Annotated in this window: 53 protein-coding genes and 3 tRNA genes (1 of these 56 running past the window's edge); 39 read left to right on the top strand and 17 right to left on the bottom strand. The window is 50.8% G+C overall.

Translation table 11 applies throughout. The features are described from left to right. Positions 1 to 2509, bottom strand: partial view of a glutamate synthase large subunit gene (gltB, locus tag HUK38_RS09665; RefSeq protein WP_182584129.1) — the 5' portion only. Its footprint begins 2108 nt before the window's first position; the window shows 2509 of its 4617 coding nt (coding positions 1-2509); it begins with the start codon at positions 2507 to 2509; its stop codon lies beyond the left edge, outside the window. Positions 2510 to 2987: 478 nt separating this feature from the next. Between gltB and tpiA the strand changes: the two genes are divergently transcribed. From tpiA to nuoN, 19 genes are all read left to right on the top strand, one after another. Further along, on the top strand, positions 2988 to 3764 hold the full coding sequence (tpiA, locus tag HUK38_RS09660) for a triose-phosphate isomerase (RefSeq protein WP_182584128.1): 777 nt from the start codon (positions 2988 to 2990) through the stop codon (positions 3762 to 3764). A gap of 35 nt (positions 3765 to 3799) precedes the next feature. Beyond that, positions 3800 to 4369: a preprotein translocase subunit SecG gene (gene secG, locus HUK38_RS15620; protein ID WP_182584127.1), complete on the top strand. Its 570-nt coding sequence runs from the start codon at positions 3800 to 3802 to the stop codon at positions 4367 to 4369. 24 nt (positions 4370 to 4393) lie between these two features. Then, positions 4394 to 4478, top strand: a tRNA-Leu gene (locus tag HUK38_RS09650). 99 nt (positions 4479 to 4577) lie between these two features. Further along, on the top strand, positions 4578 to 4934 hold the full coding sequence (locus HUK38_RS09645; RefSeq protein ID WP_182584126.1) for an NADH-quinone oxidoreductase subunit A: 357 nt from the start codon (positions 4578 to 4580) through the stop codon (positions 4932 to 4934). Between the two features lie 4 nt (positions 4935 to 4938). Continuing rightward, positions 4939 to 5415 carry a NuoB/complex I 20 kDa subunit family protein gene (locus tag HUK38_RS09640; RefSeq protein ID WP_182584125.1) on the top strand — a complete coding sequence of 159 codons (477 nt, stop codon included), beginning with the start codon at positions 4939 to 4941 and terminating at the stop codon, positions 5413 to 5415. 30 nt (positions 5416 to 5445) lie between these two features. Further along, positions 5446 to 6171: an NADH-quinone oxidoreductase subunit C gene (locus tag HUK38_RS09635; RefSeq protein ID WP_182584124.1), complete on the top strand. Its 726-nt coding sequence runs from the start codon at positions 5446 to 5448 to the stop codon at positions 6169 to 6171. Further along, positions 6164 to 7423: an NADH-quinone oxidoreductase subunit D gene (locus HUK38_RS09630; RefSeq protein ID WP_182584123.1), complete on the top strand. Its 1260-nt coding sequence runs from the start codon at positions 6164 to 6166 to the stop codon at positions 7421 to 7423. Before HUK38_RS09635 ends, HUK38_RS09630 begins: the two co-directional genes overlap by 8 nt. Beyond that, positions 7423 to 7950, top strand: coding sequence for an NADH-quinone oxidoreductase subunit NuoE family protein (locus tag HUK38_RS09625; protein WP_182584122.1), 528 nt, complete (start codon positions 7423 to 7425; stop codon positions 7948 to 7950). Before HUK38_RS09630 ends, HUK38_RS09625 begins: the two co-directional genes overlap by 1 nt. 18 nt (positions 7951 to 7968) lie before the next feature. Beyond that, positions 7969 to 9258, top strand: a complete 1290-nt coding sequence (gene nuoF, locus HUK38_RS09620) for an NADH-quinone oxidoreductase subunit NuoF (RefSeq protein ID WP_182584121.1) — start codon at positions 7969 to 7971, stop codon at positions 9256 to 9258. 29 nt (positions 9259 to 9287) lie between these two features. Next, the gene (gene nuoG / locus HUK38_RS09615; protein WP_182584120.1) at positions 9288 to 11660 is read left to right on the top strand and encodes an NADH-quinone oxidoreductase subunit NuoG; all 2373 of its coding nucleotides are present in this window, start codon (positions 9288 to 9290) and stop codon (positions 11658 to 11660) included. Positions 11661 to 11675: 15 nt separating this feature from the next. After that, positions 11676 to 12719 carry an NADH-quinone oxidoreductase subunit NuoH gene (gene nuoH / locus HUK38_RS09610; protein ID WP_182584119.1) on the top strand — a complete coding sequence of 348 codons (1044 nt, stop codon included), beginning with the start codon at positions 11676 to 11678 and terminating at the stop codon, positions 12717 to 12719. A gap of 27 nt (positions 12720 to 12746) precedes the next feature. Next, the gene (gene nuoI / locus HUK38_RS09605) at positions 12747 to 13238 is read left to right on the top strand and encodes an NADH-quinone oxidoreductase subunit NuoI (protein WP_182584118.1); all 492 of its coding nucleotides are present in this window, start codon (positions 12747 to 12749) and stop codon (positions 13236 to 13238) included. Positions 13239 to 13304: 66 nt separating this feature from the next. Then, entirely contained in the window at positions 13305 to 13961 is a 657-nt protein-coding gene (locus HUK38_RS09600) for an NADH-quinone oxidoreductase subunit J (protein WP_182584117.1), read from the top strand. Then, a complete protein-coding gene (gene nuoK / locus HUK38_RS09595; protein WP_182584116.1) occupies positions 13958 to 14263 on the top strand; it encodes an NADH-quinone oxidoreductase subunit NuoK in 306 nt (101 codons plus the stop codon). Before HUK38_RS09600 ends, nuoK begins: the two co-directional genes overlap by 4 nt. Before the next feature lie 4 nt (positions 14264 to 14267). Beyond that, positions 14268 to 16262: an NADH-quinone oxidoreductase subunit L gene (gene nuoL / locus HUK38_RS09590; protein ID WP_182584115.1), complete on the top strand. Its 1995-nt coding sequence runs from the start codon at positions 14268 to 14270 to the stop codon at positions 16260 to 16262. A gap of 28 nt (positions 16263 to 16290) precedes the next feature. Next, positions 16291 to 16674 carry a nucleotidyltransferase family protein gene (locus tag HUK38_RS09585; RefSeq protein WP_182584114.1) on the top strand — a complete coding sequence of 128 codons (384 nt, stop codon included), beginning with the start codon at positions 16291 to 16293 and terminating at the stop codon, positions 16672 to 16674. Continuing rightward, positions 16661 to 16828 carry a hypothetical protein gene (locus tag HUK38_RS09580; protein ID WP_182584113.1) on the top strand — a complete coding sequence of 56 codons (168 nt, stop codon included), beginning with the start codon at positions 16661 to 16663 and terminating at the stop codon, positions 16826 to 16828. Before HUK38_RS09585 ends, HUK38_RS09580 begins: the two co-directional genes overlap by 14 nt. Positions 16829 to 16833: 5 nt before the next feature. Continuing rightward, positions 16834 to 18396 (top strand): NADH-quinone oxidoreductase subunit M, encoded by a 1563-nt coding sequence (locus HUK38_RS09575; RefSeq protein WP_182584112.1) that lies wholly within the window; start codon positions 16834 to 16836, stop codon positions 18394 to 18396. Positions 18397 to 18410: 14 nt separating this feature from the next. Then, positions 18411 to 19850, top strand: a complete 1440-nt coding sequence (gene nuoN, locus HUK38_RS09570) for an NADH-quinone oxidoreductase subunit NuoN (RefSeq protein WP_182584111.1) — start codon at positions 18411 to 18413, stop codon at positions 19848 to 19850. On the opposite strand, the gene HUK38_RS09565 is transcribed toward nuoN, so the two are convergent. The 13 genes from HUK38_RS09565 to HUK38_RS09505 all read right to left on the bottom strand — a co-directional run bounded on the left by HUK38_RS09565 (position 19847) and on the right by HUK38_RS09505 (position 34634). Beyond that, positions 19847 to 20860 carry an adenosine kinase gene (locus tag HUK38_RS09565; protein WP_182584134.1) on the bottom strand — a complete coding sequence of 338 codons (1014 nt, stop codon included), beginning with the start codon at positions 20858 to 20860 and terminating at the stop codon, positions 19847 to 19849. The two genes, nuoN and HUK38_RS09565, sit on opposite strands and share 4 nt — an antisense overlap. Before the next feature lie 33 nt (positions 20861 to 20893). Then, on the bottom strand, positions 20894 to 21787 hold the full coding sequence (gene bchO / locus HUK38_RS09560) for an alpha/beta fold hydrolase BchO (RefSeq protein ID WP_182584110.1): 894 nt from the start codon (positions 21785 to 21787) through the stop codon (positions 20894 to 20896). 37 nt (positions 21788 to 21824) lie between these two features. After that, positions 21825 to 23666 carry a magnesium chelatase subunit D gene (locus HUK38_RS09555; protein ID WP_182584109.1) on the bottom strand — a complete coding sequence of 614 codons (1842 nt, stop codon included), beginning with the start codon at positions 23664 to 23666 and terminating at the stop codon, positions 21825 to 21827. After that, positions 23663 to 24691: a magnesium chelatase ATPase subunit I gene (bchI, locus tag HUK38_RS09550; RefSeq protein WP_182584108.1), complete on the bottom strand. Its 1029-nt coding sequence runs from the start codon at positions 24689 to 24691 to the stop codon at positions 23663 to 23665. The genes HUK38_RS09555 and bchI overlap by 4 nt, the downstream gene beginning before the upstream one ends. 45 nt (positions 24692 to 24736) lie before the next feature. Beyond that, complete coding sequence (locus tag HUK38_RS09545) at positions 24737 to 25642, bottom strand: Rpn family recombination-promoting nuclease/putative transposase (protein WP_182584107.1); 906 nt, start codon at positions 25640 to 25642, stop codon at positions 24737 to 24739. A gap of 177 nt (positions 25643 to 25819) precedes the next feature. Then, positions 25820 to 26896 carry a DUF2333 family protein gene (locus tag HUK38_RS09540; protein ID WP_182584106.1) on the bottom strand — a complete coding sequence of 359 codons (1077 nt, stop codon included), beginning with the start codon at positions 26894 to 26896 and terminating at the stop codon, positions 25820 to 25822. Positions 26897 to 26968: 72 nt separating this feature from the next. Continuing rightward, positions 26969 to 27856 (bottom strand): GTPase Era, encoded by an 888-nt coding sequence (gene era / locus HUK38_RS09535; protein ID WP_182584133.1) that lies wholly within the window; start codon positions 27854 to 27856, stop codon positions 26969 to 26971. Between the two features lie 32 nt (positions 27857 to 27888). Then, positions 27889 to 28578, bottom strand: coding sequence for a ribonuclease III (gene rnc / locus HUK38_RS09530; RefSeq protein WP_182584105.1), 690 nt, complete (start codon positions 28576 to 28578; stop codon positions 27889 to 27891). Continuing rightward, positions 28575 to 28958 carry a DUF4845 domain-containing protein gene (locus HUK38_RS09525; protein WP_182584104.1) on the bottom strand — a complete coding sequence of 128 codons (384 nt, stop codon included), beginning with the start codon at positions 28956 to 28958 and terminating at the stop codon, positions 28575 to 28577. Before HUK38_RS09525 ends, rnc begins: the two co-directional genes overlap by 4 nt. A gap of 42 nt (positions 28959 to 29000) precedes the next feature. Then, positions 29001 to 29831 (bottom strand): signal peptidase I, encoded by an 831-nt coding sequence (lepB, locus tag HUK38_RS09520; RefSeq protein ID WP_182584103.1) that lies wholly within the window; start codon positions 29829 to 29831, stop codon positions 29001 to 29003. A gap of 99 nt (positions 29832 to 29930) precedes the next feature. Then, complete coding sequence (gene lepA / locus HUK38_RS09515; protein WP_182584102.1) at positions 29931 to 31739, bottom strand: translation elongation factor 4; 1809 nt, start codon at positions 31737 to 31739, stop codon at positions 29931 to 29933. Between the two features lie 109 nt (positions 31740 to 31848). Beyond that, positions 31849 to 33435 (bottom strand): S41 family peptidase, encoded by a 1587-nt coding sequence (locus tag HUK38_RS09510; RefSeq protein WP_238787572.1) that lies wholly within the window; start codon positions 33433 to 33435, stop codon positions 31849 to 31851. Between the two features lie 20 nt (positions 33436 to 33455). After that, positions 33456 to 34634: a murein hydrolase activator EnvC family protein gene (locus HUK38_RS09505; RefSeq protein ID WP_182584101.1), complete on the bottom strand. Its 1179-nt coding sequence runs from the start codon at positions 34632 to 34634 to the stop codon at positions 33456 to 33458. A gap of 88 nt (positions 34635 to 34722) precedes the next feature. Here HUK38_RS09505 and HUK38_RS09500 point away from each other — a divergent pair, with 88 nt between their 5' ends. The 3 genes from HUK38_RS09500 (at position 34723) to HUK38_RS09490 (ending at position 37084) form a co-directional block, all read left to right on the top strand. Further along, positions 34723 to 35088 (top strand): ArsR/SmtB family transcription factor, encoded by a 366-nt coding sequence (locus HUK38_RS09500; RefSeq protein WP_182584100.1) that lies wholly within the window; start codon positions 34723 to 34725, stop codon positions 35086 to 35088. A gap of 43 nt (positions 35089 to 35131) precedes the next feature. After that, complete coding sequence (locus tag HUK38_RS09495) at positions 35132 to 35554, top strand: EamA family transporter (protein ID WP_182584099.1); 423 nt, start codon at positions 35132 to 35134, stop codon at positions 35552 to 35554. 123 nt (positions 35555 to 35677) lie between these two features. Then, positions 35678 to 37084 carry a diguanylate cyclase domain-containing protein gene (locus tag HUK38_RS09490; protein WP_182584098.1) on the top strand — a complete coding sequence of 469 codons (1407 nt, stop codon included), beginning with the start codon at positions 35678 to 35680 and terminating at the stop codon, positions 37082 to 37084. 51 nt (positions 37085 to 37135) lie between these two features. On the opposite strand, the gene lolD is transcribed toward HUK38_RS09490, so the two are convergent. The 3 genes from lolD to HUK38_RS09475 form a co-directional block, all read right to left on the bottom strand. Beyond that, entirely contained in the window at positions 37136 to 37855 is a 720-nt protein-coding gene (lolD, locus tag HUK38_RS09485; protein ID WP_182584097.1) for a lipoprotein-releasing ABC transporter ATP-binding protein LolD, read from the bottom strand. Beyond that, on the bottom strand, positions 37848 to 39098 hold the full coding sequence (locus HUK38_RS09480) for a lipoprotein-releasing ABC transporter permease subunit (protein ID WP_182584096.1): 1251 nt from the start codon (positions 39096 to 39098) through the stop codon (positions 37848 to 37850). Before HUK38_RS09480 ends, lolD begins: the two co-directional genes overlap by 8 nt. 309 nt (positions 39099 to 39407) lie before the next feature. After that, the gene (locus HUK38_RS09475) at positions 39408 to 40079 is read right to left on the bottom strand and encodes a Bax inhibitor-1/YccA family protein (protein WP_182584095.1); all 672 of its coding nucleotides are present in this window, start codon (positions 40077 to 40079) and stop codon (positions 39408 to 39410) included. Positions 40080 to 40277: 198 nt separating this feature from the next. Between HUK38_RS09475 and HUK38_RS09470 the strand changes: the two genes are divergently transcribed. From HUK38_RS09470 to HUK38_RS15615, 17 genes are all read left to right on the top strand, one after another. Continuing rightward, positions 40278 to 40367, top strand: a tRNA-Ser gene (locus HUK38_RS09470). Positions 40368 to 40468: 101 nt separating this feature from the next. Beyond that, the gene (locus HUK38_RS09465) at positions 40469 to 41440 is read left to right on the top strand and encodes an NAD-dependent epimerase/dehydratase family protein (RefSeq protein ID WP_182584094.1); all 972 of its coding nucleotides are present in this window, start codon (positions 40469 to 40471) and stop codon (positions 41438 to 41440) included. A gap of 91 nt (positions 41441 to 41531) precedes the next feature. Continuing rightward, positions 41532 to 42530 (top strand): MBL fold metallo-hydrolase, encoded by a 999-nt coding sequence (locus HUK38_RS09460; RefSeq protein ID WP_182584093.1) that lies wholly within the window; start codon positions 41532 to 41534, stop codon positions 42528 to 42530. Positions 42531 to 42555: 25 nt separating this feature from the next. After that, positions 42556 to 43374: a type IV pilus biogenesis/stability protein PilW gene (gene pilW, locus HUK38_RS09455; RefSeq protein ID WP_182584092.1), complete on the top strand. Its 819-nt coding sequence runs from the start codon at positions 42556 to 42558 to the stop codon at positions 43372 to 43374. 71 nt (positions 43375 to 43445) lie between these two features. Next, entirely contained in the window at positions 43446 to 44450 is a 1005-nt protein-coding gene (locus tag HUK38_RS09450; protein WP_182584091.1) for a RodZ domain-containing protein, read from the top strand. Positions 44451 to 44591: 141 nt separating this feature from the next. Continuing rightward, the gene (hisS, locus tag HUK38_RS09445; RefSeq protein WP_182584090.1) at positions 44592 to 45911 is read left to right on the top strand and encodes a histidine--tRNA ligase; all 1320 of its coding nucleotides are present in this window, start codon (positions 44592 to 44594) and stop codon (positions 45909 to 45911) included. A gap of 18 nt (positions 45912 to 45929) precedes the next feature. Further along, a complete protein-coding gene (locus HUK38_RS09440; RefSeq protein WP_238787571.1) occupies positions 45930 to 47114 on the top strand; it encodes a YfgM family protein in 1185 nt (394 codons plus the stop codon). Next, entirely contained in the window at positions 47111 to 48301 is a 1191-nt protein-coding gene (gene bamB, locus HUK38_RS09435) for an outer membrane protein assembly factor BamB (RefSeq protein WP_182584088.1), read from the top strand. The genes HUK38_RS09440 and bamB overlap by 4 nt, the downstream gene beginning before the upstream one ends. An 8-nt stretch (positions 48302 to 48309) precedes the next feature. After that, complete coding sequence (gene der, locus HUK38_RS09430) at positions 48310 to 49722, top strand: ribosome biogenesis GTPase Der (RefSeq protein ID WP_182584087.1); 1413 nt, start codon at positions 48310 to 48312, stop codon at positions 49720 to 49722. 82 nt (positions 49723 to 49804) lie between these two features. After that, the gene (locus tag HUK38_RS09425) at positions 49805 to 52369 is read left to right on the top strand and encodes an ATP-binding protein (RefSeq protein WP_182584086.1); all 2565 of its coding nucleotides are present in this window, start codon (positions 49805 to 49807) and stop codon (positions 52367 to 52369) included. 30 nt (positions 52370 to 52399) lie between these two features. Further along, positions 52400 to 52795: a response regulator gene (locus HUK38_RS09420; protein WP_182584085.1), complete on the top strand. Its 396-nt coding sequence runs from the start codon at positions 52400 to 52402 to the stop codon at positions 52793 to 52795. Between the two features lie 112 nt (positions 52796 to 52907). Continuing rightward, a complete protein-coding gene (locus HUK38_RS09415) occupies positions 52908 to 53195 on the top strand; it encodes a circadian clock KaiB family protein (protein ID WP_182584084.1) in 288 nt (95 codons plus the stop codon). Between the two features lie 456 nt (positions 53196 to 53651). Then, positions 53652 to 54620, top strand: coding sequence for a polyprenyl synthetase family protein (locus HUK38_RS09410; RefSeq protein WP_182584083.1), 969 nt, complete (start codon positions 53652 to 53654; stop codon positions 54618 to 54620). A 246-nt stretch (positions 54621 to 54866) separates the two neighbouring features. Then, a tRNA-Pro gene (locus HUK38_RS09405) sits at positions 54867 to 54944 on the top strand. Positions 54945 to 55392: 448 nt separating this feature from the next. Next, a complete protein-coding gene (locus HUK38_RS09400) occupies positions 55393 to 56961 on the top strand; it encodes a class I SAM-dependent DNA methyltransferase (RefSeq protein ID WP_182584082.1) in 1569 nt (522 codons plus the stop codon). 15 nt (positions 56962 to 56976) lie between these two features. Then, entirely contained in the window at positions 56977 to 57210 is a 234-nt protein-coding gene (locus HUK38_RS09395) for a type II toxin-antitoxin system Phd/YefM family antitoxin (protein WP_182584081.1), read from the top strand. Next, positions 57210 to 57341: a type II toxin-antitoxin system YoeB family toxin gene (locus tag HUK38_RS15615; protein ID WP_182584080.1), complete on the top strand. Its 132-nt coding sequence runs from the start codon at positions 57210 to 57212 to the stop codon at positions 57339 to 57341. Before HUK38_RS09395 ends, HUK38_RS15615 begins: the two co-directional genes overlap by 1 nt. The last annotated feature ends 330 nt before the right edge of the window (positions 57342 to 57671 follow it).

Raw genomic sequence — 57671 nt, 5'->3', positions numbered from 1 at the left:
GATAGGTTTTTACATCCTGCGTCCGCGTGGCGTGTTGCAATTTAGCAATGGTTTCTGGCGTCCAAACATGATCTTCACCGCGCAACCGATACGCATAATCACCGCCGACATCTAAATGGCGCTGCAAAATCAATTCATTCCCATAGCCGCGACTGTGCCATTGAACGGCTTCTTGCGCGACTTCTTCTAATCCAATTCCTTCAATCATGCTGGCCGTGCCAGTAAAATACTGCTCAATAAAACCACGATTTAATCCAATCGCATCAAAAATCTGCGCACCACAATAGGATTGGAAAGTCGAAATGCCCATTTTAGACATGACTTTTTTCAATCCTTTACCAACAGCGCTAATATACCGCCGCTGCGCTTCATCAAAGTTCATGCGCTCCGGCAGACGAGTTAATTGCGCTTGAATGGTGTCAAATGCCAAATACGGGTTAATGGCTTCGGCACCATAACCGGCTAAGGCGGCGAAATGATGCACCTCTAATGCGGCGCCGGTTTCGACTACTAATCCGGCACTGGTGCGCAGGCCACGGCGAATTAAATGATGATGCACAGCCGAGGTGGCCAACAGCGATGGAATGGGAATGAAATCACGGTTGGTATTGCGGTCGGAGAGAATTAAAATGTTGTACCCAGCTAATACCGCCCGCTCGGCATCAAAACATAAACGTTCTAATGCCGGCGCCATGCCCGCCACGCCTTCAATTGCCGCATAAACGATATTGAGATTTTTCGTGCGGAATGCTCCGCCAGAATTATCTTGAATATGGCGAATGCGTTCTAAATCTTCATTGGTCAGGATTGGTTGATTGACTTCTAAGCGCCAATGTTTGCCGGCTTCACTCAACCCTAATAAATTGGGCCGCGGGCCAATTAACGACACCAATGACATCACCAATTCTTCTCGAATGGGATCAATGGGTGGATTGGTGACTTGCGCAAAGTTTTGTTTGAAATAAGTCGAAAGATGCCGCGAGCGCGCTGATAAGACCGAGGGGGGATTATCGGCGCCCATTGAACCAATGGCTTCTTGACCGGTTAATACCATTGGCAATAGCAGGAATTTAATATCTTCTTGCGTATAACCAAATGCCTGTTGCGCATCGAGTAAGACATCTTCCGCCGGCGCCATGGGCGCGACATCAGTGGGCAGTTCATCCAAATGGATTTGAGTTAATTCTAACCATTCCCGATAGGGTTGGGCATTGGCTAACGTGGCTTTGATTTCGGCATCGTCAATAATACGCCCCTGTTCAAGATCAATTAAAAACATCTTGCCCGGTTGCAGGCGCCATTTTTTAATAATACGCTCGGCGGGAATGTCTAATACGCCCATTTCTGATGCCATGACGACTAAATCATCATCCGTGACCAAATAGCGCGCCGGGCGCAATCCATTACGATCCAGCGTGGCGCCAATTTGGCGGCCGTCGGTAAAAGCAATGGCGGCGGGGCCATCCCAGGGTTCCATTAACGCGGCGTGGTATTCGTAAAAGGCGCGACGCTGTTCGTCCATTAACTGATTGCCGTACCAGGCTTCTGGAATTAACAACATCATGGCGTGGGCTAATGAATAGCCGCCCATGACTAACAATTCCAGTGCATTATCAAAGCAGGCGGAATCGGATTGACCTTCGGGAATGAGTGGCCAAATGGTGTCCAAATCAGCGCCGAGGATTTCCGAGGCCATCGTATGCCGCCGCGCTGCCATCCAATTGACATTACCGCGCAGGGTATTGATTTCGCCATTATGGCAAATCATGCGGAATGGGTGAGCTAAATCCCAGGTGGGGAAGGTATTGGTTGAAAAGCGTTGATGCACCAATGCTAATGCGGAGGTGAACTCTTCATGTTTGAGATCGCGGTAATAATTGCCGACTTGATGCGCCAATAACATACCTTTATACACGATAGTGCGCGATGATAATGACACGACATAATAGGCAGTTTTTTTATAGCCAGCCGCCCGTATTTCATTATCCATACGCTTGCGAATGACAAATAACTGCCGTTCAAACGCATCTTGATCGGCGCAATTATCGCCCCGTCCAATAAAGAGTTGCCGAATAAGTGGTTCGGTCGGTAATACGCTTAAACCCAAATCTTGATTATCCACCGGCACATCGCGCCAGCCCAACAGCGTTTGCCCGCCGTTGCGCAGGTGGCGTTCAATCGTCGCCTCCATGTCAGCGCGGACGGCTGGATCACGCGGCAAAAACACCATGCCGACGCCGTATTGCCCCGGCGGTGGTAGGGTGAAATTGACTTGGGCGCGGAAAAATTCGTCTGGAATTTGTAATAAAATGCCCGCGCCGTCGCCGGCTTTGGGATCCGCTCCGACAGCGCCGCGATGGTTGAGCCGTTCGAGGATTTCCAGACCTTGCGCGACGATGCGATGGCTGCGTATGTTCTTGATATGGCACACGAAACCAACCCCGCAGGCATCGTGTTCGCGGGCGGGATCATACAGTCCCTGCGCGTGGGGAAAGTCACCAAGGTTCATGGAAGACCTCGCTTAAAAGACAAAAAACGGGATGGGAATCTGGGAGACACTGAACGCAGTCACGTTGCTAAACTGCGACGGCATGATAAGGCAGGACGGGCAGTGATGCCACTATCACAGTGTATCGCTTTCACTAATATTATTTACGCCGGCGGTGAAATTGGCGCCTGTAGTCTGCACATTTAATTCTATTTAATCTAATTAAACCGCTGAATATTGCTAATACAACTTGCGGCGGTTGATGCTGTGTAAATTCGCTTAATAGCCAAAAATTAGCAATTAGCTGATTCGGTTGTTAGCGATAATCTTTGAACGATTAGGTCAATTCAACAATTGCCATATTTATTTATCAAGATTCGCTGCTTGATAATGGCGCAGAGAATTGACCTGCCAGTGCCTCCCCCCTGCCCATTCGAGGGAGTTGCGGCCTGCCGCCAATGAGGCTAGTATGCACAACTCTTTTTGGGAGGAATGCGCGATGCGACAACCGTTAGTTGCTGGTAACTGGAAGATGAATGGCAGTAAAGCCTTCGTGGCGGAACTGTTGATGGGAATTAAGGCGTCTAGTGGGGGTATTCAGGCGACTGAACTCGCCGTTTGCGCCCCGTTTCCGTATCTTTATTTGCTTGAAGAATTACTTGCTGGAACGCCAATTCGTTATGGCGCTCAAGATGTTGCGTTTGAAAATGATGGCGCGTTCACTGGGCAAGTATCGGTGAAAATGCTAAAAGACTTTGGCTGTCATTATGTCATTATTGGTCATTCGGAACGGCGGCAATTTAATGCAGAAACTGATGCAATGATTGCGCGCAAATATGCCCAAGCAATCGCCAATGAACTGACGCCTATTTTGTGTGTTGGCGAATCATTAACTGAACGTCAACAAGGGCAAACTGAGGCAATCGTAGCGCGGCATTTAGACGCAGTAATCGAATTAAATGGTGTTGACGCGCTCGCTAAAGGTGTCATTGCCTACGAACCTGTGTGGGCAATTGGTACGGGTTTGACCGCGACGCCTGAGCAAGCGCAAGAAGTTCATGCGTTTTTGCGTACTCGTATTGCAGCGCACAGCCAACCAGTTGCATCTCAAGTGCGCATCCTGTACGGTGGCAGCATGAAATCTAATAATGCGTTGGAACTAATCATGCAACCTGATATTGATGGTGGGTTAATTGGTGGTGCGTCATTAAAAGCCGATGAGTTTCTTGCCATTTGTCAAGCAGGAGACGCGGCTGTGAAAGCAACAGCAGTTTAATTTTACTTGTCGTGTGAGTTTTGGTTTTTTTCTAAATGCAAACATTATTGACTGTCGTTCACTTGTTATTAGCATTAGGCCTAATTGGTTTAGTGTTAATTCAACATGGCAAGGGTGCAGATGCCGGCGCGGCATTCGGCAGCGGTGCATCAGCGACGGTATTTGGTGCGCGTGGGTCTGGCAACTTTTTGTCGCGCACTACGTCTATTTTGGCAACTTTGTTTTTTCTAACAAGTATCATACTTGCTTACTATGCGTCGCAGGTCGGAGAGCCAAAAGGTTTAATGGACGAGGTGGCTATTCCCGCACCGAACAATTCGGATGACTCGCCATTAAAGGTAACTGTCAATCGTGACCAGTTGCCGCCGATCACGAATCAATCTAATTCAGATTTGCCAGCTATTCCTATGGAACAGGCAGTTAGCCAGCCAGCTGTTGATGATGAACCGGTTATTCCGCCGCCGGTGCAATCACCAGCAGCAGAATCGAATACAGCAACGCCGACTAATGCAATTGATGAGACTCGACAAGACGGTGGCGATAAAAATAATAGTGATACAGTGAAGCCATCGGAAACTGCGATTGAACCTAATAAATTGCAATAGCGGTAAGGTAATTACAAAATTAAAGCCGACGTGGTGGAATTGGTAGACACGCTGTCTTGAGGGGGCAGTGGCGCAAGCCGTGCCGGTTCGAGCCCGGCCGTCGGTACCAAATGTTCATTTAAGATTTTTTTGTTACGCTAATCATTTAGATCAACCATGATGAGCGGTATTTAATGACCGCCCATCCTTCAAACGAGGATAAACGCAGGTGCTTGATAATTATTTGCACATCCTGATTTTCATCCTTGTCGCGTCCTTGATTAGTATCGCACCACCCATTTTGGGTTCGTTACTTGGTCCACGGCGGGCTTATGCCGAAAAGGATTCTCCTTACGAATGCGGCTTTGCGGCATTTGAGAATGCACGAATGCAGTTTGATGTGCGTTATTATCTTGTGGCCATTTTATTTATTGTATTTGATTTAGAAATTGCCTTTTTATTCCCGTGGGCGATTGTCGTGAAAGAACTCGGCATGGCAGGATTTATGGCGATGTTCGTATTTCTTGGCATTTTAGTTGTCGGGTTTATTTACGAATGGAAAAAAGGCGCCTTGGAGTGGGAGTAGATACATGGGTATTGAAGGCATTCTTGAACAGGGATTTGTCACCACTAGCGCAGATAAGCTCATCAATTGGGCGCGCACCGGTTCATTATGGCCAATGACATTTGGTTTAGCCTGTTGTGCGGTTGAAATGATGCACGCGGGCGCAGCGCGTTATGATCTTGACCGATTTGGTATTATCTTCCGCCCCAGCCCCAGACAATCGGATGTGATGATTGTCGCCGGAACGCTCGTGAATAAAATGGCGCCGGCCTTGCGTAAAGTGTACGATCAAATGGCTGAACCACGTTGGGTCATTTCAATGGGTTCATGCGCCAATGGTGGTGGTTATTATCATTATTCTTATTCGGTGGTACGCGGGTGTGATCGGATTATTCCCGTTGATATTTATGTACCAGGTTGCCCGCCAACCGCTGAAGCATTGCTGTATGGTATTTTGCAGTTGCAAAATAAAATCCGTCGTACTAATACCATTGCTCGTTAGATTAAGAGACACCGTGGTGATTATTCAGTTATGATTGATTCAGCTTTAACCACAGGTGATGCGCGGCTTGATACACTCGCGTTGTCGCTGAATAAACACTTTGCTCAATACGGATGTGCTTTATTCACTGCGCCGAGTGAAGTGACGCTGGTTGTTCCTGCTCATCACCTCAGTCATATTTGTTTAACGCTGCGCGATCATCAAGACTTTTGTTTTGAACAATTGATTGATTTATGCGGGGTTGATTACGCCGCTTATGGGCAGAGTGAATGGGAAACCACTGCCGCTGCAACAGATGGTTTTGGGCGAGCAGTTGACCGTGATCCTGTGATTGATAATCATAATTCACAACGCTTTGCCGTCGTTTATCATTTACTTTCATTGCAAACCAATCGGCGCTTGCGGGTGCGCGTATATGCCGATGCGCAACAACCGCGTGTGACATCAGTCATTGATATTTGGCCAGTCGCGGATTGGTTTGAACGCGAAGCCTTCGATCTATTCGGTATTTTATTTGACGGTCATCCCGACCTGCGCCGCATTTTGACTGATTACGGGTTTATTGGTCATCCATTCCGTAAAGATTTTCCATTAAGCGGACATGTCGCTATGCGTTATGATCCTGACCAACGGCGCGTGATTTATGAGCCGGTAACGATTGCGCCGCGTGTATTAGTGCCGCGTGTCACCCGCGATGATGGTCGTTATTTGACGCACCCGAATCATCCAGCGGCCTCGGGAGATAACCATGCCTGAGATTCGCAATTACACCCTCAATTTTGGTCCGCAGCATCCAGCAGCACACGGCGTTTTGCGTCTAGTATTAGAAATGGATGGCGAGGTCATTGAACGCGCCGATCCGCATATTGGTTTATTACATCGCGGCACGGAAAAATTAGCCGAGTACAAGCCATTTAATCAAAGCATTGGTTATATGGATCGGCTGGATTATGTGTCTATGATGTGCAATGAACATGGCTATGTCCGTGCGATTGAAAAGTTGCTGGGCATTGATCCGCCAATTCGCGCCCATTATATTCGCACACTATTTGATGAAATAACCCGCGTCCTGAATCATTTAATGTGGTTAGGCGCTCATGCACTGGATATTGGTGCTATGAGCGTATTCCTGTATTGTTTCCGTGAACGCGAAGATTTAATGGATTGCTATGAAGCGGTGTCCGGTGCGCGGCTTCATGCCACCTATTATCGCCCGGGTGGTGTTCATCGAGATTTGCCCGATCAAATGCCACAATTTCCCGAGCGGTCATCGCAATGGCACAGTCGGCGGGATATGAAAAAACTGAATCGCGCTCGCGGCGGTTCATTGCTCGATTTTATTGCCGATTTTAGTCAACGCTTTCCGGCGTTAATTGATGAATACGAAACGCTATTAACCGATAATCGTATTTGGAAACAGCGCACGGTTGGAATTGGTGTGGTTACACCTGAGCGGGCGAAAGCATTAGGTTTTACTGGGCCGATGTTGCGCGGGTCGGGTATTGCGTGGGATTTGCGTAAAAAACAACCGTATGCCGCTTACGATCAAGTTCAATTCGATATTCCTATTGGTCAGAACGGCGATTGTTATGATCGTTATCTCGTGCGTATTGAAGAGATGCGGCAATCAAATCGCATTATTCAACAATGCGTCGAGTGGTTGCGTCATCACCCCGGACCAGTGATGATTGATGACCATAAAATTGCGCCGCCAACACGGGCAAAAGTGAAAGAAGACATGGAGGCGTTAATTCACCATTTCAAATTATTCACTGAAGGTTATTGCCCGCCGGCGGGTGAAGTCTATGCCGCTGTGGAGGCACCAAAAGGTGAGTTTGGTTGCTACATCATTGCCGATGGCGCGAATAAACCCTATCGTTTAAAAGTGCGGGCGCCCGGCTTTCCACATTTGGCAGCGATGAATGAAATGGCGAAAGGACACATGCTGGCTGATGTCGTGGCAATTATTGGCACGATGGATATAGTCTTCGGGGAGATTGATCGCTAATGAGTTTTCGCACTGCGCCGCCCGCACAGCTTTATACCGGTGATAAACAAGCGTTATTCACGGCGGAACTTCGCACGGCAATTGAGAATGAAATTGCTAAATACCCGGCTGAACGCAAACAATCTGCGGTTATGGCTTCATTAACTCTCGTGCAAGATGCCAATGGCGGTTGTTTGACAATAGCGTTAATGGATCAGGTGGCCGCTTATTTAGATATGCCACCGATTGCGGTATATGAAGTCGCCAGTTTTTATGGCATGTATGATTTGGAACCGGTTGGGCGGCATAAAGTCTGTGTGTGCAATAGCATTTCTTGTTTATTAAATGGCAGTGATGAATTATTAACGCATATTGAACATAAATACGGCGTGGCAGCGGGCGGCACCACTTCGGATGGTAAGGTGACGTTTAAAGAGTTTGAATGCTTGGGGGCGTGTAAAGATGCGCCCGTCGTGTTAATTGATAAAACTTATCACGAGCGTTTAACTCCAGCGGCGCTCGATCAATTGATTGATGAATTGGATTAAATAGGCTGAAGCAGTCTCATGGTTGACAATCAAAATACAGTTTGCTTCCGCACGATGCACTTGAATGAAACGGTGCGTCATAGCCTGGCTGCGTATCGTAGTCTTGGTGGTTATCAACAATGGGAACGTATTCTGACTGAGCGGTTAGAACCAGAAGGCATTATTGAAGAATTAAAACTGTCTGTATTGCGCGGGCGCGGCGGCGCGGGTTTTCCCACCGGTTTGAAATGGAGTTTTATGCCACGCAAGGCGCCGGGACAGAAATACATTGTGTGTAATTCTGATGAAGGCGAGCCCGGTACCTGTAAAGATCGTGATATTTTGCGCTATAACCCGCATCAATTGATCGAAGGTATGGCAATTGCCGGTTATTGTATTGGTGCGACGGTTGGTTATAATTATATTCGTGGCGAGTTTTATGAACCCATTGCGCATTTTGAAGCGGCTATTCAAGAAGCCTATGCGGCGGGGTTCATTGGTAAAAATATCCTCGGCTCTGGAATTGATTTTGATTTGTATGTTCATCGCGGCGCCGGGGCGTATGTTTGCGGTGAAGAAACAGCGTTATTAGAATCAATTGAAGGTAAAAAAGGCCAGCCGCGTTATAAACCACCTTTCCCGGCGCAATCGGGTTTATTCGGCCGCCCCACGACCATTAATAATACCGAAACGCTGGCCTCAGTACCGGTGATTCTCGAACGCGGCGGACAATGGTTTTTAGATCAGGGTCGCCCGAATAATGGTGGATTGAAATTATTTTCAGTTACCGGGCATGTGAATCAGCCGGGCAATTTTGAAGTGCCATTAGGCACACCCTTCCGTGAATTATTAGCGTTGGCGGGCGGCGTGAAAGATGGGCGTCAACTCAAAGCGGTGATTCCGGGCGGGTCATCCGTGCCGGTGCTGCCGGGTGAGATCATGTTGCAATTGGACATGGATTACGACAGCCTCGCCAAAGCAGGTACGATGCTCGGCTCAGGTGCGGTGATCGTGATTGCCGAAGGCACTTGCATGGTCAAGGTGCTGGCTAATTTGGCACATTTTTACGCGCACGAGTCTTGCGGACAGTGTACGCCGTGTCGGGAAGGCACGGGCTGGTTGGCGCGAGTGTTACATCGTATTTTGCACGGTCACGGCCAGATGAGCGACTTGGCGTTACTCGATAGCGTTGCCGGACGAATTGGCGGGCGCACGATTTGCGCACTGGGCGATGCGGCGGCGATGCCGGTGCAGAGTTTTTTGAAGCACTACCGCCACGAATTTGAACATCTCATCAAGCACGGTCGGCCGCTCGATGCGGCGGCTTAAGACTTTTCACCGGGAGACGAGACGGCGCGATGTCTGACAAGATCACCATCGAAATTGATGGCCGCAGTTGCGAGGCGGCAGCGGGCGAAATGATTATCGCCGTGGCCGACCGTGAAGGCATCCCAATCCCGCGTTTCTGCTATCACCCGAAATTGTCGGTGGCAGCAAATTGCCGCATGTGTTTGGTCGAAGCCGAGCAGAATGGTCGCCCGTTTCCCAAACCCGTCCCCGCCTGCGCCACACCGGTTGGTACTGGTTTAAAAGTCTGGACGCGCTCCGCCAAAGCGCTCGATGCCCAGCGCAGCACGATGGAGTTTTTGCTCATCAACCACCCGCTCGATTGCCCAATTTGCGATCAGGGCGGCGAGTGTGAGTTACAAGATGTCGCGGTCGGCTACGGTGGCGATGTGTCACGTTACAGTGAAGCCAAGCGCGTGGTGGTGGACGAGGATTTGGGCGCACTGATCGCAACCTGCATGACGCGCTGCATTCACTGCACCCGCTGCGTCCGTTTCATTGCTGAAATCGCCGGCACCCGCGAGTTGGGCGCAACCGGCCGCAGCGATCACATGCGCATCGGCACCTTTGTCGCCACTGGCATCGCGCACGAATTATCTGGCAATATCATTGATTTATGTCCCGTCGGGGCGTTGACCGCCAAGCCGTCGCAGTTCAAAGCGCGGGCGTGGGAATTGACTGCGCACGACAGCATCGCGCCGCATGATGCGGTTGGTGCAAAAATACAACTGCATGTGCGGCGCGGGCAGGTGATCCGCGTTCACCCGCGTTGTGACGAGGCGATCAACGAAAATTGGTTAGCCGACCGCGAGCGGTTCAGTTACGAAGGCTTGACCAGTGTGGCGCGCTTGACACACCCGCGTCTGAAACGCGACGGTGTGTGGCACGACGTGAGTTGGGATGTGGCGTTGCAACAGGTCGCGGCGGTGTTCAACACGGTGCCAGGCGACGACTTGGGTGTGTTACTTTCACCACAGTCCACGCTGGAAGAGTTGTATTTAGCACAACGATTGTTCCGTGCGCACGGCTGTCCAAACATTGATAGTCGTTTGCGGCAACAGGATTTTCGCGGCGATGCGGTGGATGTTGTCCCCTGGCTCGGGTTGCCGATTGCCGACTTGGAACAGCAGACGGCGGTGCTGGTGATCGGCAGCGATCTGCGGCAGGAGCAGCCGTTGTTGGCACATCGTTTGCGCAAGGCGGCGCTGCATGGCGCGACCATTGCGTTAGTTAATCCGTATCAGGTCAATTTGACCCATCCGAATCACCAGTTTGTTGCGGCGCCACAACAGTTGTTGACCGAGTTGGCGGCGATTGCGGCGGCGCTGGGCGGGCGCGGCGCGGGTGAAATTGCCAATTTGATTGCGCAGGCGACGCCGACTGACGCGCATCAAACTGTGGCTAACGCCTTGAAAACAGCGGGCGAATCACAGCACGGGCGAATTTTACTCGGGGCGCTGGCGGCGGCGGATCCGAATTATGTTGCGTTCAAAGCACTGGCATATTTGATTGCCGAGGTCAGCGGTTGCGGTGTGGGATATTTACCACCCGCCGCCAATAGCGTGGGCGTGTACTTTGCAGGCGCATTGCCGCATGTCACGGCGGGCAATCAACCAGCGGCAACGGTGGGATTGAACACGGCGGCGATGTTGAGCAACCCGCGCCGCGCTTATTTCCTGTGGGGTTTTGAACCAGATAATGATTTGATTGACCCGACGGCGGCGCGTAAGGCATTGAATGCAGCGGAATTTGTGGTGATCGGTACGGCGTTCACCAGTCCAGCGCTCGAAGCGGTGGCGGATGTGTTGCTGCCGATTGCGGCTTACGCGGAAACGGCGGGGACGTTGGTCAATGCGGCGGGGACGTGGCAGCGGTTTCAGGGCGCAGTCGCACCACCCGGTGAAGCGCGTCCCGGTTGGAAAGTGTTGCGCGTGTTGGGTAATGCGTTCAATTGCGATGGGTTTAATTATCAAAGCGCGAAAGATGTCCATGATGAGTTATTAACCAACTGCGGTGAATGTGAATTAACAACCGCGCCGCAGGGTGAATATTCACCATTAGTGACCCGACCCGATCCAATTGAATTGACGCGCATTGGCGCCGTGCCGATTTATGCAGTGGATAGTTTGGTGCGTCATGCGGATTCATTGCAACAAACGCCATTGGCCATTCCATTCCAGGCGGGTTTGCATCCTGATGAAGCGCGGCGGCGTGGATTAAATACCGGCGATCAAGTGCGTATTCAACAGGGTGATGCGGTGATGACAACAACGGTTGTGATTGATACGACGGTGGCAATCGGGACAATACGCATTCCCGCAGGCATTATTGACAGTGAACAATTGGGTGCGCAAATCGGCGCAGTATCGTTCAGTCGTGTTTAACAACGGTAATTGATAATGATGGAATTGTGGTCATTACTACCGGTGCCAGTGCAAAGTTTAATTGCAACGGTACTCATTATCTTGCCGCTATTGGGCGTTGTCGCGTGGTACACCTACGCCGAGCGCAAAGTGATTGGGTATATGCAGGTGCGTATTGGTCCCAATCGGGTTGGCTGGCGCGGGTTATTACAACCGATTGCCGATGCGCTCAAGTTAATGATGAAAGAAATCATCATTCCAACGCAGGCAAATAAGCAGTTATTTTTAATTGCACCAATGATTTCGATTATTCCTGCACTCGCCGCTTGGGCAGTCATTCCATTTGACGCGGGATTAGTCTTAGCCGATATTAACGCCGGGTTATTATACGTTTTAGCCATGACATCATTAGGTGTGTATGGCGTTATTATTGCCGGCTGGGCATCGAATTCAAAATACGCTTTTTTAGGCTCACTGCGGGCGGCCGCACAAATTGTCGCCTATGAAATTGCAATGGGTTTTGCATTAGTTGGGGTATTGGTGGCGGCCGGCAGTTTAAATTTCAGTGCAATTGTCATGGCACAACAGGGTGGTGTTTGGCATTGGTTTTGGTTGCCGTTATTGCCGTTATTCGGCGTGTATTATATCTCGGGCGTGGCAGAAACCAATCGCGCACCATTTGATGTTGCCGAAGGCGAATCTGAAATCGTTGCTGGGTTTCATGTTGAATATTCTGGTATGGCATTTGCGATTTTCTTTTTAGCCGAATATGCCAATATGGTGTTAATTGCCATGTTGACGACGCTGATGTTTTTCGGCGGCTGGTTATCACCATTCCAGGGGATTCCCGTATTAGAATCACTGTTTGCTGGTGTACCGGGTATTATTTGGTTATTAATTAAAACGTTCTTTTTCATGTTCACGTTTTTATGGTTACGCGCCACCTTCCCCCGTTATCGTTACGATCAAATCATGCGGTTAGGCTGGAAAGTGTTTATTCCAATTACCATTGTGTGGATTCTCGTTGTCGCATTAGCTGTGGTCTTCGAGGTTTCACCCTGGTGGTCGGCAACCGCTTGAATTAAATAAGGCACAAGGTAAATTGACATGCTGCGAAGTGTCCGCGATTACTTCAACAGCTTGCTGTTGGTTGAGTTGTTTAAAGGATTACAGCTCACCGGGGCCTATTTGTTCAAGCGTAAATTCACGGTTCAATACCCCGAAGAAAAGATACCAGTATCACCGCGTTTTCGTGGATTACATGCGTTGCGGCGTTATCCAAATGGTGAAGAACGTTGCATTGCGTGTAAATTGTGTGAAGCGGTGTGCCCGGCATTAGCAATTACAATTGAAGCTGAACCGCGAGCCGATGGTTCACGGCGCACCACGCGCTATGAAATTGATTTATTCAAGTGCATTTATTGTGGCTTCTGTGAAGAATCCTGTCCGGTTGATTCAATTGTCGAAACCAGTATTTACGAATACCATTTTGAACAATTGGGCGACAATGTGATGACCAAAGAAAAGTTATTAGCAATTGGCGACCAATATGAGGCGGAGATTGCCGAAGCGCGCTTAAAAGATGCACCGTATCGCTAAATGATTGCCAATGATACGTTTTGAGTATTGATCCGTTGATTCACCGAATAACACTGCGGAATTATCATGGGTTTTGAAAAACTACTGTTTTATATTTTCGCGGCAGTGACATTATTTGCCGCCAGTATGGTTATCACGCGACGCAATCCAGTGCTATCGGCATTATATTTGGTGATGGCATTTGTCAGCAGCGCGGCGTTGTGGCTTTTATTAGAAGCAGAGTTTTTGGGAATTGTGTTAATTCTCGTTTATGTCGGCGCGGTGATGGTGTTGTTTTTATTCGTAGTGATGATGTTAAATATTGATGTTGCCACGTTACGAGCGCGATTTATTCATTACCTGCCCCTCGGGTTAATTGTTGCCGGCATTATGGTGTTCGACATGTTTTTAGTGTTGGGACCGGCAGACTTTGGTCTCGATCAATTTGCCAAACCACAATCACAACCGGCCGATTACAATAATACAGCGGCGTTGGGGCAAATCCTTTACACAACCTATTTGTATCAATTTGAAATTGCTGCCGTAATTTTATTAGTTGCAATTGTGGCGGCAATTCGTTTGACATTACGCCATCGCCCAGAAACCAAATATCAAGACCCCTCGAATCAGGTCAGAGTACGCAAGGGTTCTGACCGTGTTCGTTTAATCACGATGCCAGCAGAACCGGTGCCGCCATCATTAACGGCAACGCTCGGCGCCACTCACACAGAGATGACTGAATGATTGCGCTATCTGATTACCTCTTGCTTGGTGCATTATTATTCGCCATTGCAGTTGCTGGCATTTTTTTAAATCGAAAAAATGTCATCATTTTGTTAATGTGCATTGAGATTATGTTATTAGCAGTGAATACCAATTTCATTGCATTTGCGCACTATTTCAATAATCTGTCAGGACAGATTTTCGTATTTTTTATTCTAACCGTTGCGGCCGCTGAAGCTGCAATTGGTCTAGCAATCCTCGTGGTGCTATTCCGTAATCGGCACACGATTAACGTTGATGACCTCGACATGTTAAAGGGTTGAGTGGATGGAAAACATTTATCTCACCATTGTTCTTGCGCCGCTGTTGGGTGCCATTGTTGCCGGCTTTTGGGGCGCTAAAATCGGCCGTGCCGGTGCACATTGGGTGACGTCCTCAGGTGTTGGCATTGCTTGTGCGCTATCACTGTGGGTTTTATCACGATTTATTTGGCACGATTTGCCCGCGTTTAATGACACCATTTATATCTGGATGGTTGCTGATGGCATTCAATTTGAAATTGGGTTTTTAGTTGATCGCTTAACCGTGTTAATGATGGCAACCGTGACCTTCGTGTCATTGATGGTGCATATCTATACAATCGGTTACATGGCGGATGATGAACACAATTGGCCGCATGGTTCATTGGCAGGTAAAAACAGTTATCAGCGGTTTTTTAGTTATATTTCATTGTTCACCTTCTCAATGCTCATGTTGGTGATGTCAAATAACTTCATCCAGTTATTTTTTGGTTGGGAAGCAGTAGGATTAGTGTCTTATTTACTAATTGGATTTTGGGCGACACGCGAGTCTGCTGTCTTTGCCAATTTAAAAGCATTCCTAGTCAATCGCGTCGGTGATTTTGGGTTCATTCTTGGCATTGCCGCAATTGGCATGTATTTTAATTCAATGGATTATGCTGAGGTGTTTGCTAAAGCACCCGAATTTGCGAATACAGAAATTGCAGTGTTCGGCGGTGTATCGCTGATGACACTGATTTGTATTCTGTTATTTATTGGTGCGATGGGGAAATCGGCGCAGGTGCCATTGCATGTTTGGTTGCCTGATTCAATGGAAGGTCCAACACCCATTTCGGCGTTAATTCACGCCGCGACCATGGTCACTGCGGGCATTTTCATGGTGGCGCGCATGTCACCGCTGTATGAACTCTCCACAACCGCCTTGTCATTTGTGCTGTTAATTGGTGCCATCACTGCATTTTTCATGGGATTAATTGGCTTAGTGCAGAATGATATTAAGCGGGTGGTTGCTTATTCAACGCTCTCCCAACTTGGTTATATGGTCGCGGCTTTAGGTGCATCCGCTTATGCCGCTGGCATTTTTCATTTAATGACCCATGCCTTTTTCAAAGCATTGTTATTCCTTGCGGCTGGGTCAGTTATTATTGCTATGCACCACGATCAAGACATTCGCAATATGGGTGGCTTGCGGCGTTACATGCCAATTACTTGGATTACAGCATTGGTTGGGTCATTAGCACTTATTGCATTCCCGGGGTTTTCTGGATTCTTTTCTAAAGATGCCATTATTGAAGCAGTCGGACATGCCGACGTATTCGGTGCTGGCTTTGCATGGTTATTATTAACGATCGGTGCTTTTATTACGGCGCTGTATAGTTTCCGCATGTACTTCTTAGTGTTTCATGGCAAGCCGCGTATGGATGAACATACGCAACATCATTTGCACGAGACGCCATGGGTGGTGACCGTGCCATTATTAGCATTGGCAATACCATCTATTTTTATTGGCTGGTATGCGGTTGAACCGTTATTAGTGAACAATTGGTTTGGTAACGCAATTGTCGTTGCACATGAACATGACACGCTGCATCATTTAGCAAATCATTGGCACGGACAAGTTGCTTTTATTCAACATGGAATGCACGGATTGCCGTTTTGGTTAGCCATGTCTGGCTTAATTTTGGCAACAATTATTTGGTGGGGTTGGCATAAAGTAAATCCCGCAATTGATGGTCAGTTGCAGCAAAAAGCTGGCCCGCTTGCCAGAGTTTTGGACAATAAATACGGCTTTGATGATTTCAATCAGCGTGTATTTGCAGCGGGTGGACGCAGAATTGGTCAAGTATTTTGGAATACAGGCGATCAAAAGATCATTGATGACACGATTGTTAATGGGTCAGCCCGCGCAGTTAGTTGGACAGCAGAATGGATGCGCTGGCTGCAATCGGGATTGCTGTATCATTATGCAATTGCAATGATTGTTGGGTTGGTGGGGTTATTGACAGTTTATGTCGCGTTTTAATTCACATTTACCATGTGAATTCATAAAATTGCTTGAACCAAAACCTGATTTTGACTATCAAGCTGTTTGTCGTTATTTACAACATAAACATGAAATAGCGACAAAGAAACGGCAATTTTTATGGCAACAAGCCACACTAGATACTCAAGTCATTGTCAACCGTATTATTGAATGCTATCAGCCAAAACGCATTATTCAATGGGGATCGTTGTTAAAAGCTCAACATTTTTCAGAAGTATCTGATATTGATCTGGCAATAGAAGGAGTTGGGTCAGTTGAGTTTTTAGGGTTATTGGCGCTTGCCGAAGACTGCACAGATTTCCCGCTGGATATTCTGCGTCGGGAAAACGTTGATCCCGCTTTTCAAGCGACGCTTTTAGCGAAAGGAAAAATCCTATATGAGCAAAGATGACTTACTGTTGCTCATTGGAGAAATTAAAAACAGTTTGATCGTATTGGATTATTTAATGACAGTTTATAATCGTTTAACGCCTGTGTTGACCAATGATTTAGATGTTTTTATCACCTTTTTAATGAATTGTGTCAGCAATGATAATGGAGAATAACAGGCATGATTGAATTTCCCTGGCTGACATTGACAATCTGGCTACCGATTATTGGTGGCCTTGCCGTGATTGTCAGTGGTGATAAAACTGCTGAATTGACCAAATGGTTGGCATTAGCAGTGGCGCTATTGACCTTTGTGGTGAGTTTGCCATTATGGTTTTTATTTGATGTGACGAGTGCAGACATGCAGTTTGTGGAGCGGGTTGCGTGGATACCATCATTTGATGTCTATTATTATCTTGGCGTTGATGGCATTTCTATGCCGCTTATTTTATTGACCACGTTCATTACCATTTTTGTCATTATTGCCGGCTGGGAAGTCATTACTTATAAACCGTCACAGTATATGGCGGCCTTCCTAATCATGGAAGGTGTGATGGTTGGCGTATTCGCCGCATTAGATGCCATTTTGTTTTATGTATTCTGGGAAGCAATGTTGATTCCCATGTTTATTATTATCGGCATTTGGGGCGGACCTAACCGAGTTTACGCAACAATTAAGTTTTTTCTATACACCTTCTTTGGTTCGGTATTCATGTTGATCGCCCTGATCTACATGTACTTCCAATCCGGCAGTTTTAGTATTCTTGATTATCATACTTTGCAACTTGGCATGACAGCGCAAGTTTTAATTTTCATTGCGTTTTTATTAGCGTTTGCTGTCAAGGTGCCGATGTTTCCAGTCCACACCTGGTTGCCTGATGCTCACGTCGAAGCGCCAACGGGTGGCTCGGTCATATTAGCCGCAATCATGTTAAAAATTGGCGGATATGGCTTCTTACGCTTTAGCTTGCCAATTACCCCAGATGCGAGTGCCACATTGGATTGGTTAATCATTGCATTGTCACTGATTGCCATTATTTACATTGGATTTGTGGCATTAGTGCAGCAGGATATGAAAAAGTTGATTGCGTATTCATCCATTGCGCACATGGGTTTCGTAACACTTGGCTTCTTTATCATTTTTGCCATTTTCAATCAACCAGCAGTGCATAGCGGCGCGGTGATGGGTATTGAAGGCGGCATGGTACAAATGATTTCTCATGGCTTTATTTCCGGTGCATTATTCTTATGCGTTGGCGTGTTATATGACCGATTGCATAGCCGTCAAATTGCCGATTACGGCGGTGTCATTAACGTCATGCCCTGGTTTAGTGGATTAGTAGTGTTTTTTGCAATGGCGAATGCCGGTTTGCCAGGCACATCCGGGTTTGTCGGTGAGTTAATGGTGATTCTGGCGGCATTTAAAGCGGACTTTTGGTTTGCATTTCTTGCGGCAACCACACTGGTACTCGCGGCTGCCTTTACATTATGGATGGTTAAGCGGGTTATTTTCGGTGAAATTACGAATGAAAAGGTGGCGCACTTGCAAGATTTGAATAAACGCGAGTTTATTAATCTTGGCGCATTGGCAGCAGCGGTTTTAGTGCTAGGTATTTGGCCAAGTCCATTGGTGACTGTCATGGAACCGAGTATTATTAAATTGGTTAATCAAGTGCAAGTGAGCAAATTACCGAATGCGCCCACGCCGACCATTAGTCAAACCATCAATCATATTCAGCCCTAACGGGAATAAAAATCATGCCGGTTGAAGCAAACTCTATGATTGCCATTTTACCCGAAATCGTTATTTTAACGGTTGCCTGTGCGGTATTAGTGATTGATCTGTATTTACCTGATGAACGCAAAGACATCAATCATATAGTGACAATCATTGGATTAGCCACCGCGCTTGGTGCGATTAGTTTGATTGGCAGTGATAAAGTCACTTATGCGTTTGATAATAGTTTTATTCGTGACCCACTCAGTGACCTGCTCAAGGGTGTGATTTTAATTGTCACGCTATTCACCTTTGTGTATTCGCGTGATTACATGCAGCAACGTCAGTTGTGGATTGGTGAATACCATGTGCTGATTTTATTCGCGGTACTAGGCATGTTGATTATGGTTTCAGCAAATAACTTTTTGACCCTGTATCTTGGGTTGGAGTTATTAGCACTGTGTTTATATGCGTTAGTCGCCTTTGATCGTGATTCAAAAGCCGGTGCAGAAGCGGCAATGAAGTATTTCGTGCTAGGTGCATTGGGTTCTGGCATGTTGCTTTACGGGATTTCAATGCTGTATGGCGCATCAGGTGGCTTTTTTGGATTTGCGCAAATTGCCGATATTGCAGCAGCGCAAGGCACGGATAATCAATTGCTGGTATTTGGATTGGTGTTTGTGTTAATTGGTGTTGCATTCAAGTTTGGTGCAGTGCCATTTCACATGTGGCTGCCGGATGTGTATCAAGGCGCGCCGATGCCAATTGTTTTATTTTTATCCAGTGCGCCAAAAGTGGCAGCATTCGCAATGGCGGTGCGGATTTTAATTGAAGGATTAGGCGGCTTGCAGACCGATTGGGGCGAAATTTTAATCATTCTCTCCGTGTTGTCATTTGTGTTGGGTAATGTCGTGGCAATTGCGCAAACAAATATTAAACGTATGTTGGCGTATTCCACGATTTCGCACGTCGGGTTTATTTTCCTCGGGCTATTGGCAGGCACAGCAGCGGGCTATACAGCGGCTATGTTTTATACCGTCGTGTATGCGTTAATGGCCGCGGGTGCATTCGGTATTTTAGTATTATTATCAACGCAAGGAATAGAAGCCGAGCAGTTGGATGATCTCAAAGGATTGAGTGAGCGCAATGGTTGGCTGGCCGCGATGATGGCGTTAATTATGTTTTCAATGGCTGGGGTGCCGCCTGCCGTTGGCTTTATGGCAAAGTTATTAGTCTTAGAAGCGGCGGTGAGTGTTGGATTAGTTTGGCTGGCTGTGTTAGCGGTGATTTTTTCAATTGTTGGGGCATTCTATTATTTGCGCGTCATCAAGTTAATGTACTTTGACAAGCCGCAATTAGAACAGCCGCTGGTGATTGATGGCACGGCAACCATTGCCATTAGTATTAATGGTTTGGCGATTTTATTTTTAGGCTTATTCCCCGCATCATTGTTGCAAGTGTGCGGGGTAGCATTCGGTTAATTGAATTGAACAGTGACGGTATTATTCACCTGTTGTAATACCGTGCGCATGGTTTCCGCACTAAGACGGGGGCCAAAACGTGTGACCACTTGCGCCGCCGCCGCCGCCGCTAATTGCCCGGCGCGGTGATGATTCCAACCATGCGTCAAGCCATAAAGAAATGCGCCGGCAAACATGTCACCCGCCCCAACCGTATCAATTGCTTTGACTGGTATGGCGTCAATTTCAATTAACGCTTGACCATCAAAAATCAATGCCCCGTGCGCCCCGCGTGTGATGACAAATTCACGCGCTAATTGTTTCAAGGCGGCAATTGCTTCTATTAAATCATCCGTATCCGCCATGCCTTTTGCTTCGGCTTCATTGGCAAATATTAAATCCACTTGCCGCCCAATCATTGCCTGCAACCCGGGTTTGAAATACTTCACCATATTGGGATCGGATAAAGATAGCGCCGTTTTAATTCCAGCTTGTTCGGCAAATTGCCGCGCTTCAATTGCCGCCACGCGGGCGGTATCCGATGTCACCAAATAGCCTTCCGTATAGAAATAGCGAGCGGCGCGAAGGGCATTGGTGTCTAATTCATGCACGGATAAATTGCCGCTAATGCCCAAATAAGTACACATGGTGCGGTCGCCGTCGGGTGTGACTAATACCACGCAGCGGCCGGTGTCGCCGTGTTCAAGGTATTGATTGCCGAGCGTTGCAATGCCATTTTCATTCAAGTCATGCAAATAAAAATGGCCGAGATCATCATTCGCCACTTTGCAGGCATAAAACCCGCGCCCGCCGCATTGACTGATTGCAATTACCGTATTCGCCGCTGACCCACCAGAGCCGCGATGATGGGGATGATCGGCAAGGTATTTCATAATGCGCAATTGATGATCTTCATCAACTAATGTCATCACGCCCTTGTCAATACCAAGATGGTGCAGATCGGCGTCCGTGATCTGGTATTCCAAATCAACTAACGCATTGCCTAACGCATAAACATCGTAGTGCGGCATCGCTGGTTTCATTCCTAATCAAGTGAATTGTAATTAACGCTGCGCGGCGTGGTTAATAACCGCTGCCACGCGCTCGGCGTCTTCTTCATGGGCAAGATGACCCAACCCATTTAATGTGATTAATTCAGCCTGCGGTAATAAACGCTGCACCCGCTCCGCTTCACTCGGTGGAATGGTTTTATCATTCGTGGCCGCGACCAGTAATAATCGGCAGGGCAGGTGCGGTAATTGCGCTTGTAAGCTGTGCAAATCCCAATTGGCCATCATATTTAATGCGGCGGCGACGTGGCCGGGGGTTTGAACTAATAACCGATAACGGGCGATGCCGTCGGCAGTTAATTGGGAACCGGTGCTGTCTATTAACCGTTCAATAGCACCCCGGCGGCGGGCATCATAGCTGACAATGTGCGGAATGAATGCGTTGCGCGCCATGAAGCGGGCGAGTGGTGAAAAGAATTTACCGGGCATTCCGCGCAACGGTAATAGCGCACCGCTGAGGCTGATTAATACTTCGGAGGCAATTGCGCCATTAAAACAGCATTGGGCGAGAATGGCGGCGCCGGCCGAATGACCGACCACGATGCGCGGTGCGGGTAATTGTAAGGCGGTTAATAATTCACCAATGGCCGCGGCCATGCCAGTTAATGATAATTGCGCGGCGGCGGGGGCGGAGGTGAATCCGTGGCCGGGTAGATCGGGAGCAATGACGGTGTAACGCTGGGCTAATAACGGCAATAGATCAGCGAATGAATGGGTTGAGGCCGCGGTGCCGTGCAATAATAATAAGGTCTCACCTTGCCCAGCAATTTGCACATGCCAGCGCAATTCACCCGCGTTAATAAATCGGCTATGGTCGGTATTCGGCCAATTCGCACGGGTCAATTCCCAATCCGGCCGTGCATTCAAAACGCGCTGTAATAAACTCATTGCCGTTATTTCCGTGTTTAATTGCCAATGTGTTTAATTATAATGCCGCCTTGACTGCGTGCGATAATACTTGCGCATCGGCGTGCGGTAATGGCAAATACAGCGCATTCATTTCTTTGGCCAATTGCTCCGCTTCGGGACGCGGGCGCGGTGACACGTCAATAATTAACGTGGTCAATTGGGCGCTGCGCAATACGCGAGCGGCGCCGAGTGCATCTTCACTGGCTTGGGCGCGGCCGCCGGTGCCGTCGCGGGCGACATTAGCGCGGCCGTCGGTCAACAAAATCACGACCGGCGTCCCGCCGCGCCGTTTGATGTTGTCGGCTAATTCAAAGGTGGCATCGAGCGCGGCCGCGAGTGGTGTGCCACCGCCGCCGGGCAGTCCGGCGAGGCTGCGTTTAGCTCTGACCAGCGAGCGCGTCGGCGGTAACAGCAATTCTGCGCCAGCGCCGCGAAAGGCGATCATGGCGACGCGGTCACGGCGGACGTAGCAGTCGGCCAGCAGCAATTCCACCGCGCCTTTGGCTTCGGCTAATCGGTGCAGCGCGGCGGAGCCGGAGGCGTCCACGACAAAAATCGTTGTCGTTTCAGAGCGTTGCTTGTAACGGGTGATGCGAAAATCATCATGGCGCACCTCGACTCGCGGCGGTTTGTGCGCACTGCCACCCGCGGCCGCCTGCATCGCCTCACGTTCAGCGCGGCGAATTTTTTGCCACGGTGCCGCCGCCCGCAGCGTGTCAATCACGTTCAACCGCACCCCAGCGCCCGGATCACCGGCACGAGTTCCCGCCGGCCGCCCGCGCAGTGATCCCTGCTGCTGCGCACCAGATTTGCCGTGCGTCCGCGACCGCCCGCGCAATGCCCCGACCTGCAACTCGGCTAACAAATGCGGCGGAATCGCGGCTTGCGCGGCTTCGAGTACCTGATCCTCCAGCGGTTTATCCAACTGCTGATCGGGCGTATCAGCTTGATTTTGCTCATCATTCTCATCATTTTGCTCGGGCGGTGGCGGTTGCTCCGGGACATCCTGATCTGGCGGCGGTTCAACCATTGGCAGCCGCGTCGCTCGCGGCGCCAGCACCAACCGCGCCGCCGCCGTGACATCCTCGGTACTGACCTGTTCACGTCCCGCCAGTGCCGCGGCCGCTCGGGCGACGGCGAACGCGGCGAGTGACGAGCGCAGCGAATCTACGCCCAGCACCAGTGCCGTGCCGCACAGCGCTTGAATCACTTCGTCGTCAGCGGTGACACGCGGCAACCGCTCGCGGGCGCTGAGAATTTGCTCGGCGCTGTAATCACTCGGCACCGCATCGCGCCAGCCGATGTCGCTTAAATCAATCAGCATCGCCAAGCGGTCAACCAGCGTGTGCGGCAGGCGCTCATCATCATTGGCGCTCTCGTCCAGCGCAATTAAGCCAAAGCGGGTTGGGGTGCGGGCGGTCAAGCCGTCGCGTTCCAAATAGACCTCGCCGGCGTCAAGCGTCACGCTCAGATGCGCGGCGGTGTTACGGGCGACGCGCTCGGCCATCGCCAGTAGCAACACGCCACCGTCCGCTTCCACTAATAAACCGCGCTCGGCGACGGGGCGGCCGCTGCGTAACGTGGCGGCCAAATCTAGTCCACCGAGCAGGCGGCCGTCGGCGATGTGTAACGGAATGCGGCGGAACGGGGCATCTGGTGGTAATAATTCACGGATCAGATCGAGCCACAGGTCGCGCACGGGGCCGGGGAAGGCTTTGACCACGACGCCGGCGGTACCGGCGGGATCAACCGCGAGTAATGCGGCGGCGAGGCAGGCGTCATCCCAGGGGGAGTAGCGCACTGCTGGCGCGGCGGCGGGCGGCGTGACTGGTGCTGCGGTGACGGCGGGAGTGGTCATGCGCCAAACAGTTCCTCAATCGCTCGCATCACGCGAGTGGTTGAACCAGCGTCATCCAACACGTTGCGGCGCAGGCGATGGCGCAGAGCGGGCGGGGCGACGCGCTTGAGGTGACTGTCCGTGACCTGATCGTCACCTTCCAACGCGGCCAGTGCGCGGGCGGCACGGATCAGGGTCAATTCACCGCGCAAGCCGTCGGTGCCGAGTTTCAAACACAACTGCGCTGCCCGTTCGAGTGCCGCGTCGGGAACTTCAACCTGCGGCAGGCGCTCTTTGGCCTTGACCAGTTGAGTGCGGACTTTGGCATCTTTGCGTTTCCATTTGTCAATAAATTCATCAGGATCGCGGTCAAAATCATCGCGCAACCGCACCACGCGCACCCGCGTTGCTAAATCTTTCGGCGTGGTGACTTCGACGGATAACCCGAAACGGTCAAGCAACTGCGGGCGCAATTCGCCTTCCTCGGGATTGCCACTGCCGACCAGTACGAAGCGGGCGGGGTGGCGGACGCTCAAGCCCTCGCGTTCCACCACGTTTTCACCCGAGGCGGCGACGTCGAGCAGTGCGTCCACGAGGTGATCTTCGAGCAAATTCACCTCGTCAATGTAGAGAAAACCGCGATGCGCACGGGCGAGCAGTCCCGGTTCAAACGCTTTTTCACCCCGAGTCAGGGCGCTTTCCAAATCCAATGCACCGATCACGCGGTCTTCCGTCGCGCCGAGTGGCAAATCCACCACCGGCACGGGGGCTTTGTGCGCTTTGAGCTGACCTTTAGCGCGGCGGGTGCGGCAGGATTCGCACAAACCGGCGTCGGGGGCGTCGGGATCGCAGTGATAGACGCATTGGTCAACCACGCGCATCGGTGGCAAGAGCGCGGCGAGGGCGCGGATCGCGGTGGATTTGCCGGTGCCGCGATCACCGAAGACCAGGACGCCGCCGATGCTTTGATCGGTGGCTGCAATCAGGATCGCAAGTTTCATTTCTTCTTGCGCAACGATGGCCGAAAAAGGAAAGGCAACCGGCATGATGAAAATGTCCTCAATAAAAACGGCGGGTGATAAATCGAATGGTTATTCAGATAAAGGTTTTATTTGTTGATGTAATTGGTCTAATAATGCTTTGAGTCGCGCTGCTTCTAATACGGCAGCGTCTTTTTCCTGAATTGCAATGTCTTTTTCTTGAACTGCGGCTTCTTTCTCCTGAATTGCAATCTCCCTTTCTTGCAACACAGCCTCTTTTTCCTGCAACGCCTGCTTCAAATCATTCTCAAGCGAACGCTGAATGCGCAAATAACTAATGCGATCCTGATATTCCCAATAGGCACGATCTTCATCTGAAAATAGTTTTAAAGTTTGCATCGCTTGCCTCATTTCATTGGTTTGCATCCAGACAGGTAGATTGGATGAATCAAGTCGTTCCGCTTCGAGAAAAAATCTTAACCAGCGTTGCAATTCGGTTTCAACATCCGCCGCTTGAAATTTACTCAATTCCAATAACCAAATACCGCCGTGATTGTGAAAACAGCGACCTTGATTATCACGGAAGCGATAGACATGTAAAAATTCAGGATCACCAAAGTAAGCAAGTTGGTCATCTAATAACGGCTCGGCTAATAACCAAATCGAATAACTGGGTTTAAGCAGCTCATAAGGGTCGCTCTCTTTTAATTGTCTTGTGTATAAAAGTCCCCAATTGTAAATGATGCGAGCTGACAAGCCAGAGTGATTCAGCAACTGAATTTCAATCTGATACTGTTGCTTATTTTCATCCTGCGCTTTAATGTCAACAATACTGAGCTTGCTATCTGCCTGCTCACGGTCATTATAGGGATTGAGAATTTCTACTTCACGAATTGGACAGCGCAAGGTTTCACCGAGCGTTGCATTCAAAAAATGCACAAGCAAGTTACGATTATTATTACTACCCAACAGCGCTTTGAATACACAATCTACCTTAGGATCAATTGGACGGCGCATGGCAATCAAACCTCAATAAACATCGTTGCAATCCAGTATCCAGATCAATAAATCTACTGTGCCAGTGCTGTTCGTCATTACCGATCAATAAAAGCGAAATGAGTTAACTGGAACGAGTTGATCGTTACCGCGCAGGCGCGTGACAACGATCAACGAATCACGTCAGAATAATTGCAATCAACCTTGTCTTAATAACGCCCGCAATTCAGCAATGGCTGCATTCGCACGCGACACATACGACGCCATCACCAATGAATGATTCGCCATTGCACCGAAACCGGTGCCATTCAGAATCATAGGACTCCAAATGGAGTCTTGCGTATTTTTTAATTCACGAATAATTTGCCGCAACGACACAACTGCATTCTTATCTTTCAGCACCGCGTCAAAGTCTATTTCAATTGATTCTAACGTGTGCAATAACGCCCAGGTATAGCCGCGTGCTTCAAAAAACACATCATCAATTTCACCCCAGGGCGTTTGATTATGCACCTGTGCTGGCACTGGCGTTGATTGCCGCGCACTTGGATCACCGGCGAGCGTGGTATTTAATTGATCCTGTCCGGCGGCATAGGAAAGGCGCTGCGCTAAATTGCCCAATCGCTTTTCCACCACTTGTAAATACATTACCAAATTATCAGCGCGGGCAAAGAATTGCCCATCCAATGCGCGATCATCCGCCAATCGCTCGGCATAACGCCGCAACGCTTTAATGCCTTTGTTATATTCAGATTCGGTTGACGGCAAAATCCACGAATCAGAATTATAATTCAATTGTGGCTGCGCGATCTCTAAATCCTTATCTTCCGCAGATTGAGACTGGGCGCGGCTAAACTCATTTCTTAATGAATACGCCAGGTCGCGCAATTCAGTCAAGGCGCCAAATTCCCAATTCGGGATATTATCAAGATAAACACCGGGCGGCGTTTTATCATTAATCAAATAGCCGCCGTTCTTATGCAGCAACGTCTCACCAATTTGAATGGTTGTTGCCGCCGTCACGCTGCCCACAACAATTTTATTAGCATCGCCATTTGCAAAGTTCAAAGCATTTTCATACACGTCAAAATGACCGGGCGAACGCGACCAAATAATCCCCAGCACCAGAACGATAATGACATAAGTGATGGCGAATAAACCTAACGTCCACCACAAACCTTTTTCGCGCCATTGCCGTGGATCATACAACTTGACCACATGCGTAACGCTTTTTTTCAATACAGGTTGTTTAACTGTCCAGTCGGTGCGAGTCATAATATTCTCCGTCGTTTATTTTGCTGGTTATTTAGTTGGTTATCAATCACAGTGAATGACCAATTCACCTACTCACAGCGCACTGTAGCCTAATTGCGCTAATGCTGCCTCATTACTACTCCAACTCTTTTTCACGCGCACCCACACATTCAAACGCACCGGACAATCAAATAACTTTTGCATTTCCAATCGCGCTTGCGTCGCCGCCGCTTTTAATGCCGCCCCGCGCTGGCCAACAATAATTGCTTTTTGACTGTCACGCTCGACCCAAATTAACGCATGAATATGGTAATGACCGGCACGATCTTCAAACCGTTCAATCCCAACGGTAGTGTGATACGGCAATTCATCACCATAGCGTTGTACCAATTGCTCGCGTAATAATTCTGCCGCTAAAAACCGCTCCGAGCGGTCGGTTAATTGATCGTCCGGGAATAGATTTTCACCCGCCGGCAGCGCATTTAATAACGCCAACTCGAGTGCATCTAATTGATCGCCCGAGCGCGCTGATACCGGTAATAATGCCAACCACTCATGCCGCTTGGCTAATTCGGCTAGATACGGCAAGAGCGCGGTTTTATTAGCAACTAAATCGGTTTTGTTAATTGCCACCACTGCGGGCGTCGCCGTCGCCGTAATCGCATTGAATGCAATTATATCTTCTGCCGTAAAGCGCAAGGCTTCAACCACGAATAATGCCACGTCCACATCAGCTAATGCCACGCGGGCGGCGCGATTTAAATAGCGATTCAATGCGCCTTGCCCGCGCTGATGAATGCCAGGCGTATCCACAAATAATAATTGCCCATCGGGACGAGTTTTAATTCCTAAAATGGCATGGCGGGTGGTTTGCGCTTTATGAGAAGTGATCGCCAACTTCTGTCCTAATAAACGATTAAGCAAAGTTGATTTACCGACATTTGGACGGCCAATAATGGCAATCGAACCGCAGCGGTTCATTGCTTGATTGGTGCAATCAATTGCCTGATCGGTCACGTTTCATTCCCGCCATTCATTGCCGTCAGCATTTGCGTTGCCGCCTGTTGTTCCGCCCGCCGCCGACTGGTACCCAATCCAACCGTTTCCTGCCCACTATCTAATAAACGACAGCGCACGGCAAATTGTTGATCGTGTTGTTTACCGCTCACATCCACCACCGCGTATTCGGGTAATTCACGATGTTGCGCCTGCAACCATTCCTGTAATCGCGTTTTCGGGTCTTTACCGGGTAAATGCGTCGCCACCTGCGCTAATGGCGCGGCGAATAATTTAGCAATTAACTTTTCAGCGGCCGGAAACCCCTGATCTAAATACACTGCGCCTAATAAGGCTTCAAACGCATCCGCCAGAATTGAATCACGCGCATAGCCACCCGTGCGCAATTCACCTGATCCCAAACGCAAATAATGGCCTAAGTTCAGCGCCCGCGCCTGGGCGGCTAATGATTCTTCTTTAACCAAAGCCGCCCGAGCGCGACTTAAATCGCCTTCATTCGCCATTGGGAATTGCTGCAACAACTTGTCGGCAATGACAAAACCGAGCAACGCATCGCCGAGAAATTCGAGGCGTTCATTATTATGACTGCCCACACTGCGATGCGTGAGCGCCTGCTCGAATAAATCAAGCCGCTCGATGGTATGCTCAATCAAATCCTGCAATAAAGGGTCAAGGCACGGACTCACGATTTCTTAATAATCACAGTGTGGTTAAAGTGCATGAGGGCATCAACATTTAAGAAAATATGCACCTGATCTTCATACTCAATGGTTAAATCAATTCCCTCGCCATCGGCACTCTTTGTTGCAGTGAAGTCCTCGGCTTTTATCGAGCGCACGTCATCAATATACAATTGATCGGTCACTGCTTTAATGATACCGCGAGCACCCTGATCGAATAACTCGGGCTTTTGTTGCAGCCCGTCCATTGCTGATTTCACTTGCCAAAAAGTAAAATAAGACGGCGCCATCGTGAAAAATAAGGTGCCAAAAAAGGCCGCCAATGCGGTGCCCATCATGACACCAACAAAACTCAAACCACCTTGTGTTGTTAAACGTGTTTTCATTACTATGATTTCCTCGCTATTTGATGCCTTATCAACTAAATCTCATTCAATACCATTGCCAAGTCGCTCCCATGCAATTGGGAAACCCGCCCGTTCGCCATCCCAATTCATCCAGATTGCAAATGCTTTGCCAACCAAATGATCTTCGGGAACAAAGCCCCAGCAACGGCTGTCATTACTATTATCACGATTGTCGCCCATCACAAAATACTGCCCATTGGGAATCACAATTGCGCCATGTGCTAATACATCACAGCCCGGCGGGAAATCAAACGTATTCGGGTTAATTAACACCTGATGCGGGCGGCCGGTGAGGTCTTCTAATGCCAACTTCATTCCCGTTTGACTACTGCCGGCGCCCGTGCCGATGTAATTATTTTGCGGCGTTTGCACCATTGGTAAATCATTCACATACAAAGTTTTATTAAAATACTCCACTTTATCACCCGGCACCCCCACCACGCGCTTAATGTAATCAACGGATTCTTGACGGGGAAAACGAAACACCACGACATCGCCACGGTGTGGTTCGCCAACATCAATAAACTTGCTATTCAATACCGGCCAGCGCAATCCATACGCAAACTTATTAACTAAAATAAAATCGCCCACCAATAGGGTCGGCATCATTGACCCTGACGGGATGCGAAATGGCTCCACTAAAAACGACCGCAATAACAATACGACCAACAGCACGGGAAAAAATGATCTGGCGTATTCAACGACAATAGATTCATGCTTGGGGGTATTGACGTTTTTTATATTCGTATTGTGCCGTTTTCGACGGGGCACAAGTATCACTGCGTCAATTAACCAAATCATACCGGTGATTGCAGTGGCGAGAACAAGAAAGGTTGGAAAATCAAAAGTCATGGGTGCAATGTAGTCGGTTGTTAATTATTAGATTGTGAATAAAGCGTTTGGCACTCAACGGCAGTTTATTGCAACCGCAGAGCATGTTTAACGCACCAGCTAATTATCTTTTCCGGTCTGCAAGACCGCCAAAAATGCCTCTTGGGGGATTTCAATTTTGCCGACCTGTTTCATGCGCCGCTTGCCCGCTTTTTGTTTTTCTAATAACTTGCGTTTGCGGGTCACATCGCCACCATAGCATTTTGCGGTCACATTTTTACGCAAGGCTTTCACCGTCGTGCGCGCAATGACTTTAGTGCCAATAGCGGCTTGAATGGCGACCTCGAATAATTGACGCGGAATTAACTCCTTCATACGTTCGGTCAATTCCCGCCCGCGCAATTGCGCATTGTCACGATGCACAATTAACGATAGCGCGTCCACGCGGTCGCCGTTAATTAACACATCTAATTTAATCAAGTCGGCGGGTTGAAAGCGTTTGAATTCATATTCAAAGGACGCATAACCGCGACTGACGGATTTCAACCGATCAAAGAAATCCAGCACCACTTCATTCAATGGCAATTCAAACGCGACCTGCACTTGACCGCCAACGAATTGGATTTGTTTTTGCACCCCGCGCTTATCAATACACAACGCAATCACCCCGCCCAATTGCGCTTGCGGCACTAAAATATGCGCTTCAATAATGGGTTCTCGAATCTCACGAATACCGCTGGTTTCGGGTAAATTGGCCGGGTTATCAACTTTAATCACTTCGCCATTGGATTGTTCCACTTCATAAACAACGGTTGGCGCGGTGGTAATTAAATCCAAATCATATTCGCGTTCGAGCCGCTCTTGAATGATCTCCATGTGTAATAAACCAAGAAAGCCGCAGCGAAAGCCAAACCCGAGGGCTTGCGAGGTTTCTGGTTCATAAAACAAGGCGGAATCATTTAAGCGTAATTTGCGCAGTGCATCGCGTAAATCTTCATAGGCGTCGGCGTCAATTGGATATAACCCGGCGAATACACGCGGGCGAATGGCGCGAAAGCCGGGCAAGTGTTCTATTGCCGGACGATCAGCGCGGGTAATGGTGTCGCCGACGGGTGCGCCGTCAATTTCTTTAATCCCGGCAATTAAAAACCCGACTTCACCGGCGGTCAGTTCATTTCGCTCAGTCTTTTTCGGCGTGAATACCCCCAACACATCGGCAAGATAATTACGGCCGGTGGACATGACTTGAATCTTATCGCGTTTATTAATGCGGCCATTCATAACGCGCACTAATGAAACAACGCCGACATACGAATCAAACCACGAATCCACAATTAACGCTTGCAAAGGTGCATTGGGATCGCCATTCGGCGGCGGGATTTTCGCCACCAGCATTTCTAATAATTCAGGAATGCCATCGCCGGTTTTCGCACTAACGCGCAGTGCATTATCGGTTTCAATGCCAATGATCTCTTCGATTTCCCGCAACACGCGCTCGGGTTCAGCCGACGGTAAATCAATTTTATTTAAGACCGGCAGCACTTCCAATCCCAATTCAATTGCCGTGTAACAATTGGCCACGCTCTGCGCTTCAACGCCTTGCGCGGCATCCACCACTAATAACGCGCCCTCACAGGCGGCTAATGAACGTGAGACTTCATAAGAAAAATCCACATGCCCGGGGGTGTCAATAAAATTGAGTTCATAGCGTTGGCCATCGCGGGCGATGTAATCCAATGTGACGCTCTGCGCTTTAATCGTAATGCCGCGCTCGCGTTCCAAATCCATTGAATCTAATACTTGCTCCGACATTTCCCGCGCTGTTAATGCGCCGCAATGTTGAATAAACCGATCGGCAATGGTGGATTTGCCATGATCTATATGCGCAATAATAGAAAAGTTGCGGATGTATTTCAGCTCAATTGTCATTAAACACCAACGGTAGGTGGCGCGGCGGGTGAATAGCGGGCGACCGCGCCAGCGTCATTTGAAAACGCAGTTAGGCCGCGCATGGTAACAGAAAACGCGGCTTGATCGGCTAGGGCGCGGCGGCGGCGGGCGGCGTCTGAGGTGCGGGCGGCGCGGCGGCGGTGCGGGCAATGGCTAATGCTTTCAACACGTTCAGCGCCTGCGCGAGTTGATAATCTTCAGCGGCAAGCGGTTGTTTATCATCAGGTTTTTTGTCAACCGCCGGCTGGTCAACGGGCGAATTTGGCGATTGATCCGAGGCCGGCGGTGCCGATTTGACTGGCGCAGCGGGCGGCGCGTTTTTATCCGCCGCGGGCGCTGCCGGCAGTTGCTCATCCAGGTGGTGCATCAAATTGGCTTCTTTCAGCGGCGCCACGCCCGCCTCGCCGGTTAATTGCAAATTGCCGCGTTCCAATTGAATATCCGGCACGATGCCGTGTGCCTGAATTGAGCGCCCCGACGGCGTGTAATAGCGGGCGGTGGTGAGTTTCAGCGCACGGGTTTTGTCAATTGGCACAATGGTTTGCACCGATCCCTTGCCGAACGTCGCCGTCCCCATCACGATGGCGCGGTGTTGATCTTGCAGCGCCCCGGCGACGATTTCTGACGCTGACGCGCTGCCGCCGTTGACCAGCACCACCAGCGGCGCACCGGCGAGTAAATCATCCGGGCCGGCTTTGAATTCCAACCGATCATCGTCGTCGCGCCCTTGCGTATAAACAATCAACCCGCTGGTCAAAAACAAATCCGCCACGCCGACCGCGCCGTCGAGTACGCCACCGGGATTGTTGCGCAAATCCAGCACCAACCCGCGCAGGCCGCCGTGATTTTCTGCGACCGCCTTATCCAACGCCTCGCGCAAATCAGCGGTGGTGCGCGATTGGAAATTGGAAATGCGCACATACAAATACCCCGGCTCCAGCAGCCGCGTTTTCACACTGGCGACGTGAATCACCGCCCGCGTCAGCCGCACCTGGATCGGCTGCTCGACGCCCGAGCGCAGCAGGGTTAATTCAACGCTGGTGCCGGGCGTGCCGCGCATCAATTTCACCGCGTCGTTGATGCTCAACCCCTTGACCGGCTTGTCATCAACCCGCACGATCAAATCACCGGACTGGACGCCGGCGCGTTGGGCGGGGGTGTCATCAATCGGCGCGATGACCTTGACCATGCCGTCTTCCAACCCGACCTCGATGCCCAGCCCGCCGAATTCGCCGCTGGTGCCGACCTTAAGATCGGTGTAGTCGTCGGCATCCAAATACGCCGAGTGCGGGTCAAGTCCGGCCAACATGCCGCGAATCGCGCTGGCGAGTAATTCTTGATCGGTGACAGATTCAACGTAATCGCTTTTGATCCGCCCGAACACCTCGGCAAAGGTGCGCAAGTCCTGTAACGGTAAAGTATTTTTGTCATCTGACTTGGCCGCGGGCGGCGCGTGATCGGCTGGGGCGGCCGCGGGCAATTGCAAGTGCGGTGACGGTTGCACCGCCGGCGATGGCGGCAATGATTTCAACGGCGGCTCGGCCGCGAGTGGTGGTGACAAGAGCGCCAGCGGCAGAATCACGGCGGCGGCGGGTAACGCAGCAGACAGGCGGCGAGCAAATAACGTGCGATTTAACATGGTATCAATGGTCATGGTGCGAGGTGGTGAAGCCATTAGCATACCGCGCTCGTCACTCATTTGTTAATTGCCACGCACCAGCGTTGCGGGTTGATGGCTTCGCCGTGCTGGCGAATGGCAAAATACAAGCCGTTGTCGGTATGCCCACCGCTGTCACCGACCAGCGCAATCACATCACCCGCCGCCACCCATTCGCCCTGCTCTTTCAACAGCGTTTGATTGTGACCGTACAGCGTCAAATAGCTATCGCCGTGATCCAGCACCATCAGCAACCCAAAACCGCGTAACCAGTCAGCAAACACCACTTGCCCGGCGTGAACCGCGTGAACTTCACTGCCCGGCGGCGCGGCAATTAATACCCCGTCGCTGTGCAAATCCATCGCTCGTCCGGCGCGAAATCGACTCAGCAACCGCGGGTTGGTGACCGGCCAGTTGAGCTGCCCTTGACGAGCGCTGATCGCGTCCGGCTGCAACTCGACCTCGGCGCGAATCTCACCATGCCGGCGCAGCGCGGCAATTTTTTCGCGGAACTGATTGATATTATTGGTTAAATTGGCAACCCGCCCCTCGCCGTCACGAATCATTTTTTGCAACTGCTGCACCACCGCCGTTTGGGTACGCTGCGCCGCCGTCAACCGCTGGCGCGTCTCCTCCTGACGCTGCGCTAAATACGCCAGCCGATCCGTTTCATCCGCCACCGTCCGCTGCAACTGGTCAAGCGCCGCCGTCTGCTGCTGCACCCGCGCCACCTGCTGGCTACGCTCGCGGCTAACGCACTGATAATAGCCAAATAATCGCCCAGTACGGCCCAAATCTTCCTGATTTAACACCAGCCGCAGGCGATCACCGCGCCCCATCAAATACGCCGTTCGCACCAAATCAGCCAATGTCGCCTGCATCTGCCGCAGGTGTGAATGCGCCACCTGCCGCCGTTGTTGCAACTTGTCCATCACCTGCTGCTGCTCGGCCAACAGGTGTGCAAAATCCCGCCCGGCGCGAGTCAGGTCAGCAATATCACGCTCGTTTTGTTCCAAATCACGGTATAACTGATCGCGGCGCTGCGCCTGAGCGTGCAATGTTTGTTGTAAAACATCCACTTGCTGCGCAACCGCATCGAGCTGCTGCGTTTGCGTGGTCAAAAGGTCGGTGGCGGGTGTGGGAGCGGCGGTGGCGACCGCGCAAATCACGGCAAACGCAATGCTGGCGCCGGCGCAGATGCAGAAATGATAAGACATAACTAATTACAATAGGTGATTTGCCAATTGAGTAAAATTGTTTATTATCAAATAGTGAATCACGTTTTCATTAAAGAAGTTCAGGTCTATGACAACAACATGGTATTGTACAACACCGCCGCCGGCTAATACGGCCACAGGTGAGGCGCCGGAAACCGAATTATTTGCGAATGATGCGGATATTGATCGCGCCTCGCGGTCACTGAAAGCCATGTCGCACCCGTTGCGATTAAAGATTTTATGTGTGCTGGGCAGTGATGAAATCAGTGTGCAAGAGATTGTCGAGCAGGTCGGCACTTCGCAAAGTAATATTTCGCAACATTTGGCAATTTTGCGCGATAAAGGAATTTTAGCCGCCCGCAAAGATGCCAATCGCGTCTATTATCGGGTGAGTGATTCGCGTACTTTACAATTGGTCGGCATGATGCGCGAAGTCTTTTGTCATCGGCATTAAACCCCGCTCATTAATCTGCCCCGTTAATTCGATTTTATCTATTATGTCTTGGCAATTTTTCGCGCTGAGTTCGGCATTCTTTGCTGGGCTGACCGCCATTTTTGGCAAATTGGGTGTCGAAGGTTTGAATTCAAATCTTGCGACACTCATTCGCACCGTCGTGATTTTTATATTAACGGCGGCGATTGTCACCCTGCGCGGCGAATGGCAATTGCCCACTCAAGGATTGGGAACGCGCCCAATTACCTTTTTAATTCTCTCCGGCATTGCCACCGGGTTTTCATGGCTCTTTTATTATCGGGCGTTGCAATTAGCGCCCGCGTCGCTGGTTGCACCGATTGACAAATTGAGCGTCGCGTTTGCGATTCTATTGGCGGTGATTTTTCTTGGTGAAACCTTGACATTAAAACTAGCCATTGGTGCGACCTTTATTTTAATTGGTGTGATGATTTTGGCGTGGCCATAACAGTTTTTCAGTTGTTTTAATCAATGCCGTGTATCCACAAACAAATCATGCGCTTTCACAAGTGCCGCAAACAACGACCACATTCCAATGACATCAACACCCAACCGACTTTAATTTGTTGCCATGAAATTTACCGATATTCCCGATTCCACCATTTACAAATGGCAAGACATTATTGACCTGGTGACGCGACTTGCCAATGTACGAGTCGGTTTAATCATGCGCGTGGTTGATGATGTAATTGAAGTGTTAATTGCCAGTAACACGGCGAATAATCCCTATTCAGTCGGCGATGCGGAACATTGGATTGATTCTGGGTTATATTGCGAAACGGTAATTAAAACCCAAACCAAACTGCTGGTGCCCAATGCGTTGCAATCCGCGCAGTGGTGCAATAATCCAGATTTGAAATTTGGCCTGCCGTCTTATTTAGGGTTTCCCATTCGCCTGCCGAATGGTCAACCGCTGGGAACGATTTGTGTATTAGATGATAAAGAAAATCATTACTCAGCAGACATTGAATCGCTGATGATTAAAATGCGCGATCTCATTGAATATGAGTTGCAATTGCTGGAAGAAAACCACCGTCAGCGATTATTCGCACAGCAGTCATTATTGCGGCGTATTTTGGATGGCATTCCAACCGCGCTATTGTGTTGTTCATTAGATAATACATTACGCACACTGTATTTAAACCCATGTTTTGTAAATGCTTTTGGATATACGCAACAGGAATTACCCACGCTAGAACAGTGGTTTCATTTAATGGATTGCGTCTCAACCGAAAACACCGCGTACATGCAATCATTTACGGCGCTATTGGAACAGCTCCGCCGCCAACCGGGACATGCCGTGCAAAAAGAATTTGCGATGCGTTGTCAAAATGGGCGAGTAGCGACGGTCATGGCGAGTATGGTTATCATTGATGATTTATTATTAACTTCATTGATTGATATTACCGACCGCAAACAGCAAGAAATGCAATTGCAGCGCGCCTACGCAGAGTTAAACACCATCAATGCAGAGTTAATTCGTTTTGCCAGCACCGATCCACTCACGCGGGTGAGTAATCGGTGGTATTTTGAAGAAGAAATTACCTTGCAGATGGCGCATACCGAACAGCATCACGAGCCATTATCACTCATTTTATTAGACGTGGATTTTTTTAAAACCATTAACGACCGCTATGGACATTACACCGGCGATCAGGTGTTAATTGAACTATGCCGCCGCTTAAAAACTGCTTTACCCAATACCGAACGATTGGCGCGGTGGGGCGGTGAAGAGTTCATCGCACTATTGCCCCAATGTGATGCGGATGCGGCAATGAACATTGCGGAACGAATGCGCTTGAAGTTAATTGCCCAACCATTTCCAACGGTTGGAGTAGTGACGGCGAGTTTTGGCGTGGCAGAACGTCAATTAAATGAACCGCTGATCGCGTGGTTTAAACGCCTAGACGCGGCGCTGTATGACGCAAAATCAAGTGGGCGTAATTGCATTCGTTTGAGTACGTTGAATACAGTTTAAATAACCGCTGTGCTATTAAACCGCCCACTTGTTCATGCGCTGTTTTATTTGTTATTCCGGCGCGAGCGGCGTCAATACCCCCTCATCTAAGCGCCACACCTGATCGGCTTTGGCGGCTAAATCAGGATCATGGGTGACAATCACAAAACTAATCCCGACGGCGCGATTCAAATCCAACATCAAACCGTACACACTCGCGGCGGTGTGACGATCCAAATTACCGGTCGGTTCATCGGCTAACACGCAATCGGGGCTGGTCACTAACGCCCGCGCAATCGCCACGCGCTGCCGTTCACCGCCCGACAATTCTGACGGTTTATGCGTCAGGCGTTGCTGCAAACCAACGTACACCAACATCTGCTTGGCATGTTCACGCGCCGTGGCGGTCGGCATCCCCCCAATCAACAGCGGCATGGCGACATTTTCCAACGCGCTGAATTCCGGCAGCAGGTGGTGAAATTGGTAAATAAATCCCAACCGCCGATTGCGCAGCCGCCCGCGTTGCGTTTCAGACAATTGGGTGATGACCTGCCCCGTCCAGCGCACTTCGCCCGCCGTCGGTTGATCCAAGCCGCCCAGGCAATGCAGCAGGGTACTTTTTCCCGACCCGGACGCACCGATAATGGCGAAAAACTGGCGCCGTTCGACGCGCAAATTCACACCGCTTAACACCTCGATCTCCTGCGGCCCCTGGCGAAAGGTTTTGGTCAACTGCCGCGCTTCCAACACGGGTAACGCAATCGGTGATTCGGGTTGATTTGGATTACTCATAGCGCAACGCCTCCGCCGGATCGGTGCGCGCCGCTCGCCAGGCGGGGTATAAAGTTGCCAGTAGCGAAATGCCAAAGGCGCTGAAGGCGATGGTCAGCACGTCACTCATGCGCACGTCAGATGGCAAACTGCTGATGTAATAAATGCTCGGGTCGAGGAAGTGGACATCAAACGCCTGCTCGATATTGGCGACAAAAGATTCGACGTTCCAGCCCAGAATCACGCCGCAGATGCAGCCCAGCACCGTGCCGACCAGCCCAATCATCGTGCCTTGCACCATGAAAATAGCCATGATGCTGCCCGGCGATGCGCCCAAGGTGCGCAACACGGCGATGTCGGCGCGCTTGTCCGTCACCACCATCACCAACGTTGAAACAATGTTGAAGGCGGCGACGGCAACAATCAGAAATAAAATTACGGACATCATGCGTTTTTCGGTGCGCAGCGCGGCAAAAAAATTGCTGTGGGTTTGCGTCCAATCGGTGACGCGGTAACTGCCACCGAGGTTGGCGGCTACTTCGCGCACTAGGATTGGCGCGTCAAATAATTGGTCGAGTTTCAAGCGGATGCCGCCCACCGCCTCACCCAAGCGCATCAACCGCGCCGCATCGCTGAGGTGCATCACGCCAGTGCCGCTGTCGTATTCGGCCATGCCAACTTGGAAAATACCCACCACGGTGAAGGCTTTTAAGCGTGGCATCACCCCGGCCGGGGTGGCGTTGACCTGCGGCGTGACCACCATCACTTGACTACCGACGCCGACGCCTAGCCCGGCGGCCAGTTCGGCACCGAGGATGATGTTGAACTCGCCGGCGGTGAGCGCCCCAATATCGCCGCTGGTAATTTTAGTCTGTAAATCAGAGACTTGTTGTTCTTCACTCGGCAAAATCCCGCGCAGCAGCGCCGCATGTGTCCGCCCGCCGTTCATCAACATCGCCTCAATTTCGACAAAGGGCGCCGCGCCGATGACGTGCGGTTGACTGCGCACCTGGTTGAGCAGATCGCCCCAGTCGGTTAAGCCCCCGCCGTCGGGCGCACTCAGCGCGGCGTGGGAGGCCATGCCCAGAATGCGTTCTTGAATTTCCTTGTGAAAGCCATTCATCACCGACAATACGACAATCAGTGCCACGATGCCGAGCATGATGCCGAGCATCGAAATCAGTGAAATAAATGAAATGAAATGATTGCGGCGTTTGGCGCGGGTGTAGCGCAAGCCGATAAATAGGGCAACAGGATGAAACATGAGGCAATAGCGCGGATTGTGGTGGCAACGTGGGTGTGGTTGGTCACGGGTTAAGGTGCATTATGCGCTGGGTTGACCGCTGAGGTGTGTGACCGGTGGCGGGCGCGTGGCTGACAGATGCGTGACAGAAGCGTTAAATAACGTGGGTTAAACGCACCATAAATCTTACACAATTCTTGAGTACGATAAAAAAACCCGAGTTGTCTCGGGTTTGTTGACTCAGAACAGCGTTAAATCAGTCGCGCCGTGTCATTCAATCGCATTATTGACAAATCACACGGGCGCTTGTTTTATTACCAGCGATGTCAATTAATCATCCGCACTCATAATGCCCAAAATCTGCAATAGCGCAATAAACAGATTGAAAATGGACAAATAAATGCTGTAGGTGGCCATGATGTAATTGGTCTCTTCACCACTCTTAATGCGGCTGGTGTCAAACAGAATAAAGCCGCTCATTAACAGAATCATCACGCCCGAAATGGCGAGTGATAACGCGGGAATGTGCAAGAAGATATTGGCAATGGCGGCAATCATCACGACCATCATGCCGGCGAATATAAACCCGCCTAAAAAGCTGAAGTCACGTTTGCTGCTCAGGGCATAGGCGGATAAACCTAAAAAAATCGCCGCTGTGCCGCCAAATGCAGTAGCAATGATGCCGCCGCCATTCGGTAACGCGAGGTATTGAGTTAGAATTGACCCGAGACCGAAGCCGAGTAACCCGGTAATTAAAAACAGCACCCCGACGCCGCTGGCGGATTGCGCGGTGCGTGGTAATACAAAAATCCCCAGCAGCATTGCAATAATGACGCTGCCAAGATACGCCATTGGTGGCATATTTAATGCTATTGAAATCATCGCCGTCACAGCACTAAAACCGAGCGTGGCTGACAGCAATAGATAAGTATTTTTCAATACGCGATTCGCCGCAATAGGACTGGGGACGTTTTTCGATAATGAAGGCGAGTAGGTTGCCATTGGTTTTATCTCATCAGTTGGGTTGGGTTAGAAGTGTCAGGTCAACTAATAACACGCATTGCGCGTCCATTGCAAGGAACTCACGGTGATAATTGCACTGGCAGGCGCATAAAAAATGCGTTACGATGCGCAAGATGTCGGGGCTAATGGCGCAATTTTTCAAGTCTGCGCCGCGCAATTTGCCCTGATCTCGCGCTCGGAGAGGTGGCAGAGCGGTTGATTGCACCGGTCTTGAAAACCGGCGTGGGCTAATACCCACCGTGGGTTCAAATCCCACCCTCTCCGCCAAACGCACCCCCGCCCCACAGTTCATTCTCCCACTCAGTTGTGCAATTGTCCCGCCACGTTGTGTTCATGCCACAATGGGACGCCTGTTGTCATATCACCACATGTCACATATTTTTATCACCGGCGCGGCGGGTTTCGTTGGGCAGCGGCTGTGTCAGTTACTCGACAGTCGTGGCTTTCAGGTCACAGCCGCTGTCCGTCACGCCGGCACTGCGCCACCGTCGGCCGCTGCCGAGTGCGTCCTTGGCGATTTGACGCGCCAGCCACCGCTGATACCCGCGCTGCGCTCGGTGGACGCGGTGGTGCATTTGGCCGGGCGGGCGCATCAGGTCAGCCGCCCTTCATCTGATGAGCAAGCGCGTTTCACCGCCGCCAATTGCACCGTCACTCGTCATTTGGCACAGCAGGCCGCGGCGGCGGGTGTTAAACGCTTTATTTTTGTCAGCACGATCAAGGTGTTAGGTGAGCAGACCAACGCCCGTCCGCCGTTTAATGATGACGATCACGCCGATCCCGTCGGGGCGTATGCCTGCTCAAAATGGGCAGCGGAGTTGGCGCTGCGGCAGGTGGCGACCGCAACGGGCATGGAGCGCGTGATTTTACGCCCGCCGCTGCTGTACGGTGCCGGGGCAAAGGCGAATCTGCGGCGCTTGGCAAACTGGATTCAGCGCGGCTACCCGCTCCCCTTCGCCGCAGTGGATAACCGCCGTAACCTGTTGTCGGTCAACAATTTTTGTGATCTGATCGCCACCTGCTTGACGCACCCAGCGGCCGCTGGTGAGTGCTTCGTGGTTGCCGATCATCCGCCGCTGTCAACACCCGACTTGATCCGTGCGCTCGCCGCCGCCCTCAATTGCCCAGCGCGCCTGTGGGCAGTTCCAATCCCGCTGCTGCGTGGTTTAGGGTATCTTAGCGGTCAAACGGCGCAGATCCGGCGGTTGTGTGAGTCGCTCGAAGTGGACGGCAGCCGCGTCCAGCGCCAGCTTGATTGGCAACCGCCGATGACATTTGACGCTGAATTAACCGCGCTGGCGGCGGATGTGATTAACACCGCTGTTTTATCCAAACAATGAAAATGACACCCCCGCGCTCGGCGGTCATTAATGATTAATATTCAATGTTCACCGGTGCCGAGTTAATTAAACCCAGATCATCACTCCAATTATGTTGCACACCGCTTGGGCTGAAATTGCCGACAACCTTTTTTGTATTGACACGGGTTTATATCGCCCGGGATTAGCTTGTTGTTATTTGATTCGTTCAGGTCAACACCTCGCCTTTATTGACACCGGCACCACCCACACCCTGCCGCGCCTGCGTGAATTGATTGCGGCGCTCGGCTGTACGGTTGCAGATGTCGCCTATGTCATTCCAACGCACGTTCATTTAGATCACGCCGGCGGTGCTGGCGCGTTAATGGATGCCTGCCCAAATGCGCAATTGGTTATTCATCCCAAAGGGGCGGCGCATTTAATTGATCCAACGCGATTAACCGCCAGCGCAATGGCGGTGTACGGCATCGAAGCATTTAACGCCCATTTTGGTCATTTGCCACCAATTCCCACCGCTCGCGTGATGATCGCCGCCGATGACACCGAAATCGCACTCGACGGCCGCCCGCTGCGCTTTATTGACACGCCCGGCCACGCCAATCATCACGGCTGCATTTTTGATCGGCACACCAACGGCTGGTTCACTGGTGACACCTTCGGCATCGCCTACCCCGAGTTCGCCGCATTAACTGCCGCCGCCACGCGCTGGATTTTTGCCCCGACCACGCCGGTTGCCTTTGATCCCGACGCCTGGCAGCGCAGCCTGGATCGTTTAATGGCAGTTGAGCCGGCGGCGATGTATTTGACCCACTACGGGCGGGTGGAGGCGCCGCAGCAACTGGTTGAGCCGCTGCGCCAGAGTATTGCCGCGTTGGCGAATTTGGCACTGGCACACGAGAACGACCCGGCGGGGGCGACGCGGGTGGCGCAACTGAAAACCGGCATGACGGAGATTTTTTTAACCCAATTGCGGGCGCTGGGCGCTGAGTTGACCACCGCTGAATTGCAGCAGTTGCTGGCAATTGACCTTGATCTCAACGCGCAGGGTTTGGACATTTGGTTACGGCGGCGCGCCAAAGCAACCGAATCACTCGCCGCGCCAACACCCTGATACACAACCAACGGATGTAATCCTGTTGCGTATAACCAACATGCTGGCCACGCCATTCCAATCACTGCCACGCGGGTTTGCCGTCCAACGGCGGCAGTTGCTGTGGATAGCGATTCTCGGGCTGGGACTGGTCAGTTGCAGTGTGATCCCGCAGTCTGATTCGCTCAAACCGACCCCGACGCGGGAGAATCCGGCTGATTTGTACGTCAACATGGCGGCGGTGTATCTCCAGCGCAATCAGTTGGACGTCGCGCTGGAACGGGCAAATCAAGCGGTGAAGGTGGATCCGAACAGTGCGCGGGCGCGGTATGTGTTGGCAATTGTGTACCAAAAACTCGGTCAGGAGGCGCCGGCGGAAGTGCAGTTTCGTGCCGCCATCGAGCGAGATGAGAACAATGCCGATTTTCGCAATGCGTGGGGTGCTATTCTCTGCAATCAAAAACGCTATGCCGAGGCGCAGGCGCAGTTTGAACGGGCGTTGAAAAACCCGCTGTACCAAACGCCGGAGGTGGTTTTGTGGAATGCGGCTGATTGTGCGCGCCGTGCCGGGGATCGCGTCAAGGCGGAAACGTCACTGCGGGCGGCGCTGACGGCTAATCCCAATTTTGCCCCGGCGCTGTTGAGCATGGCCGAGCAGATGTTTGAACATGGCGATGCCCAAGCGGCGCGCTTTTACATGGAACGCTATTCGCGGGCAGGACAAGTGACAGCGCGTGTTTTATTATTGGCCTGGCGGATTGAAATGCAGTTGGGCAATAAACGCGAAGCAACCGCATTAGCGCAATCATTACGCCGGCGATTTCCTGATGCGCCGGAGTTAATGCAACTCAAGCGCGCTAAATAAAAGCCCGCGTGAAACCCAGGTGGTCAATACCAACACAATGATCGCAGCACGATAAAGATGAATGGTTGCCTATGGACAATGATGATAACGCCCAATTTGCACCTTCGTTAATGATTGACAGCGCCGACGAGCGCACCGATAGCCCCGGCCGTCAATTGCGCTATGCGCGTGAGCGGCGTAGCTTGACCCTAGAACGGGTGGCAAGCGATTTACGTCTGAGCATTGCAATTGTGACGGCATTGGAAAATGACGATTACAGCGGCTTGCCCAGTCCCGTGTTTGTCAGCGGCTATTTGAATAGTTATGCACGGTTGGTCGGGTTGGATCCGGCGCCGTTGCTGGCGCATTATCGAGGGGTTCGACCAACGGTGGAGTTGCCGGTGTGTGGCCCGGCATTGCCGAAAATCACTACGATTCGCAGCAGTCATTTACTGATGCGCTTGATGAGCGGCGCGGTGATTTTGGCGCTGACTAGCGGCGTGACGCTGTGGTGGATAAATCACCGTCCACAAGATGCCATCCTACCGGTTGCGCCGCAGGTGATGCCGACAACGCCTACCGCGCCGGCAGCACCGCCCGCGCATTCGTCGGCAATACCGCCCGACGTTATGGCGCCACTGCCGCTGCCCAATCGCCCGGCGCCACCTGCCATTGACGCGCCGGTCGTGCCACCCACCAGTGCGCCACTGCCCGCGCCATCGCCCCCGCCCGCCCCATCCAGCGAGCCACGGCCGCAGCGGGGGCGCGATTCTGGCAGTTTGGTTGCCGATGCCACGGCGGCGGATGCCACGGCTATCGCCTCCGCCCCGCCACCACCGGTGGTGAAAAAAAACCGCGAGGTGGCGGTGTCATTTAAAGCGCCCTGCTGGGTGGATATTCGGGATGCCAGCGGGCGATTTAAATTGATTGGTGAAATGCGCAAAGGCACCCGCCACGTTTTAGCCGGTGAACCACCCTATTCAATCATTTTTGGTAATGCAACGGCAGTTGATATGCGGGTTGACGGCAAAGTATTTGATGTCCGAGCGCAATCACGCGGAAATATAGCGCGCTTCAAGTTCGATTCAACAGAATGATCATTGTTGTTAAATAACTAAATTAATATAATTATTAAAACATGTAACGCGGTTGTTCATGCTTATTTCTACACTCGTGTTCCACCCGCATTGCCGGGTATTGAATAGATCATAAAACCTTCACCTCGGCGACCTGTCCTAATGACTCAAGAATTAACAACCAGCGCGGCCACCCCTGACTCCACTGAATTATTACGCGCCGTGCGTGGAATGCACGATATTTTGCCAATTCACAGCGCCCGCTGGCAATGGTTAGAACACCAAACCCAATTATTATTACACGCCTACGGCTATCAAGAAATCCGCACGCCATTAGTGGAAATGACCGCGCTGTTTTGTCGTTCAATTGGCAATGTGACCGATATTGTCGCTAAAGAAATGTATCAATTCAGTGATCGCGGCGGTGATGATTTAAGTTTGCGTCCCGAAGGCACGGCCAGTTGTGTGCGGGCGGCAATTGAACACGGTTTATTTAATCAACCGCAGCGCCTGTGGTATATGGGGCCAATGTTTCGCCGTGAACGCCCGCAGCGTGGTCGTTTTCGGCAATTTCATCAAATTGGTGTGGAAACCTTCGGTTTATCCGGCCCTGATATTGATTTGGAGATTTTATTATTCACCAAGCGGTTGTGGGAAGTTTTACAATTGCCCAACTTGCAATTAGAAATCAATAGTTTGGGCGATCCGGCCGACCGCGTTCATTACCGCACCGCGTTGGTGAATTATCTACAACAGCATTATGATTCATTAGATGAAGACAGCCAACAGCGGTTAATCACTAACCCGTTGCGTATTCTCGATTCTAAAAACCCCGCATTAGCACCGATCATTGCCGCCGCGCCCAGTGTATTAGAATATTTGGGTGATGAAGCGCGGGCGCATTTCAATACGCTGTGTCGTGGATTAGAGCGCGCCGGCGTGACTTATACAATTAACCCGCGATTAGTGCGCGGCTTGGATTATTATAATCGCACCGTGTTTGAATGGATCACCACTGAATTAGGTGCGCAAGGGACGGTGTGCGCGGGCGGGCGTTATGATGGCTTGGTTGAACAGTTAGGCGGGCGCTCGACGCCGGCGGTGGGATTTGCATTAGGCGTTGAACGATTATTAGAATTGCTTGACCCGGCGTTTATTGAAAATCATGCACCGGATGTTTATTTTGTCGCGGTCGGCGAGCAGGCGCCAATTGAGGCGTTGTTAATTGCAGATCGGTTACGGCGGGAATTGCCGCACTTGCGGTTATTGAATCATTGCGGCGGCGGGAGTTTCAAAAGTCAATTCAAAAAAGCCGATAAAAGCGGGGCGCAATGGGCGTTGATTTTGGGTGATGATGAATTGACAAAAGGCGTGATTGGCATGAAAACATTACGCGGTGAGGCGCAGCAGTTGCAAATACCGGTTGCCGAATTAACGGCGCAGCTTGACCAGTTACTCCGCGCCCGAGTTTCCACCATTTAATAAAAAGATGTGATGAGTATGGCCGATTTAATGACGGATGACGAAAAGGTTGAGGCAATTAGAACCTGGTGGCGTGAGAATGGCCTCGCGGTTGGAATTGGGATTGCGCTGGGCGTGGCAATTGTTTTTGGTTGGCGGGCGTGGGTGTTTCATCAATCGCGTATTCAACAGCAGGCGTCATTCGCATTTGAACAATTGTTAATGACGGCGAGTGCGGATAAGCCGGAGTTGAAACAAATCACGGCGCAGACGGATGCAATTATTGCCGACTATTCAAAAACGCCCTATGCGATGTTTGCGCAATTAGCATTGGCGAAAGCGGCGGTTGAGCAGGGGGATTTAACAACGGCAATTAAGACGTTGCGCTCGGCAATTAAAACAGCACCGGATGCGGCATTGGCGAAATTAGCGGCGCTGCGATTGTTGCAGGTGTTCATTGCGGCGGGTGATTATCAAGCGGCCGCTGAGGTATTAAAAAAGCACGATGACGGCGGGAGTTTTACCAGTGAGTTTGCCGCATTGCGCGGGGATTTGGCGGTGGCGGAAAACCGATTGGATGATGCCCGCGTTGCGTATCAAGCGGCATTAACATTGGGGGCGGGGTCGGCGCGGTTAATTGAATTGAAATTGCGCGAATTGCCGGCGGGGAAATCCCCCCCTGCCCCCCCTTTGTCAAAGGGGGGGATGGAGAATGATTTGTCAAAGGGCGGGAGTAGTGAGTCAAAGGGTGAATTGGAGAAGACAGCGGCGGCGGTGATTCCCGCGACCTTGACGGTTGAATCAGATAAATCTAATTCAGCAGCGGCAGCGGTCAATTCTGACAAATCCAATTCACCGGCGGCAGCAGTTGATTCAGATAAAATCAATTCACCCGCGCCAGCAGTTGATTCAGATAAATCTAATTCACCCGCGCCAGTCGAATCAGATAAAACCAATTCACCCGCGCCGGTCAATTCTGATAAATCCAATTCACCCGCGCCAGTTGAATCAGATAAAACCAATTCACCGGCGGCAGCAGTTGATTCAGATAAAATCAATTCACCCGCGCCAGCAGTTGATTCGGATAAACCCAATTCACCCGCGCCAGCAGTTGATTCTAATAAACCCAATTCACCCGCCCCGGCAGTTGAACCTGACAAACCCAATTCGCCCACGCCGCCAGTTGAATTAAATCAACCCGCACCAGTGGAGTCTGGCAAATGAACACGACGCGGCGCTGGCAATTATTCGCCCTATTAACCGCGATGATTGCATTGCCCGGCTGTGGAATGCTCAGTTGGTTTGATAGCGATGAAGACCCGCATCCACCGACGCCGTTGACCGATCAATCGCTGCCGTTGACGGCAAAAGTCGCGTGGTCAACGCGGCTGGGCAAGGGGACGGACGGGCGGGAATTGGAACTGGCGCCGGTGGTATTTAAGCAACAGGTGTACGTCGCTGATGCGCACGGCAAGATCGCGGCGTTGGCACTGCGCGACGGTCGCCCGACGTGGCAACGTGACACGGATTATCCACTCAGCGGCGGGCCGGATGTGCTGGACGATCAACTGGTATTGAGTAGCACCGACGGCGACGTTGTGGCATTTTCCACCACCGACGGCAAGGAGAAGTGGCGCAGTCAACTGGGCGTGGCGCTGTTATCTGCCCCGCGCTTGGCAACGGATGTGGTGATTGCACACGCGCTGGATGACAGTGTTCACGCGCTCGACCGACGCACTGGTAAAGCGCGGTGGAATTACACCTCACCCGCGCCGACCTTGACGTTACACGGTAGCAGTACGCCGCTGGTGCAGAACGACGCCGCGATTGTCGGGTTGGCCGGCGGGCGGTTGGTGAGTTTAGAACTGGGTCAAGGTGCGCCGAATTGGGAGTTGACCATCACGCCGCCGAGCGGGCGGTCTGACATCGAGCGCATGACCGATATTGACGCTGATCCGCTGGTGGTGGGCGCAACGGTGTATGTTGCTGCGTACAACGGCGATTTGGCGGCAGTGGATTTGCCGACCGGGGCGATCTTGTGGCGACGGGCGTTGTCGGCGTACGCGGGCATCACCGCCGCCGATCAGACGCTCTACATCACCGCCGCCGATGACACCATTTGGGCGGCGGCGCCGCAGGATGGCGTGGGGCAGTGGAAGCAGGAGGCGCTGCGCTATCGGCGACTGACCGCCCCGGCAGTGGATGGCAATTATCTGGTCGTCGGGGATTTTGAGGGCTGGTTGCATTGGATTGCGCGGCGGGATGGGCAACTGGCCGGCCGAGTGCGCGTGACCAAAGCCAGTATCAGTCACCGCCCGGTGGTCGCCAATGGGCAGGTGTTGGTGTACGCCAATGACGGCACGGTGGCGGCGGTGGCGCTGCAACGTGCAACTGAACGAGGCTCGAAATAAACACTTTTATGTTACCTGTTATCGCCCTCATCGGCCGCCCCAACGTCGGTAAATCCACGTTATTCAACCGCTTAACCCAAACCCGCGACGCGCTGGTGGCGGATTACCCGGGCTTGACCCGCGACCGCCAGTACGGCATCGGCCGGCTCGGCGACTGCGCGTACATTGTGGTGGACACGGGCGGGTTGAGCGGCGCAGACAGCGGCGTTGAGATGTTGATGGAGCGGCAAGTCCGCCAAGCGATTGCGGAAGCCGATCATTTGGTGTTTTTGGTGGACGCCCGCGATGGCTGCATGAGCGGTGATTTTGCCATTGCCGCCGAATTGCGCCGCACCGGTAAGCCACTCACGCTGGCGGTCAACAAAATTGACGGCCACGATCCGCACCTGATTTGCGCCGAATTTCACAGTTTGGGCGTGGGCGATCCGCATCCAATCGCGGCGAATGACGGGCGCGGCGTGTTGAAATTACTCGACAGTTTGTGCGCGCATTGGATGGCGGCGGCGGATGAATTGACCGCTGAGGTATCGGCCGGCCCCGACGACGCCGGCATTCGGATTGCGGTGGTCGGGCGGCCAAATGTCGGCAAATCCACGTTAATTAACCGCTTATTAGGTGAAGAGCGCGTCATTGCCGCTGATAGCCCCGGCACCACTCGTGATAGCGTGTTTATTCCATTCACCATCAATGAACGGCAATACACGTTAATTGACACGGCCGGGGTGCGGCGGCGCGGCAAGGTCGTTGATTTAATTGAAAAGTTCAGCATTATTAAAACGCTGCAAGCAATTGACGCCTGCCACGTTGCCATTCTGGTATTAGACGCGGCCAGCGGCATTAGTGAACAAGACGCCAGCCTCGCCGCGCAATTGATTGAAAGCGGCCGCGCACTCGTCATTGCCATTAACAAATGGGATGGTTTATTACCCGAGCGGCGGCTGCAAATTAAAGAAGACATTGCGCGCAAATTAGCTTTTTTAGACTTCGCTGAACAGCATCGTATTTCGGCATTACACGGCAGCGGCGTCGGTTTATTATTAGAAGCGGCCGAGCGCGCATTCGCCAATGCCACCCGTGATTTACCCACACCATTATTAACCCGTTTATTAGCGGAAACGGTGCAGGAACATCCGCCACCATTAGTTCACGGCCATCGCATTAAATTGCGTTATGCCCATCAAGGCGGGCGCAATCCACCGTTAATTATTATTCACGGTAATCAAACGGATGCGGTGCCAGATTCGTACCGGCGCTATCTTATCAATCGTTTTCGCAGTCGTTTAGACATTAAAGGCACTCCACTGCGATTGGAATTCAAAAGCGGCAGCAATCCATTCGCCGGACGGCGGAATATCTTAACCCCGCGTCAACAGCGCCAACGTGACCGATTACGGCGTTTCATTCGGCGGCAAGACACATAATCATCCCACCGTCGCTGTTATTTCAGAAGGGGAATTGGTTTCATCCACTCCCGCCCCTTTTTTTAATTAAAAAGGTGGGCGCGTGACCTTTTTGCAGACACTCATCACCCGCATGACACCGCGCCGATTTCGCTTTAATGCGATCATTCACTACAGCGGCTATCAATTCGCGCTACTTGCGATCAGTTTAACCGTGTTAATTAGCCTGGTTAGTTGGGTCGGCTATCGCTGGTTATACGCAAAAACATTGGTGCAAGTGGAGGAGGTGTTAAATGTTATTAGCCGAATCCACGTTGACCAATTAACTCGTTGGCGGAATGCACATTTTCAATACGCTAATGCGGTTAGCCAAAATCCATTATTAATACGCACCATTCAGGCGGCGCGGCGCGGTGAGGCGCAGGCTGAAGCAGATTTGCAACAGTGGCTCGCCGGCCAGCGCGTTGCGTATCAACAGCGCGACACTGTTTTTTTTGACCAACAAACCCAGCGGTGTATTCAACCCGCATCGGCAATGGCAACCTGTGCCGAGTTACGCGCCATGCAACCACTTGTTTGGCAAGCAGTAATCGAACAGCGCCAGCCGCAACTCGCGCCTGTTTTTTATCCACCACAGTTGGATAACCGCCACGCCGCGCCGACGATTACCCTGCTCATTCCGGTGGTAGATACGCAACAGACGGGCGGAGAATTGCTCGGACTGGTGGTGGTGCGCTATGACCTGCGCCAAAATTTGTATCCGTTGCTACAAAATTGGACGTTGCCGCGCTTGCATAGCGTGATGTTGCTGGTGACGCAGGATGGCGACACGCCGCGCTTGGCGAATGAACTGCCGGCAATTGAAATCCCCCCCAACCCCCCTTTGGCAAAGGGGGGCAGGGGGGATTTACAAATCGGTATGTCATTGATCGGCCGACCAGAACTAGGCGCGACCATGTTTATGTTGCGCGTAACCGACCTGTGGGGGCGCAAATCTGTTGCGGTAACTCAACAGTTGCCAGAAAGCGACTGGCGCATTATCACACTGGCGCCGCTGGATGTTTTATTAGCACAAACGCACCATATTGGTTTGATGTTATTAGTCGTTTCATTATCAATAATGCTGGCGGCTGGTGTTTTTATTAGCCTCTACATTTGGCGGCGGCGCGGGCGGGAATATTTGCGGCGTTATCAATACGAACGTCAGCGACGTGAATTAGCCGAAGCGGTGCGCACCCGCGATGAACAATTACAGCATTTTTACGCCATTTTATTAAACACCAGTTTAGATGGCTTTTGGCTGTGTGATTTAAACGGGCGCTTTCTTGAAGTGAACGCGGCCTATTGCGCAATGATTGGATACAGCCGCAGTGAATTATTACAATTACGAATTGCAGATATTGAGGCGGTTGAATCTGAAGCGGAACATGCCGCTCGGTTAATACGATTACAACAAATGGGAAATGATCGCTTTGAATCACAACACCGCTGTCGTGATGGCAGTATCATTGCGGTTGAAATCAGCGCCAGCTATAGCCCCGCGAATGGTGGACAGGTGTATGTTTTTTTACGCGACATGACGCAACGCAAACAAATGGATCAGGTATTGGCAATCGAGCGCGCCCAATTGCGGAGTTTATTTGATGGTTTAGATGACATCATTTACGTTGCCGATCCGCATTCATACCACCTAGTTTATGTGAATGAAACAGTCCGGCGGTTATTTAATCCACAACCCATTGGTCAATTGTGCTATGCTGTGCTGTATGGTCGTGTCGAACCCTGTCTTAATTGCACCAATGCGCAGATTTTTAATAGCGATAATGACCAAAGTTATGTGTGGGAACGGCAGAATGAATTCAATCAACGCTGGTATCGGTGCGCCGATAAAGTCATTACCTGGTCGGATGGGCGGCGGTTACGTTTTGAAATTGCGGCGGATATTACTGCGCAAAAGTTACATGAACAGCAGCGTATTCAATTAGAAAAACTCAGCGCACTGGGGCAATTAACTGCCGGGGTGGCGCACGAACTAAACAACCCGCTCATGGGCATTATTAACGAGATTCAATTCTGCCTGGATGTGTTGCCGAATGGTGATGAATGCGCTGACAGCCTGCGGGCGGCGGAACATCAAACGCGGCGTTGTATGGATATAGTGCAAAGTTTATTAACCTTTTCACGCCCGTCAGCGGTCACGTTTCAATTGGTTGATCCGCGTGAGGTGGTGGGGCAAACAATACGATTGCTTGATTACCGCTTGCGCAAAGAGGGAATTAAAATCAATTTGGTAGTAGCCGATGATGTCACCACTTGGCGATTACAACCGGCGCGGTTTGAACAAGTTCTTATTAACCTGCTTGCCAATGCGATTGATGCCGTTAGCACCTGCACTGACAAGCAAATTGCTTTACACTTACACCAAACGACTACCCACGCCCAATTGACAGTCAGCGATAATGGTTGCGGTATTACCGCGGCTGACCAATTGCGGTTGTGTGAACCGTTTTTCACTACCAAACCTACCGGGCAGGGAACTGGGTTGGGGTTGGCAACTAGCTGGTCAATTATTGCCGAACACGGCGGCACATTAGAATTTCGCAGTCAAGTTGGCACTGGTACCACCGTTACTATTACCCTTATCAATTGGCAGCCAACCACGTTCTGAATCAACCGTGATGCACTGGTTAATACAACAATGACGACAAAACGTATTTTAGTAATTGATGATGACAGCGCCGTGCGGCGTGCTTTTTCATTAGCATTGCGGGCAAGTCCCTATCAAGTTTGCACCGTTGCGACGGGTGAAGAAGGGGTTGCGTTAGTTGCGCAGGAAACGTTTGATTTAATTTATCTGGATTTGCGGATGCCAGAGATGGATGGGGTGGAAACTTTGCGGCGGATTCGCGCTATTAACCCGGATGTTTTGGTTTATATTGTGACCGCTTTTCACCGCGAGTTTTTTGAAGATTTGGTGCAAGCACGGCATCAGGGATTGAGTTTTGAATTATTGCGCAAACCATTAGAACGTCAGCAAATTATTGAGATTACGCAGGCGGTATTAAGTGGTCATACACCATTATCGGCCGCGTAAATTGCGATGATTGTCGTGACGAGCGGGCGATGAATCAATTAGTGATAAACGCGAACGCGGTGCTATTCAATTAAACAATATGGTTCATTAACTACTAAGAGAACGATTACGCTTGCTCAGTCTTAAACTTTACGTCACGGGTTTAACCCCCAGTAGTCAACAACTCATTCAACAATTGCGCACGTTATTAACGCATTATTATGCGGATGATTACACGTTGGCGGTCTTGGATATTTTTGAACATCCACAAGAGGCGTATGATGATGTGATTTATGCGACGCCTACGTTGGTTAAAATTCTGCCGCTGCCGGTGACGCAAATTATTGGTAATTTGAGTGATCGGGAACGGGTGTTGGCGGGGTTGCAAATCAAGCACCTCCAGCCGATACATTTTTCTTAAGCATTACTGAGCAATGCTCAGTAACGCTCAACTGCCAGTCCGAAGACTGGGGTGTATCTACCAAGGCTGCAAAAACAGATGCTTTTACAGCGCGAACTCTTTGATGCGTTTCAAGTTTTACGCCAGCAACTTGTGCTGGCAACCGCATACTCGAACTTGTTAAAGAGCGTGATTGAGTAGCACGGGCTTGGTTATCGCCATAAAATACATGCTACCTAGTCTTAGGATAACGACGGATTTTTGCACTGTCAAAATGGTTCTCTGTCAGAAATATGCTAACGGACTCAGCATTCCTCAATCATGCTAAGCAAAACACAGTTTATTGGATACTATGTGGCAACCGCCGGATGGTCGTGAGTAAAACACCCAGCCGGTGTATCCGTTATACTTGGCGCTTTCCAATTCACCCAGCACCCTTCGCACCCGGTGGGTTTTTAGCCCGGAGTTTCGCAATTCATGGCTCTTTCTGCGATTAGAGCGCCCGTTTCGGACGATTTACAGGCCGTTGATGCGTGCATTTTGCAGCGGCTACAGTCTAACGTGGTGCTGATTAACCAAATTGGTCATTACATCGTCGGCAGTGGTGGCAAGCGGTTGCGCCCGCTGATTGTGTTGCTCGCTGCGCGTGCGTGTGGCTATACCGGCGCGCATCACATTGATTTGGCAGCAATTGTTGAGTTTATTCACACCGCCACCTTGCTGCATGATGACGTGGTGGATGGCTCGGATTTGCGCCGCAATCGTGACACGGCCAACGCCGTGTGGGGCAATGGCGCGAGTGTGTTGGTGGGGGATTTTCTCTACTCGCGGGCGTTTGAGATGATGGTGGATGTCGGCGAGATGCGGGTGATGGAGGTGTTGGCACACGCGACTAATCGCATCTCTGAGGGCGAGGTGTTGCAATTACTCAACACGCACGATCCCGACACGACCGAGAGTCGCTATCTTGAGGTCATTGAACGCAAAACCGCGACCTTGTTTGAAGCCGGGGCGCGGTTGGGGGCGATTTTAGCCGGCACCTCAGCGGCGGTCGAGGATGCCGTCGCCCGCTACGGGTTGCACTTGGGGATTGCGTTCCAGTTGGTGGACGATGCGCTCGATTACGCTTCAGATGCCCACACGATTGGTAAAAATATCGGCGATGACTTGGATGAGGGCAAGCCGACGTTGCCGGTGATTCGGGCGTTGGCGGTGGGTGATGCGTCGCAGCAGGCGTTGTTGCGGCACGCGATTGAACACGGCGGCCGCGAGCAGTTGGAGGCGGTGGTTGCCGCTATTGTCGCCACCGATGCACTCGGTTATACTGCGCAGCTTGCACGCACTCATGCGCAGTTGGCGAGCGAGGCGTTGCAGGTGTTGCCGCCGTCGCCTTATCGAGCGGCGCTGATCGCCACCGCTGAATTCGCGGTTGCTCGGGCGCATTGATGGTGAAGTAAATAAGAATTAAAACGCTGTTTGATTCTTAAATGGTTGCAAATAACGTAGTCAATCCGAAAACAAACTTGCCGTGTTTTTATTGAAAAATAAACGGTCATGTTTTAGCCAGTGTTTCATGGCGGATTGGCTATTATCCAATATAACAAGGATTGAAACGTAGAGCACTGTCTTCGGGAGACAGGGGCAGTGAGATTTGCAACCAATATCCAATACAACAAGGATTAATAAATATTTCGGGGTGTAGCTCAGTCTGGTCAGAGCACTGTCTTCGGGAGGCAGGGGCCGGAGGTTCAAATCCTCTCACCCCGACCAGATTCTCTAAACAAATCAGCCGGTTAACGCCGGCTTTTTTGTGCCTGACACCAGGACATCTCAGGTGAGTTGATCGTTCCTACACGGCGGCGTGTGGACGTAATATCCCTATAAAAATCAACCAGTTAACTTTTAAATTGCGCAACGTCGGTGATTAAAACAGGCGTGACGCAGTTGAGCTGCCCGTTGTTTGATCCTGCCCTCCCACATGGCAGCTGGGCTGTTAAAGCGCTAATTAACCACCAATCAAAAACGCCCCTCGTCATTTCCGCATCTGCGGGAATCCAGACTGCACCGCCGCTGGATTCCGACCCACGCGGGAATGACAGTTAAGTTAATTAAAAACTTAACAGCTCTGCTCCCACATTGGCAACGATTCAATACCTGATTTTGTTAATCAAAATCAATTCTACTATTCACCATCGGCTCGGCATTTTCGGGAATTAACATGGCACGGCCAGCAAAGAAAAATACTGATAATACTGGGGCGACGTTGGGTTTTGAAGCGCAATTGTGGATAACATCTGATAAATTGCGCGGCAATATGGAGCCATCAGATTATAAGCATATTGTATTGGGGCTGATATTTCTGAAATACATTTCTGATGCATTTGAATCTAAACATAAAGCATTGTTGCATGAACAACATGCCGATCCTGAAGACCCAGAGGAATACTTGGCAGACAATGTGTTTTGGGTGCCAGCGCCTGCGCGGTGGTCACATCTGCGGGCGACTGCCAGACAGCCCACGATTGGCAAAGCAATTGATGAGGCGATGTTGGCTATTGAAAACAGCAATGCGTCACTTAAAGCCATTTTGCCAAAAGATTATGCCCGCCCGACATTGAATGCAATGATGTTGGGTGAATTGATTGATCTCATCAGTTGTATTGCGATGGATGAAACGGCGGATCGTTCAAAAGATATTCTGGGGCGAGTGTATGAATACTTTCTCGGCAATTTTGCCGGTGCTGAAGGCAAACGCGGTGGTGAATTTTATACGCCGCGCTCGGTGGTGCAATTATTAGTCACGATGCTGGCACCCTACCGCGGCCGTGTGTATGATCCCTGCTGCGGATCGGGCGGGATGTTTGTGCAATCAGAACGCTTTGTCGCTGAACATGGCGGGCGCAGTAGTGACATCGCAATTTATGGCCAAGAAAGTAATCATACGACGTGGCGCTTGGCGAAAATGAATCTCGCGGTGCGCGGTATTGAAGCGAATATTCAATGGAATACGGCCGGCAGTTTTCACAATGACGCCTTGCCCGATCTAAAAGCGGATTACATTCTCGCTAACCCACCCTTTAATGTTTCGGATTGGGGTGGTGAGCGATTGACGCATGATCGGCGCTGGCGTTATGGCACACCGCCCGCCGGTAATGCGAATTTCGCTTGGTTACAACACGTTTTATTTCATTTAAGCCCGACTGGTACCGCGGGCGTGGTATTAGCCAATGGTGCCATGTCATCTACGCAATCCGGTGAGGGTGATATTCGCCGCGCAATGGTTGAGGCTGACGTGGTGGATTGCATTATTGCACTGCCGGGGCAGTTGTTTTATTCCACGCAAATTCCCGCGTGTTTATGGTTTCTCGCCCATAATAAAGCACCGGCAAATGAACGCGACCGCCGCGGAGAGGTGTTATTTATTGATGCGCGCCAACTGGGTCAATTAGTAGATCGCACCCGCCGCGAATTGACGGCGGCAGACATTGCGCAAATTGCAGCGACGTATCATGCGTGGCGTGGGCAAGCGGGGCAGCCGGTGTATCAAGACGTGCCGGGTTTTTGTAAAGCGGTGACATTGGATGAGATTAGAACGTATGGGCATGTTTTGACGCCGGGGCGCTATGTCGGTGCCGATATGAGCGATGCCGAGGAGGTGCCATTTGCCGAGCGATTCGCGGCGTTGCGGGCGACACTGGAAACGCAGTTGACCGAAGGCGAGCGGTTGGCGGCGGTGATTCGGGCGCAATTAGGTTGTGTTGATCTGCTGTCAGAAGAATCGAATTAAACGGAGTTTTCCCGTATGTATACGACTTATCGTATCCGCGCTGATGAATTGAATGATGATTTTCTTGTCGCGCTTAAGATGCTGTTTAGAGACAAGATGATTGAAATAGCGGTTTCTGAGGTTGATGATGAGAGCGCCGATGAGACCGCCTATTTGCTGCGTCATCCGGCTAATCGGCAGCGCCTAATGAACGCAATTGAGAATGTCCGTGATGGACGCGTACAACACGTTAATCTCGAAATGGAATAATGAAACGCATTGTTTTTGAGCAAGAGGCTTTCGCGGATTTTACAAATTGGTCTACACAAGACAAGAAGGTTTATAAACGCATTGTCACACTCATTACGGATGTACTACGTCAACCGATACATTTTTCTTAAGCATTACTGAGCAATGCTCAGTAACGCTTAACTGCCAGTCCGCAGACTGGGGTGTATCTACCAAGGCTGCAAAAACCGATGTTTTTACAGCGCGAACTCTTTGATGCGTTTCAAGTTTTACGCCAGCAACTTGTGCTGGCAACCGCATACTCGAACTTGTTAAAGAGCGTGATTGAGTAGCACGGGCTTGGTTATCGCCATAAAATACATGCTACCCAGTCTTAGGATAACGACGGATTTTTGCACTGTCAAAGTCGTTCTCTGTCAGAAATATGCTAACGGACTCAGCATTCCTCAATCATGCTAAGCAAAACACAGTTTATTGGATAC

Source organism: Thiospirillum jenense (genome assembly GCF_014145225.1).
In the GTDB taxonomy this organism is placed as follows: Bacteria; Pseudomonadota; Gammaproteobacteria; order Chromatiales; family Chromatiaceae; genus Thiospirillum; species Thiospirillum jenense.
The sequence above is the reverse complement of the archived record's forward strand: the minus strand, read 5'-3'. Positions and strand labels throughout refer to the sequence as shown.

What these genes read in the sequence shown, in the direction of transcription:
- era (WP_182584133.1), bottom strand. Translation starts at nt 27,856, where the DNA reads ATGAACCGCTGCGGTTCGATTGCCATTATTGGCCGTCCAAATGTCGGT.
- lolD (WP_182584097.1), bottom strand. Translation starts at nt 37,855, where the DNA reads ATGAGTAATCCAAATCAACCCGAATCACCGATTGCGTTACCCGTGTTG.
- bchI (WP_182584108.1), bottom strand. Translation starts at nt 24,691, where the DNA reads ATGCCGGTTGCCTTTCCTTTTTCGGCCATCGTTGCGCAAGAAGAAATG.
- hisS (WP_182584090.1), top strand. Translation starts at nt 44,592, where the DNA reads ATGACTCAAGAATTAACAACCAGCGCGGCCACCCCTGACTCCACTGAA.
- HUK38_RS09640 (WP_182584125.1), top strand. Translation starts at nt 4,939, where the DNA reads ATGGGTATTGAAGGCATTCTTGAACAGGGATTTGTCACCACTAGCGCA.
- tpiA (WP_182584128.1), top strand. Translation starts at nt 2,988, where the DNA reads ATGCGACAACCGTTAGTTGCTGGTAACTGGAAGATGAATGGCAGTAAA.
- HUK38_RS09510 (WP_238787572.1), bottom strand. Translation starts at nt 33,435, where the DNA reads ATGGCTTCACCACCTCGCACCATGACCATTGATACCATGTTAAATCGC.
- nuoL (WP_182584115.1), top strand. Translation starts at nt 14,268, where the DNA reads ATGGAAAACATTTATCTCACCATTGTTCTTGCGCCGCTGTTGGGTGCC.
- HUK38_RS09545 (WP_182584107.1), bottom strand. Translation starts at nt 25,642, where the DNA reads ATGCGCCGTCCAATTGATCCTAAGGTAGATTGTGTATTCAAAGCGCTG.
- HUK38_RS09540 (WP_182584106.1), bottom strand. Translation starts at nt 26,896, where the DNA reads ATGACTCGCACCGACTGGACAGTTAAACAACCTGTATTGAAAAAAAGC.
- HUK38_RS09400 (WP_182584082.1), top strand. Translation starts at nt 55,393, where the DNA reads ATGGCACGGCCAGCAAAGAAAAATACTGATAATACTGGGGCGACGTTG.
- nuoG (WP_182584120.1), top strand. Translation starts at nt 9,288, where the DNA reads ATGTCTGACAAGATCACCATCGAAATTGATGGCCGCAGTTGCGAGGCG.
- HUK38_RS09555 (WP_182584109.1), bottom strand. Translation starts at nt 23,666, where the DNA reads ATGACCACTCCCGCCGTCACCGCAGCACCAGTCACGCCGCCCGCCGCC.
- HUK38_RS09475 (WP_182584095.1), bottom strand. Translation starts at nt 40,079, where the DNA reads ATGGCAACCTACTCGCCTTCATTATCGAAAAACGTCCCCAGTCCTATT.
- HUK38_RS09565 (WP_182584134.1), bottom strand. Translation starts at nt 20,860, where the DNA reads ATGCCGCACTACGATGTTTATGCGTTAGGCAATGCGTTAGTTGATTTG.
- lepB (WP_182584103.1), bottom strand. Translation starts at nt 29,831, where the DNA reads ATGACTTTTGATTTTCCAACCTTTCTTGTTCTCGCCACTGCAATCACC.
- nuoK (WP_182584116.1), top strand. Translation starts at nt 13,958, where the DNA reads ATGATTGCGCTATCTGATTACCTCTTGCTTGGTGCATTATTATTCGCC.
- bamB (WP_182584088.1), top strand. Translation starts at nt 47,111, where the DNA reads ATGAACACGACGCGGCGCTGGCAATTATTCGCCCTATTAACCGCGATG.
- der (WP_182584087.1), top strand. Translation starts at nt 48,310, where the DNA reads ATGTTACCTGTTATCGCCCTCATCGGCCGCCCCAACGTCGGTAAATCC.
- HUK38_RS09410 (WP_182584083.1), top strand. Translation starts at nt 53,652, where the DNA reads ATGGCTCTTTCTGCGATTAGAGCGCCCGTTTCGGACGATTTACAGGCC.
- nuoH (WP_182584119.1), top strand. Translation starts at nt 11,676, where the DNA reads ATGATGGAATTGTGGTCATTACTACCGGTGCCAGTGCAAAGTTTAATT.
- HUK38_RS09450 (WP_182584091.1), top strand. Translation starts at nt 43,446, where the DNA reads ATGGACAATGATGATAACGCCCAATTTGCACCTTCGTTAATGATTGAC.
- secG (WP_182584127.1), top strand. Translation starts at nt 3,800, where the DNA reads ATGCAAACATTATTGACTGTCGTTCACTTGTTATTAGCATTAGGCCTA.
- bchO (WP_182584110.1), bottom strand. Translation starts at nt 21,787, where the DNA reads ATGAGTTTATTACAGCGCGTTTTGAATGCACGGCCGGATTGGGAATTG.
- HUK38_RS09600 (WP_182584117.1), top strand. Translation starts at nt 13,305, where the DNA reads ATGGGTTTTGAAAAACTACTGTTTTATATTTTCGCGGCAGTGACATTA.
- nuoF (WP_182584121.1), top strand. Translation starts at nt 7,969, where the DNA reads ATGGTTGACAATCAAAATACAGTTTGCTTCCGCACGATGCACTTGAAT.
- HUK38_RS09505 (WP_182584101.1), bottom strand. Translation starts at nt 34,634, where the DNA reads ATGTCTTATCATTTCTGCATCTGCGCCGGCGCCAGCATTGCGTTTGCC.
- HUK38_RS09395 (WP_182584081.1), top strand. Translation starts at nt 56,977, where the DNA reads ATGTATACGACTTATCGTATCCGCGCTGATGAATTGAATGATGATTTT.
- HUK38_RS09490 (WP_182584098.1), top strand. Translation starts at nt 35,678, where the DNA reads ATGAAATTTACCGATATTCCCGATTCCACCATTTACAAATGGCAAGAC.
- HUK38_RS15615 (WP_182584080.1), top strand. Translation starts at nt 57,210, where the DNA reads ATGAAACGCATTGTTTTTGAGCAAGAGGCTTTCGCGGATTTTACAAAT.
- HUK38_RS09460 (WP_182584093.1), top strand. Translation starts at nt 41,532, where the DNA reads ATGTTGCACACCGCTTGGGCTGAAATTGCCGACAACCTTTTTTGTATT.
- HUK38_RS09465 (WP_182584094.1), top strand. Translation starts at nt 40,469, where the DNA reads ATGTCACATATTTTTATCACCGGCGCGGCGGGTTTCGTTGGGCAGCGG.
- HUK38_RS09495 (WP_182584099.1), top strand. Translation starts at nt 35,132, where the DNA reads ATGTCTTGGCAATTTTTCGCGCTGAGTTCGGCATTCTTTGCTGGGCTG.
- HUK38_RS09580 (WP_182584113.1), top strand. Translation starts at nt 16,661, where the DNA reads ATGAGCAAAGATGACTTACTGTTGCTCATTGGAGAAATTAAAAACAGT.
- HUK38_RS09525 (WP_182584104.1), bottom strand. Translation starts at nt 28,958, where the DNA reads ATGAAAACACGTTTAACAACACAAGGTGGTTTGAGTTTTGTTGGTGTC.
- nuoN (WP_182584111.1), top strand. Translation starts at nt 18,411, where the DNA reads ATGCCGGTTGAAGCAAACTCTATGATTGCCATTTTACCCGAAATCGTT.
- HUK38_RS09575 (WP_182584112.1), top strand. Translation starts at nt 16,834, where the DNA reads ATGATTGAATTTCCCTGGCTGACATTGACAATCTGGCTACCGATTATT.
- HUK38_RS09420 (WP_182584085.1), top strand. Translation starts at nt 52,400, where the DNA reads ATGACGACAAAACGTATTTTAGTAATTGATGATGACAGCGCCGTGCGG.
- HUK38_RS09500 (WP_182584100.1), top strand. Translation starts at nt 34,723, where the DNA reads ATGACAACAACATGGTATTGTACAACACCGCCGCCGGCTAATACGGCC.
- HUK38_RS09625 (WP_182584122.1), top strand. Translation starts at nt 7,423, where the DNA reads ATGAGTTTTCGCACTGCGCCGCCCGCACAGCTTTATACCGGTGATAAA.
- nuoI (WP_182584118.1), top strand. Translation starts at nt 12,747, where the DNA reads ATGCTGCGAAGTGTCCGCGATTACTTCAACAGCTTGCTGTTGGTTGAG.
- HUK38_RS09440 (WP_238787571.1), top strand. Translation starts at nt 45,930, where the DNA reads ATGGCCGATTTAATGACGGATGACGAAAAGGTTGAGGCAATTAGAACC.
- HUK38_RS09635 (WP_182584124.1), top strand. Translation starts at nt 5,446, where the DNA reads ATGATTGATTCAGCTTTAACCACAGGTGATGCGCGGCTTGATACACTC.
- HUK38_RS09480 (WP_182584096.1), bottom strand. Translation starts at nt 39,098, where the DNA reads ATGTTTCATCCTGTTGCCCTATTTATCGGCTTGCGCTACACCCGCGCC.
- HUK38_RS09630 (WP_182584123.1), top strand. Translation starts at nt 6,164, where the DNA reads ATGCCTGAGATTCGCAATTACACCCTCAATTTTGGTCCGCAGCATCCA.
- lepA (WP_182584102.1), bottom strand. Translation starts at nt 31,739, where the DNA reads ATGACAATTGAGCTGAAATACATCCGCAACTTTTCTATTATTGCGCAT.